We start from the raw sequence: 52,960 nt of genomic DNA on the forward strand, positions 1-52,960 counted from the left end.
CTGGACTACAAAAGCTTTAGACTCGAAGGAAGGTGGGGCATTGTTAGACTGGGTGATCAACTCCCATTTGAATATATACCAAAGTAAGAATAGGACTCGATAATTGCAAATTAAGGATCAAATCGTTATTGGAATTATTACTTTGATACCAATCGGGGTTTTTTATCGTTAATATTCCAAATAATCAACCCCCAATTGTATGAAATTATCCCTAAAAAAACAAATCAACACGCTCAAAAAACCAGTGCTTTTGGTTAGCACTCTGTTACTTTTATTCACGAGTTGCAAAAAACAGGACGACGCAACAATACCCCTGAAAACTAAGATGGTTGGCAAGTGGGAAGTAACCAAAGTTGAAACTACCGTAGCTGGTTCTGCCCCTACAACAGTCAATGGTGGGAGTAGTGACTACGTTGATTTTAAGAGCGGTGAAGATGACATAGTTGAGATCAACGTATCTCCTTCACTTCAATCGGGAAGCTATTCTGTAACTGTTGGAAACTCATTTTTCATCTCCATTGTTGGTAAACTTTATGCTTGTACGCCAACCCAAATTAGCGATAGCAAGTTTGATTTTACAGCAACAGAAGAAAATGCCACACCAAGTGTAGTCAAGAAGTATTATCTAACCCGGTAAATCATTTTTTAGGGCTAGCGTTATGGTCCTAAGTTAAATGTTTCCAAACGACAGCATCCCTTTACCACAATCTTGTACGGTTTTTAATAGGTAACTGTGATTGTCTTCTCGAATCGGCCGTCAAGAAATATACTTTGTTTGGTAAGGTAGACGGTCGAGAAGGGAAAACATTTAAAGAAAATGCAAATAATTTTAAGGCTTTCGATTTTCTGATCGAAAAATGTACCAGGCCCAGTAGATTAATAGAAATTGGAGGGGTAGCCTAATGATCGCCAGGGTTTTAGAACCGATGGCAGGATGATCTTTAAATACGTCAATAAGATGTAATGGTAAAAACAGGATCATGAGAATGAAAATACCCATTGCAGCCTGCCTTCGATATTTTTGTGCTAGGAGACTAATACCTAAACCGATTTCTACAATACCGGTGAAGACATTGGTCAACACAAGCGGCATCCAGTCTGGTATAAAGGGACCATAAACATTAGGTCTGATAAAGTGATTTATCCCTGCAATAATTAGGATTGCCGCAAATACAAATGCCAGTATGGTCTGAAGTCTTTTCATACAAAAATCTAGAGATGCAAAATAGCAATTTAAGAGTCAAAACGACTATTTTACAGTAAGACCTGTCTGGTAATTACCATACATTTTCACTAGTCTGTCAGGATTGTTTGTAATGATACCATCTACACCCATCTTTCCTAGAGCAGCCATGTCTTTTTCTTCGTCAACAGTCCATGGCAAAATAAGCATCTTTAGCCTATGTACTTTAGCTACCATTTCCGAATCTACGGAAAGGTAGTTGGGACTATAGATATCGGGTATAAATCCTAACTTATCCAAGTCTCCTTCCAATCCAACATCTCCTTTACCTACAGCTAATAGGGCTAACTTAATTTTCGGCTCTGTCTTATGGAGGATTTGAAGCGTACGAACATCAAATGACTGAATAGTTAGGCGATCCTTAATTGATTTTTTATTGATCACTCCCATCAAAGTCTTCACAAATACATCAGGGGATGGATTATAGATCCCGTCGCCGGCAGGTGATATTTTTGTTTCTATATTGTAATAGACAGGCTTAAGTTTTTTTGCTTTTACATAAGCTTCAACACTATCAATCAAGTCACTTAGCAAGGGCTTGTATGTTTTCATTTTTACCTGTTCCGGAAAGCGCGAATGGGGTTTGCTACCTGCGTCAAAACGGCTAATACTGTCGTATGTCATTTTGTATAGGGACATACTCTTCTCTTCCTCTTTGAGAATATCGGCGCCATTAGCCTTGCGCATAAATTCTGATGACATATAAGCATCATGGGAAACGACTACCATTCCATCACCAGATATTACTACATCCAACTCAAGGGTTTTAACCCCTATTTTAACACCATTAAGCATAGCGGCGATTGTGTTTTCAGGCATTAATGCCATGCCACCACGGTGGCCCTGTACATCTATTTTTTGTTGCCCGTAAGCTGTAACCGATAATAAAGCTACCGTAAATTGGATTAGTATAAGTTTCTTTTTCACAGCACAAAGTACTCATTCAAATTTGTTCTGAAAGTTAAGGGACTATTAAGTTTAGTTCTTTTTACCCGGTAGCGTGCTTAATCCTTGCCAAAAATACCTGATTATGAAGAACACTATCTTAACATTGGGCTTGAATTCTAAATTTTAAACAGCGGTTTCTTAACGAACAAATAAATTCTAGTTAACAATAGAACAACACCTTCGTAACACAAAATTATACTCATAAATATGTTTAAAAATCTACTATTCGCAGTTTTATTACTGTGTTTTTGTGTAAAGAATCCTGTGCTTGCGCAGACTACACAAGCATCGATTGTTGGTATTGTTTCCGATGAGGAGAAGAAGCCTGTTCCCGGCGCTTCCGTTCAGGTGAGAAACAAAGCTACAGGTTTCACCACCAGAACGTCAACAGATTCAAAGGGAGGATTCTTATTCAAAGAGCTTCCACTAGGCGGACCTTATTCTGTAAAGGTTATCTTTATTGGATATGGTGAACAAACAAGGACTGGCTACATGCTAAACCTTGGAGACGTAGTAAAGGTGAACGTTAACATGCAGGAAGCAGCTCAGAACCTTCAGGGTGTAGAGGTTAATGCATCCGGCTTAAAAAATAAGGTGAAGACTTTTGGAGCTTCAACCGAGATCAGCGCTAAAACAATGAATCAATTGCCTGTTAACGGTCGTAATTTTTCCAATTTAATGGATCTTTCTCCATTGAGCCGCGGCAGCGGAATCTCGGGCCAGTTGGCTTCATCAACCAATTATACTATTGACGGTATGAACGCTAAGAATCCTACCTCAGCAGGAAGTACCACAAGCCGTAGCGGTGCTCCATATTCAATTTCAATCGAGGCAGTTCGTGAATTCAAAGTGGTGACTAACCAATACGACGTAACATTTGGTAGATCTGGTGGCGGCTCGGTTACCGCAGTTACTAAATCAGGAACAAACACAGTTAGTGGTAGTGCATTTACATACGGAAGAGCTGACTGGCTGGCCAGTCCTTATGACATCAGAGGAATTAAACGTAATAACGATTTCTCGACCTATCAATATGGATTTACCTTGGGCGGACCAATCATCAAGGATAAACTACATTACTTTGTAGGACTTGATCATCAAAAAGATTCACGCCCGCTGATCATTGCGGATATCAATGGTGCTGAAGATGAAGCCAGATTCAGAATCACTAATTCCACATTGACAAAATTCGTCGACATTGCCAGAACGAAATATGGCGTAGCTAACACTCCTCAATACGGTACATTTGATAAAAAACGTGGTAGCGATGCAGCATTCGCCCGTGTTGATTGGCAGATCAACGATAAAAATTTATTGACTGTTCGTGATAATTATACCAACGATAGAAATCCATTGGGTTTGGGTGATAACACTGCGATCAACTTCTATGAAAGTTATGGCAACGATAAGAACGTCGACAATAGCTTACTGGCAACTTTACGTTCGACGATCAGCAGCAAGTTAACCAATGAATTAAAAGTTCAGCATTTGTATACATTCCAGGCAAGTACACAAAACGATCAGCTTGATTTTGCGATCCCAAGGGCAATTGTAGGAAATGTCCAGTCAACATTGTCCGACGGTTCATCGGCAGCCACTGCAATTCAAATTGGTGGTCACCGTTTTGCACAGGAGGGTTTCACCAACAATGTTTTTCAACTGGTTGACAACCTATATTACAATACAGATAACATCAAATATACATTTGGTTTAGATGTAATGTATACGCGTGCCAAATCACTGTATGGTAGTGAGGTAAACGGAAGATTCGAGTATACGAATTCGACTGCTGGTTCCTCTTTAGACAATTTTAACAACCTCATTCCAAACCGGTTTTATCGTGAGGTACCTTTAGTCGCTGATTTAACCGTCAATGCAGGCATCTGGAATACTGCTGCATATGGTCAAATGCAAACAAAGCTGGCTCCGGGCTTAGATTTTGTTGGCGGTTTGCGTGTGGATTATAGCGCTTATCCAACCTCACCGCTTAACCAAATGCTATTAGACGAAATTGGAGTAAGAACAGATTACAATCTAAAACAATTCCTTATCCAACCGAGATTTCAGTTTGATTGGGACATTAACGAAAAGGGGACCGACTTTGTTCGTTTCGGAGCAGGTATCTTTGGTTCAGATGTTAATAATTATGTAACAATCAATAACTTGACTTTTGATGGTAAGCATCTTGCTACGGTCGACGTTTTTGGTAGTAATGTTCCAAGGCCAGACTTTGTGGGTTATAGAAATGGTACCGTGGCTACACCTTCATTAGCTGCTTTACAACTGCCAACCATAAACACCTATGCGAAAGAAGCAAAGATTCCGGTAGTTTATAAAGCAAATTTATCTTACAACAAATTATTGACAGACAAATTAAAAGTGGGTATTACCGGATATGTTTCAATAGGACGTAACAACTATATGTATGTAGATAGAAATATGGCAGCAAATCCATTTTTCAGGTTACCAAACGAAGACAATCGTCCAGTTTTTGTGCCTGTAATGCCAGCTAACGGTGCTCCGGATTGGAAAACAGGCCGTATCAGCAATAGCTTTGGAAGAGTACTTGAATTGAATAGTAAAGGTAAAGTCAACCAGTTCGCAGTGGTATTGGATGCAACATGGAATTATTTCATGGATGGTCAGATTTCCGCCAGTTATACATTAAATGATGCGAAAGACAACACTTCTTATAACGGGAACGTGGCTAACTCAGCTACCTTATCATTACCGGTAAAAGATGATCCAAGAAATCTCAGCAACATAACTTACTCTGATAATCAGTTCAGAAATAAAGTGGTAATCTATGGTACACTTCCTACTTTCTACGGTGTTACCATCGGTGTTCGTTATTCAGGAATCGGCGGTACACGTTACAGCTTATTATCAGGGACGAACAATAATGGTGACTTTGTAGCAACTAACGACCTTGCTTACATCTTTGATAAAAACAATGCTGCTGTGCCTCAAAATGTGCGTACAGGTTTACAAACTATCCTTGATAATCCTAAAGCCAGCCAGAGTTTGAAAGATTACATCACTAAATATTCAGGTCAGATTGCTCAACGAAACGGTGGAGTGAACGATTTCTTTGGGATCGTAGATATCAGGGTAGCTAAGAAAATCAAAGTGTATAATTCACATACGTTAGAAGTTTCCGGAGATATTTTCAACTTCGCTAACTTATTGAATAAGAAGTGGGGCGTGAATGAAAGTTTAGGAAACCAAGCATTGTATGCGCTGAATGGTACTGCGGCGGTAGCTGCAACACCGACTGCTCCAGCAATCCCAGCTGTTCCAAACTACAACGCAACAACCCAGGCTTTCAACTATAGGGTTAACAATGCTGGTATCGTTGTTCCTTCGGGAAATCCATATCAATTCCAGATTGGATTGAGATACGGATTCTAAGATCAGATAATAGCAATTACTTTAAAAGTCGCCTCCTAATAATTGTGAGGCGACTTTTTTATGGTAATCGCTTTATCGAACTCATGTAGGCGATCGTGCTATCCATGAAGATATTCTTGAAACAGGTTGCTTTGGTTTTGGTGAGTGCAATGGTATTTCTTTTATTGGTTTGGGGAAGGCTTCAGACACTAGTGCAGGCCAGTGCTCACATAAAACAGACATAGAGCACATCTTCTACACAAAAAGGTACCTGTTTGTGGGTTTTGTGTGAACAATGTGTGAACAATGGCTGAACAGGCCTGCTCCACCATATAAGCTCAATAACAAGCGACATCAAACTATAACAGTTCTTTAACAATATGGTAGTTAGAAGATTAGGTTGTTTCTACGGCTTGAAATTGTAATTGCTTTAGTTCATAAAAATTTTCGAATACTGGCCAGTTTAAAACATATTTGGAAAAAAATATGGGCTTTTTGTTTCGAAATTGTTGTTAATTTGATGCAAAATGGCAAACGGCAAATACGATTTTAATTGGTCAGAACTTTTTAAATGGGCATTGTTGTTACTGATTGTAAGCATTGCTGCAGGTACATTTTCGGCCATATTCCTCAGTTCACTCAATTGGGTTACCAATTATCGAGAATCGCATCAATGGTTAATCTACCTGCTGCCTGTAGCAGGTTTGGCAATCGGTCTGCTTTATGACCATAGGGGTAAGTCAGTTGTACGTGGCAACAACCTTGTATTCGATATCATTCACAATCCAAAAGATACTATTCCTTTTATTATGCTGCCTTTTGTTTTGGCGGGCACTTTAATTACCCATTTATGTGGCGGCTCGGCTGGAAGAGAGGGAACGGCATTACAGATGGCGGCTTCGGCGGCTGATCAACTTCACAGGCCCTTTAAATTAAATCCCGAAGAGCGCAGGATCTTACTAATCACTGGCCTGAGTGCTGGCTTTGCTTCGGTGTTTGGAACACCGCTGGCAGGTGCCATATTTGGAATAGAGGTGTTGATGATGAGGAAATTTCCTTTGAAGGCTATTCTCCCTGCTTTTATCGGGGCCTTTTTAGGAGCATACGTAACCGAACTTTCGGGCGTAGGTCATACGCACTATTATATAGCCGAAGTTCCTTCGCTTTCATTAATGAGAATGGGATTCGGCATTCTGGCAGGTATACTATTCGGACTAGCTGCGGTACTATTCGTAAAATCTACACATTACATCTCCCAGTTTTCTAAGGTGATCAAGTATCCTCCTTTGCGGCCTGTACTAGGTGGTGTATTGATCGTTGCAGCGTTTTTAATCCTGCACAGCAGCAAATATCTGGGGCTTGGCGTCCCTGAGATTGTTAAATCCTTTGAGGAACCCTCTTTACCCCAAGACTTTTTATTAAAAATTTTACTCACGGCAATTACATTGGGTTTCGGATTTAAAGGAGGAGAAGTCACTCCGCTGTTTTATATCGGGGCAACTTTGGGTAGTGCACTTTCCTTATTTCTACCAATGCCTGTAGGGCTTTTAGCGGGTATGGGATTTGTAGCTGTTTTTTCGGCCTCCGCAAAAACGCCAATCGCCTGCTGTTTAATGGCCATCGAGCTTTTCGGTATTTCATGTGGCATTTACGCGGCGATCGCCTGTATCGTCGCATACATGGTATCCGGCAGACAGGGTATTTACAATTTTCCAGAGAATAAAACTCCGCGGCACTTCCTATTCGGTTCCTTCGCTCTATTTTCCTAATCCTTTCCCAAAGCAATCTATAATTCCTATTTTTGCCATTTATTTAGAATTACACCACGCTGCGGAAGCGTTAATCAACATAGTAGTAATGGATTACCAATTTCAAGAAATCGAGCAAAAGTGGCAAAAGCACTGGGCTCAAAATCAAACTTTTAAAGCAGAACAAAACACCTCTAAGCCTAAATTCTATGTGCTTGATATGTTTCCATATCCTTCAGGAGCAGGTCTGCACGTTGGTCACCCGCTTGGTTACATCGCTTCCGATATCTTCGCACGATACAAAAGATTAAAAGGTTTTAATGTTTTGCATCCCATGGGATATGATTCATTCGGACTTCCAGCTGAGCAATATGCGATACAAACCGGTCAGCATCCGGCAGTTACTACCGAAGCAAATATCAATACTTACAGAACGCAGCTTGATCAGATTGGATTCTCTTTCGATTGGAATAAAGAAGTGCGTACCAGTGATCCAGAATATTATAGATGGACACAATGGATCTTCATGCAACTTTTTAACTCCTGGTATAACCTGGAGACAGATCGTGCAGAAGACATCACTACCCTTATAGAGAAGTTCAATAGTGCAGGCAGTGCCGATGTAAAAGCTGTGTGTGATGAAGAGGTAATCTCTTTCTTGCCTAGCGATTGGGCAGCCATGACCGATGAGCAAAAGCAAGTTGAATTGTTGAAATATCGCCTAACTTATTTGCGCGAAAGTACCGTAAACTGGTGTGCCGCTTTAGGAACGGTGTTGGCGAACGATGAGGTTAAAGACGGGTATTCTGAAAGAGGTGGTCACCCTGTTGAGCAAAAGAAAATGATGCAATGGAGCATGCGGATTTCTGCTTATGCAGAGCGTTTGCTTCAGGGTTTAAATACGATCGACTGGCCAGAACCGGTTAAAGAAATGCAACGCAACTGGATCGGAAAAAGCATTGGCGCAAGCGTCAGGTTTGCGATTGAAAATGTTCCTGCTGGGTTGCCAGAATACATTGAGGTTTTCACCACCAGAGTAGATACAATTTTCGGGGTTTCTTATTTGGTGTTGGCACCAGAACATGAATTGGTTGCGGTCTTGACGACTCCGAAGCAGAAAGAAGCAGTTGCCAATTACATTGCGCAGACTAAAAAGAAGTCGGAGTTAGACCGTATGGCCGATACAAAAACGGTGTCGGGAGCCTTCACAGGAAGTTATGTAATTAACCCTGTCGACGGAACGCGTATCCAACTTTGGATTGCTGATTATGTGCTTGCTGGTTATGGAACAGGCGCGGTAATGGGTGTGCCAAGTGGAGACCAGCGTGACTGGTTGTTTGCAACACATTTCAACTTGCCAATTATTCAAATTTTAGACGGACAAAAAGATATTGATCAGCAAGCTGATTCAACGAAAGAAGGAGTGTACATCAACTCTGGCTTTGTTAATGGATTAAACTATAAAGAAGCAACTTCTGCATTAAATGCGTGGTTAGAAGAAAATGGAGTAGGTAAAGCAAAAATAAACTACCGCATGCGTGATGCGATCTTTGGTCGCCAGCGTTATTGGGGAGAACCAATTCCCGTATACTTTAAGGATGGATTGCCTTATTTGGTGAAAGAAGAGGAGTTGCCATTGGTACTTCCTGAGATTGATAAGTACTTGCCTACAGAGACTGGCGAACCACCTTTGGGAAGAGCTGAAAACTGGAGTTATAAGGATCAGTACGAGTATGAGTTGAGCACTATGCCAGGTTGGGCAGGTTCCAGCTGGTATTGGTACCGCTATATGGATGCGCAAAACAGTTCTGATTTCGCTTCAAAAGAGGCTATCGAATACTGGAAAGATGTGGATCTATACATTGGTGGTTCAGAACACGCAACAGGACATTTGTTGTATAGTAGGTTCTGGAACAAATTTTTAAAGGATCTCGGACATGTGAAAGAGGACGAGCCGTTCAAGAAATTGATCAACCAGGGAATGATCCAAGGGCGTAGTAATTTCGTTTACCGTGTGGTTGACGAAGCTGGTCGCGGCACCAACACTTTGGTTTCTCAAGGCCTAAGAAAGGATTACAAAACTTCCGCATTGCATGTTGATGTGAATATAGTGGAGAATGAAATCTTGAATATCGACAAGTTCAAGCTGTTTAGGCCTGAGTTTGCAGATGCGGAATTTGTGTTGGAAAACGGCAAATACATCTGTGGTGTGGAAGTGGAGAAAATGTCTAAATCTAAGTTCAACGTTGTCAATCCAGATGTATTAATTGCTAGTTACGGCGCAGATACTTTACGAATGTATGAGATGTTCTTAGGTCCGTTGGAGCAAAGTAAGCCATGGAATACCAATGGTATTGAGGGTGTCTTTAAGTTCCTTCGTAAATTCTGGAGGCTGTTTCATAACGATCAATGGGTATTTAACTTGGAAGATTCAATGCCTTCAAAAGCTGAATTGAAAGCTTTGCATAAGATCATCAAGAAAGTTCAGGATGATGTTGAGCGATTCTCATTCAATACCTCCGTTTCCAGCTTTATGATTGCGGTGAACGAGCTTACTGATTTGAAGTGTAAAAACCGTCAGGTTTTAGAGGATTTAGTGATAGTTTTAGCATCCTACGCCCCTCATATTTGTGAAGAATTGTGGTCGTTGTTGGGTAATGATGCAGGAAGTTTATCCTTTGCGAAATACCCTACCTTCAGACCAGAATACATGGTAGAAGATGAGTTTAGTTATCCGATATCTGTAAATGGCAAAACAAGGTTGAATTTGAACTTAAGCTTATCGCTGGAGGTTAAAGAAATTGAAGAACTTGTATTAGCCAATGAAGACGTTCAGAAATACCTTGACGGTAAGACTCCTAAAAAAGTGATTATAGTAAAAGGCAGGATTGTAAACTTAGTGGTCTAGCTCTTTGAAAATGGCCAAGAATGTTCATATTGTTTTTGGTATTTATTCCAAGTTAAGACTGGAAGATAGTTTCTCTATCGCAGATCATCTGGCAGGTGAGGTAATCACTTTGGGTGATGATCTTCGCCTTGGTCCGATTTCCAGATTGGAGACTGCTGACGGGTTACTAAAAAGGAAGAAATGGTTTGAATCAATTGGTGATGAAGTTATCACTCAAGATTTTAATGAACAAGGTTCCAGTGACCAACAACATCGAACTGGGGTATTCTACCTTTATAAAAGGAGTTGTGATTAGTGCATCCGTTTTCTATAAAATCACACAGAATGTGATCGAAAGTGCTATTCGTCCGATTGTAGAGAACGGAGTAAATAAGAATCTGATGTCGTATCTGAACGTTGGGGCCAGTGAATCTTATGGTGTTAATATATTTGGCTCTTATAACCCAATGCCAAAATGGACCATAATGAGTAATTTTGGTTTGAATACTTATGAAGTTAACAACGATGTTTTAAATATTAATACGGGAACTTTGATTAACTACAATATTTACGCGCGATCTTCTTACGGTTTTACCGGTGGCTGGAGTACGGAGCTTTGGGGTGTAATTACTTCGCCAAGACGGACTTTCCAAGGTAAAACCGACATGTTGTACTTCTATGGAGCTGCGGTTAAGAAAGATCTGATGGGTAAAATGGCTACGATAGGCTTGAACGTTTTAAATCCTTTCAACAGAGATTTGAATATTAAAACGATTAACAATACTGCGAATTCCATCCAAAGTACAGATATACATTATCCCTTACGGTCGTTTGGATTAAGCTTTAGTTACAACTTTGGTAAATTGAAATTTGTGCAGAAAAAATCTGTGAAGAATGATGATTTAAAGAAAGAAGAGCAACAGCAACAAGGTGGTGGAATGGGTGGCGTTCAATAAGTCACTAGTTCTTTTTGACCGTCTTCAGGATCATCAAGTTTAGCGGGTTATTAATAAACCCGCTAATATTATTCTGAGTCATGATGACCGACTGATCATAAAATATAGGCACCATATTTCCGTTCTCCATGACCATGTTGTCCATTTTCTGATATAACTTGAAGCGCTCTTTATCGTCACTTATATAGTAGCTTTGTTCAAAGAGTTTGTCAAACTCTTTGTTGTAATAGGCGGTATAATTTGGGCCATTAGGCACCTTATTTTTTGAATAAAATACAGCCAGATAGTTCTCTCCATCGGGATAATCTGCAATCCAGGAACCACGGAAAAAGTTAACTTCATTCTTGGACATCAGGTCTCTTAGGCTGGCACTTGGGCTAGCGTCAACCTTCACTTTGATCCCAAGGGCATTGAGTTCACCTTGTATAAATTCAATCAGATCTTTATAGGTTGTAGAGGTATGCAATGTAACCTCAGGCATTCCTTTGCCATGAGGAAAGCCAGCTTCGGTAAGTAGTCTTGCAGCCTTCACGGGATCATAGTTGTAGCCTTTAACAGTGCTGCTGTCAAACCCAGGCATCCCTTCAGGAACAAAGCCTGCAGTTGCCGGAATACCAACCCCATTTCGTAAATATTTAATAAGCTTTGATTTGTCTATCGAATAATTAATGGCCTGGCGCACTTTCTTGTATCTTAGTGGAGAGTTTTTTACCACAACCAAATTGGTATCTACCAGAATTCCTACATATTCAGTACACAAATATGCGCTCTTTGTGAGCCTGAACTTTCCTTTGTATTTGGTGGTCATTTTACCACTTTTTGTAAGTATATCATCGCGGTAACTTCCGTCTACCTTATCAAAAAAGTCTAATTCTTTTTTAATGAAGTTCATGAAAGCACTTTGCTTATCACTAATGAAACTTGCTTTGACTGCATCAAGGTAGGGGAGTTGTTTGTCGCCATCTTTTTCCCAGTAGTGCTCATTCTTAAGTAATACCAATATCTCATCCTCTTTCCAGTATTTGAACTTGAATGGCCCGGTGCCTACAGGATGACTGCGGAAATCCTTACCATAATGATCCACGATTTCTTTGGGCACTACGGAGCAATACTGGATTGCAAGAATTTTCATAAAAGCAGGAGAGGGCTTGTTCAGGTGGACTTGAAAGGTACTGTCGTTTAGAGCCTTGAAACTGTTTGCATCTTTAACCTTGTCGCTAAATATCCAACCGCCGGAAGATCCCACTTTTGGGTCTATTAGTCTGTAAAAGCTGTAGGCGAAATCTGATGCAATAACTTTACGGCCTATACCACCGGGAAATAATGGATGGTCATGAAAATAAACATCGTTTCTCAGATTGAAGGTATAAGTTAGTCCATCTTGGCTGATTTGCCAGGTTTTTGCAATGCAGGAAACTGTGTTTAGCGCACTATCAATTTGAACGAGACCATTAAAGATCTGATTGACCATCCACATTGCATTCTGATTGCGCGAGAAAGCAGGATCTAATGAAGTTAAACCTTGGTCCAGATTCATATTAAAAACCTTTTTGTCGGAATGCTTGGGAGTTGTTCTGCAGCAAGGCATCAATGTTACCAGAACGCAACAAAAAATATTGGTGATAATACAACGCATCGGCTCAGGAATACTATTTTTGCACAAATTAGGAAGAAAGTTGGATAAACAAATCATATGTCTTTTTTAAATACACTGATTGATGCAGTAAGGGATGAGGATTCGCGCGAGCGACTTCATGAGCGTGTAGATATCATTCAGCATAAGATTAAATTTATGGACAGGGTGTCTGTAGTTTTTTTAGATACGGACAATCACGTTTCTTATAATCTTACAGCGCTACTCGGAGAAGCAGGTGGATCTTTGCAAGATGATCCGATGAACGCGAGGGTAGTGATTTATGCGGAACAAGGGTATCCAATGCTTCAGTTGATGGGAATTGTTCCTGCTTTGATGAAAGAAGAATGGCCCGCTGTGGAGTTTTCTCGCGTTTACTTGTGGGACGATAACGCGGCGCTGGCAGAGACTGCAGAACAAGCGGTGACAGCAATGGAAGATCTTGCCGAAATGCTATATCCGGGATACTTTGTTTTTGGGAATGAGGGGCAGACCTGGATCAGTTTTAAAACAAAATAAACTTATTCATTTGTTCGTTGCTGAATTTTACGGTGTCCTCTTTAAAGAAATCTCCCTCTTCATTGAGTTCGGATTTAATGTATGGAATGTGTAACCGTAAGGGCAATACGTTTAGATGCAAATAACTACATACGCCTCCAAAGTGATCGATTCCACGGATGTTCCCATATTTACCTGAAGACACGCCAACTAAGGCTGCTTTTTTATCGTAAAAGCTTTCCGGGAAGTCACAGGCATCAATGAATGTTTTGAGCACCCCTGGAAAACTACCGTTGTATTCGGGGATTATAAATAAAAACTTGGAAGTATTGGTGATCTGATCCTGAATGGTTTGAAACTGCTCGCTTCTTCTCCCATAAAGGTCTGTGCTGATCAATGTATTGGGTAGGTCAGCCAATGTGAAAAGATTGGTTTCCAAGCCTTTTGTTGCCAGCGTCTTCTGATAATATTTAGCGACTTTTAATGTGTTACTTCCCTGTCTGTTAGTGCCCGAAACTATGGTTACCATGTCTGAATTGTTAATAAGATGTGTAAAACACGTAGGGCCGAAGTATCAAAATTACCATTTACTTTGTATCTTAGCTGATCGTGTAAAAATGCTCTAAACATCGCAAAAATAGCATTTTTTACGCATTTACACCGAGCAAAAGCAAGTCTTAACACAACAATTTAACTTAGTATAGAATAGATGAGTAAAATTATTGCATTGGCAAATCAGAAAGGTGGTGTTGGTAAAACGACTTCATCCATCAATCTGGCCGCAAGTTTAGCAGTACTGGAATATAAAACCTTATTAGTTGATGCTGATCCTCAGGCAAATTCTACCTCTGGTATCGGATTTGATCCAAGAAATATAAAGAATAGCATTTACGAATGTATCATCAATGATGTCGAGCCATCTGAAGCAATCCAGAAAACTGAGACTCCAAATCTTGATTTGTTGCCTGCGCATATTGATTTGGTAGGTGCAGAGATTGAGATGATCAATCTAAATAACAGGGAATATAAAATGAAGGCTGTTTTGGAGAAGGTAAAAGATCAGTATGATTTTATTATCATCGATTGTTCTCCTTCATTAGGTTTGATTACCATCAACGCGCTAACTGCTGCTGATTCGGTAATCATACCTGTTCAATGTGAGTATTTCGCATTGGAAGGTCTGGGTAAGTTATTGAACACAATTAAAATTGTGCAGAACCGTTTAAATCCTGAATTAGAGATTGAAGGAATTCTGTTGACAATGTATGATGTACGTTTACGTCTTTCAAATCAGGTTGTTGAGGAAGTAAAGACACATTTTCAGGATCTTGTTTTTGAAACCATTATACAACGTAACACGCGTTTAAGCGAGGCACCGAGTTATGGCGTTTCTGTAATTATGCATGATGCGAATTGTAAGGGTGCGATAAACTATCTAAATCTTGCGAGAGAGGTTGTTCGTAAGAATGGGATGGTTAAAGAATTGGAAAGCGAAACCACAGCTATTATTTAAATAAGTATTGATGACATCTTTTCAGCGAAAAACGGGTTTAGGTAAGGGATTAAGTGCGCTATTGGACGATTCCGATGCCGTTAATCCGCCAAAGAATAGTAGCATTAATCCGGTAAGCGAGAGTAGACAAGAAGGCCGAAGCGGCAATACTATTGGTAATGTGAACATCAGTGATGTAGCAACCAATCCTTTCCAGCCACGTGCCGATTTTGATCAGGTAGCACTGAATGAGCTTGCTGAATCTATCAAAGTCCAGGGTTTAATTCAACCGATCACAGTAAGAAAAAAAGACAACGGAGGTTATCAGTTGATCTCGGGTGAACGAAGGTTAAGAGCATCGAAGCTAGCCGGTCTTACAGAAATACCCGCATATATCCGTCTTGCGAATGACCAACAGATGCTGGAAATGGCACTGATCGAAAACATTCAACGCGAGAACCTGAATGCGATTGAGGTGGCATTAAGTTTTCAGAGGATGATGGAGGAGTGTAGTCTTAAACAAGAACAACTTGGAGATCGCGTCGGAAAAAACCGGTCTACTGTAACTAATTATTTACGATTGTTAAAGTTGCCTCCAGAGATACAGGTTTCGATAAGAGACGGGAAGATCTCAATGGGACACGCAAGGGCGTTGATCAGTGTGGAGAGTACCGAACAGCAATTGTTTATTCATCATGAAATTATTGACAAAGGTCTATCTGTTCGTAAAGTAGAAGAATTAGTTAGAAACATTGGGATTGTTCCAGATGCAAAACCTGCTAAGAAGTCCGCGCCCATCTCCTTTGAGTATCAGAAACTCCAGAGGGAGCTCACCTCAAAATTCTCTACCAGAGTGAAGCTTAAAGTATCAGAAAATGGGAAAGGAGCGATCGAAATTCCTTTTGGATCAGAAGACGACTTGAGTAGAATTTTAGAATTATTAGACTGGTGATGGGTAAGTTAATTTTTATTTTTTTGCTGTTTACTGCGTATATCGCCGACGCGCAGGTAAAACCTGTTCCTATAACAGTTCCTCCGGAGCGCCCTAAGCTAGATACACTGCAATCTGCCAGAACTGATACGCTTAAGCCTAAGTACATCAATAGGGGAAAAATTCAAGGTAGGCGGGCGGCAATAAGCTCGGCAATTTTTCCGGGTCTTGGTCAGATTAGAAATGGCATAACTTTTTACCGTTTATTAAAGATAGGGGGAATTTACACTGGCGCTACGTTGCTAACGCTTTCCTATATCGACAATAGTAAGAAGTACAAAGATTTTTTACAGGAACTGGAGGATAGGGCAAAAAATGGAGGAAAACCTGATCCAAACAGTCTTTACGCCGCATATCCTGATGCAGGGCTTATAGCCGCAAAAGACAATGCGAGACGTAACAGAGAGGTGGTGATATTTTCTATGGCAGGCTTATATTTGTTAAATATCATTGAGGCCTACATTGATGCCCGTTTAAAATATTTTGATGTGGGTGAGGTCACCTTCAAAGTAAGCCCGAGCCTGTTAAATACCGGAACTATGTATGGCTTTAGTCCGGTGTCTCCAGGATTAAAAATTACCATTGCTTTATAATATCTTTGACTTTTATATAAACTTATTTTCTGGAGCTTTTTTGTAGCTTCAGCACAATTAATAGATAACAATAATGAAAATAGCTTTACTCGGTTATGGTAAAATGGGTCAGATTATTGAACGTTTTGCCCTTGATAGAGGTCACGAAATCGTATTGAAGATTACGGCAGAAAACAAGGAAGATTTAACCGAATCCAATTTACGCAAAGCAGATGTCGCTATCGATTTTAGTGCTCCCGATGCGGCTTTAGATAATATTTATGCCTGTTTTACTGCTAACCTACCAGTTGTTGTTGGGACTACGGGTTGGTATGGCGAATTACAGGAAGTAAAGAACGAATGCCTTAATAGTAACAATACCCTACTTTATGGGTCTAACTTCAGTATTGGGGTAAATATCTTCTTTCAAATGAATAAAGTTCTTGCAAAGCTGATGAACAACTTTCCTGCCTATGAAGTTCAGGTAGAAGAGATTCACCACACGCAGAAGCTTGATTCACCAAGCGGAACAGCCATGACGATAGCGGAGGGTATCATTGATAACCTCGATCGAAAAACAGAATGGATTAATGAGCTGGTTGGAACTCCGTTGGAAGAGGTTTTGAAAAAAGAAGAGTTATTAATCGAATCGCATAGAATTGAGAATGTTCCCGGTACGCATACGGTAGTCTATAGCTCTGAGGTTGATGAGATTGAGTTTAAACACACTGCACATAGTCGCTCTGGGTTCGCATTAGGCGCAATTGTAGCGGCGGAGTGGTTGGAACACCGACAAGGTTTTTACAATATTACTGATATATTTAATTTTAAATAAGCATACAATATGAGTTGGAAGTTCTGGCAAAAGAATAACGATGGCAAGCCAAAGAAGAAAAAAAGCAAAAGCAGGGAATGGGTTGACGCCATTGTTTTTGCTGTAATTGCAGCAACTATTATTCGTGTATTTTTCATCGAAGCCTATACGATTCCAACAGGATCAATGGAGCGTTCTCTTTTAATTGGAGATTTCCTGTTTGTAAGTAAGGTTAATTATGGTGCACGTATACCTATGACTCCCATTGCCTTTCCCTTTGCACATCATACCATGCCCTACACCACTAGTACAAAGGCTTATTGGGATGGTGTTCAATGGAAATACCATAGATTACCAGGATTACAGGATATCAAAAGAAATGACGTTGTTGTATTCAACTATCCACAGGGTGATACTGTAGCAGTTGAAGCACAGAATAGGGATTACTATCAACTGGTGAGAAATAGCAGTTGGAAGGAGATAAATTCGTCATACACTATCATTTACAGACCTGTTGACAAAAGAGAGAATTACATTAAGAGATGTATAGGTATTTCTGGGGATATCATTTCTATGAAAGATGGTTTGGTATCCGTTAATGGAAAGCCCGAAAAGTTGAAAAATACAGGTCAGTTTTCTTACGCAGTTACTTTCAAAAGTGCGGAAGTTAATTTTGGAATATTTGAGGAGATGGGATTCAAACTTAGCGGTGATTACCCTGATATTACTCCACTGGCTGAAGGTTCCTACAAATTTAATGGAACTGAGCCGATGATGAATGAAGTGAAGAAGCTTGATTTTGTGTCTTCAGTTAAAGAACTATCTTCAGCAGCAGCAGATCGTGAGTCAGATGTCTTTCCATTTGATCCAAAAAGAAATTGGAACGTTGATAACTTTGGTCCTGTTCAGATCCCGAAAAAGGGCTGGACCGTTCAATTAGACAGCAACACTATGCCATTGTATGAAAGGTGCATTAGGATTTACGAGGGTAATAAGCTAGAAAAGTCGGGCGCAGGATGGCTAGTCAATGGTCAGCCAGCCAGCAGTTACACCTTTAAAATGGATTATTACTGGATGATGGGCGATAATAGACACAATTCATTGGATTCAAGATACTGGGGGTTTGTACCTGAAGATCATATTGTAGGTAAAGCATTGTTCATCTGGATGAGTTATGATACCGACGGAACATTTTTCGGGAAGATTCGTTGGAACAGGTTACTAAGAGGAATAAATTAAACCTGTAGTCCTGCGACACCTAATTTAGCCGCAAGCTCATTCAAATCGTTTACAACGGCATCTATTAGCGGGATGCCGTTTTTTTTGCGCTCGTTTTCAAAGGCATACTCAGGTTCTCCTGGAATGATCACCTTCTTGCTTGGATCAATTGTTTTAGCACTTTTAAAGCGTTCTATCCAATTATCAAGATGATCTTTAAAATCTTGCGCCGGCCTGAAGCCATCTACACGCATTGCGCCAAAAAAATGTCCGATTCCTTGACCTACTGGATTTGCAGAAGGCTCTAAAAAGGCGACGAATGGAGGTACCCAAGGACCATAGTTTGCACCGGATAGGACTGCTGATAAAATGTCGACGGTTGCGCTAAGTCCGTAGCCTTTGTGACTCCCATGGTCTTTATCGCTTCCTAATGGGAGTAGAGATCCTCCGGCTTTAAGCTCATTTGGGTCTGTTGTGTTGGAGCCGTCTTTGTCTTGTGCCCAGCCTTCGGGTATTGGAAGTTTCGCACGTTGCGCAATTTCCAACTTACCATTTGCAGCGGCAGCAGTTGCCATATCTACAATTACTGGTGGATACTTTCCGGCAGGGAAACCATAACACATCGGATTTGTTCCAAGTAGGCGTTCGTTGGCATAGGTTGGGGCGACTAATGGGCTTGCATTGGTCATGCTGATACCAATCATATCCTGTTGTACAGCCAATAGCGAATGATAGCCCGCTATTCCAAAATGGTTGGAGTTTTTGACAGATACCCATCCACTTCCGTAAACCTTCGCTTTCTCAATTGCGACTTTCATCGCGAAAGGAGCAACGACCAAGCCGAGACCGGCATCTCCATCAACGGTAGCAGTTGTTGGCGTTTCATGGACTATTCGTATGTTGGGTGTTGCATTGATTCTCTCTTTTTCCCATAAGCGGACGTATCCGCTCAAACGCGCAACTCCATGAGAGTCGATACCTCTCAAATCAGATTTCAACAAAACATCTGCCGCAAGTTGTGCGTCAGCAAGAGGGCAGCCCATTTTTAAAAATACTGCTTCGGTGAACAAACGTAACTGTTGCTCGGAAAAGGTAAGAAAGATCATTGGCTAAGCAAATAAGATAGTAAATTGATGGTCTAAAGGCTTAAAGCTTTGCACCAGGGACGCGATAAATTCATCGCCATACAGCACATACATTGGTGCGATGTTCATGCTCCGTTCCTGCAAACCACCAGAGGGAAATAGCTTAGCTTTTAAGTTTTCAATCTGAGCGAGTGAGGTAGTGTGCTTTCTTTTCTCCGCCCGAAGCATCTTTTTTTCTAAATTGTTGATGAGCCTTAGCGCTCTTGTCTTAGCAGCATCGGCAGATTGAGAAAGTGTCTTATCAATCTTATATGCGTTGAGCTTTATCTGGTCGAATAGGGCGTTGAGGGTTCTTTCCTCATCTTTTAGTGTCAATTGGATATTGACGTGAGATTTGATCCATTCATTTTTGAGCTGCAAAGTATCATTAAATAGATCCTTGTGAGAAATTCCTAAAATATGCATGCGCTCTTCAGTTCTTTTATCAATGAACTGCGCGGAGTTTCTCAAGATCAATACTGGAAAATCAACCTTATAATGAGCAAAATTAGCTTTGAGTTGTAGCCAGTAGGTAATTTCGGCGCCACCACCTATATAAGCGAGATTAGGCAATATAACCTCTTGGTAGAGAGGGCGCATCACAACGTTCGGACTAAATCGCTCTGGAGAATCGCTTATTTCTTGTCGAAGTTCTTCTAGGGAAAACCTGATGTCTGAGTGATGAATTTTATAGCCGCCGCTGTCTTCTAATATCCTTTCGCGAAGACCATCTATCATATAGAAAAAATTGATTTCCCGTGGATTAACCTGCGGTTTATAACCAAGCTTTTCAAGTTCAGCATTGCTTTCAGCTATGTATTTAGAACTTTTTTCTTCAACAATATCCTGATAAATTATTTCGGCAAATTGTTTTTTTAAAGTAGGTTCATCGGCATCTATGCATACTAAGCCATAGTTCCCGAATAACGCATTTACCAACTCACGTGTTGCATCACTTAATTTATCGTGTTGCATATAACTTTCTTCCACGATTTGTGAAAGTTTTATACCGTTTTCGCTGATGCCTAGGAAACCTTTATAAGCACTAACTACTTCTTCAATGTCTTTGGGATTAAGCCTGCCGGTGGCCCCATGCGCGTCTTTATTCCAGGTCAACATTTTATCTTCAAGCTTAACATGATTGATTTCTTCAAAATCATGATCTTCAGTCGCCATCCAATAAACCGGCACGAAGTTGTAATCCGGGAACTGTTCCTTCAGCTGTTTAGCGAGGTTGATCGCAGTGACGATTTTATAGATAAAATATAGTGGTCCTGTAAAGATGTTTAGCTGATGGCCAGTAGTGATTGTAAACGTGCGTTCATCCGATAATAGCTCAATGTTTGCTTTAACATTGTTTGAGCTCTTTATAGATTTATACTGATTGCGTAAAATAGCTACCAGGTTTTTTCTGTCACCCTTAAAATTCCGATTTGCGATTGCCGCTTCAAATCCTTTAAGATCAGGACTAAACTGATAAAATGGTTTAAGCTGATCTTGACCACTGATGTAGTCGAGAATGGCAGCAGAGAAAGCGTTAGTGTCTTTATAAGAGATATATTTTGCCTGCATTGCCACGAATTTAAATTAATATACTACAATTCTTAAGATCGGGCTTTTATTTTACAATCCGTCCATACAGATCGAAATCTTCTGCGCGATCGATCTTTACGTTTACAAAGCTTCCAACAGCAGCGTATCCATTCGTTGCGTCTATTAAAACCTCGTTGTCAACCTCGGGAGAATCATATTCAGTTCTCCCAATAAAGAACTCTCCTTCTTTACGGTCGACCAGAACCTTATAGGTGTTGCCAATCTTTTCTTGATTGATATCAAAAGAAATGCCCTGTTGGATTTCCATGATTGCATCAACACGCTCTTGTTTGACCTCGTCCGATACATCATCAACTAAAATATGTGCATGTGTTTTCTCCTCATGTGAGTAAGTGAAACAACCCAAGCGATCGAAACGAGTTTCTTCCACCCAATCCATCATTTCCTCAAAATCTTCCTGAGTTTCTCCCGGGTAGCCGCAAATAAGGGTTGTACGCATCGCAATCCCAGGAACTTTATCTCTGATCTGGTTAACAATATCTATAGTCTTTTGCTTGGTGATACCACGACGCATAGATTTCAACATGTTATCTGTAATGTGCTGTAGTGGCATATCCAGGTATTTACAAATGTTTTCGCGCTCGTTCATAGCGTCAAGAATCTCCATGGGGAAACCTGAGGGATAAGCGTATTGTAGTCTAATCCACTCAATACCAGGAACGTCCGACAGTCTGCGCAGCAGTTCATCGAGATTCCGTTTTCCGTAGATATCTAAACCATAGTAGGTAAGGTCCTGCGCAATAAGTATGAGTTCCTTTGCTCCGTTTGCTGCAAGTATCTTGGCCTCGTTCACCAGCTCCTGCATATCACGGGAAACGTGTTTACCGCGCATCAACGGAATGGCGCAGAATGAGCAGGGACGGTTACAACCCTCCGCAATTTTGAAGTATGCAAAATGAGAAGGAGTGGTCAGTAATCGCTCTCCTATCAGTTCATGCTTATAATTTGCACCTAATGATTGGAGTAGATTATTTAAATCGTTAGTACCGAAAAATGCATCAACATTTGTTATTTCAGCTTCTAATTCTGGTTTGTATCGTTCAGAAAGACATCCAGTAACGATAACCTTTGATATCTTGCCCTGTTCTTTGAGCTTACTATATTGCAGAATGGTATCGATAGATTCTTGCTTAGCATTGTCTATAAATCCACAGGTATTGATAACAACGATGTCGTCTTTACCTATCTTATTTGCTTCGTGAACAACATCCATGCTATTACCACGCAATTGCCCCATCAAAACTTCAGAATCATAGGTGTTCTTGGAACAACCTAGAGTAATGACATTTATTCTGGGTTTTTTAACGGGTATTATTTTAGATATTGTTTTGGTATTCATGTGTATGTATTTGTATTTAATTGAATAAGCTGTCAACAAAAGCCTTCTTGTCGAACAATTGTAAGTCGTTTATACTTTCGCCTACGCCAATGTATTTAACTGGGATTTTGAACTGATCGGAGATCCCGATAACCACACCACCTTTAGCGGTACCGTCCAGTTTAGTAATTGCCAATGCATTTACATCGGTTGCCTCTGTAAATTGTTTACATTGTTCAAATGCATTTTGGCCTGTTGATCCATCAAGCACAAGCAATATTTCATGCGGTGCACCAGGAACAACTTTGTTCATTACATTCTTAATCTTGCTTAGTTCATTCATTAGCCCTACTTTATTATGTAAACGGCCAGCGGTATCAATGATTACGACGTCTTCACCATTTGCAACCGCAGACTGCAGGGTGTCAAAAGCCACTGATGCAGGATCAGATCCCATCGCCTGTGCCACTACGCGGACACCTACGCGTTCGCCCCAAAGTTTAATTTGCTCAACAGCGGCCGCCCGAAAGGTATCGGCTGCTCCCAGTACCACTTTTAAGTTTTCTGCTTTAAGTTTGTGTGCCAGCTTGCCAATGGTGGTCGTTTTACCTACTCCATTAACGCCTACTACCATAATAACGTATGGCTTGTGCTCGCTACCATATTCGAAACTTCTGAAGTCGTTACTGTTATTCTCAGCAAGAAGTAATTGAATCTCTTCCCGAAGCAAGTTGTGCAGCTCAGACGTAGAAAGGTATTTATCTTTTGCCACACGAGCTTGTATCCGATCTATAATTTTCAGCGTTGTGCTAACCCCAACGTCAGAAGTTACTAGAACCTCTTCTAAATTATCAAGTACATCATCGTCTACTGTAGATTTACCCGCTACGGCTTTGGTAATCTTATTAAGGAAGCCGGACTTAGTTTTTTCTAATCCTTTGTCCAGCGCCTCTTGAGCTTCTGGAGCGGTTTCTTTCTTCTTGAAAAAATCGAATAAACCCATAATAATGTATAGCAAAACAAAAAAAGCCCTCCCGGAATAACGGGACGGCTTTAATATTATTAAATATAAATATTATTTTTTAAATGCGATTGCATCTGCAACGTGATCGTTATGAACAATAACTTCTCTGAAAGAATAAGCACCTTTTGGTGATTTAGTCATTGTAATAACTTTCGAATATTCTTTTCCTTTACCCGTTTTTAGGGTCGCAACTACTTTCTTTGCCATGATCTAAATAGATTTGTATTGAATTGAATCGAAAAATGTCTTACTTAATTTCTTTGTGAACCGTTACTTTTCTCATTACCGGATTGAATTTTTTCAACTCTAAACGCTCAGTAGTGTTTTTGCGGTTTTTAGTAGTGATATATCTAGACATACCAGCCATGCCGCTGGTTTTATGTTCTGTACACTCTAGAATAACTTGTACTCTGTTACCTTTTTTTGCCATTTTTTTAATGTTACAGTTGATTCACATCAACTAATGTTTCTACAAATATCCTTTTTTCATGAAGCGATTAATTGCTTCTGTAATACCAATTTTATTGATGGTTTTGATAGCTGAAGTAGATACTTTCAGTGTTATCCAACGATCCTCATCAGGAATATAAAATTTCTGAAGTTGTAAGTTGGGATAAAACTTACGCTTAGTTTTAACGTTTGAGTGAGAAACATTAAAACCTGTCATTGCCATTTTTCCGGTTAAATCACAAACTCTAGACATGCCTTATTATATATTGTTAATTGTTCTTTTTCTTAATTTTTTAAGAGTGTGCAAATATCAATAAAATATTTGTAATCATCAAGAACGCAGCTTAATTATTTTCAACTAAATATTGTTCTGACTCCCCACATTTTTCTCTAAGTTTGAGTTTCACAGATTGAAACCTCACCAATTATGCAAATTACTTCCCTTGACGAATACAAAAAAAACTATCAGTTAAGTATAGACCAACCAGAAGAGTTTTGGGCTGGTATCGCAGAAAAGTTTTTATGGAAAAGGAAATGGGATAAAGTCTTGTCCTGGAATTTTTCCGAACCCAACATCAAATGGTTCGAAGGGGCTAAACTAAACATCACAGAAAATTGTTTGGATAGACACCTTGAAAAGGATGGTGATAAACCAGCAATCATTTGGGAACCAAATGATCCGCACCGTGACAGTATCACCTTAAGCTATAAAATCCTTCACGAGCAGGTATGCCGTTTTGCAAATGTCCTAAAAAAGAACGACGTTAAAAAAGGCGATCGGGTATGCATTTATATGCCTATGGTTCCCGAACTCGCTGTGGCTTTACTGGCATGTGCTAGAATAGGGGCCGTTCATTCTGTCATTTTCGGTGGCTTTTCTGCTAAATCTATTGCAGATCGCATCAATGATGCAGCATGTAAAATCGTTATTACTGCCGATGGTGCATTCCGTGGAAATAAACAAATACCATTGAAAGAAGTAATAGACGATGCATTGATCGGTTGTCCAACAGTAGAAAGGGTTGTGGTGCTCACCCATACCAGAACCCCGGTATCTATGCTTAAAGGAAGAGACATCTGGTGGGAGGATGAGATCAAACTGGTTGATACCGATTGTCCTGCAGAAGAAATGGATGCGGAGGATCTGTTGTTTATTCTTTACACTTCTGGATCCACGGGTAAGCCCAAGGGAGTTGTGCACACTATTGGAGGCTATATGGTTTATACAGGTTATACGTTTGCGAACGTATTTAACTATCAGCCAGAAGAAGTATACTTCTGTACTGCCGATATCGGTTGGATTACAGGCCACTCTTATATTGTGTACGGGCCTTTGTCACAGGGAGCTACCACTTTGATGTTTGAGGGCGTTCCCACTTATCCTGATGCGTCCCGAATGTGGCAAATAGTAGAGAAGCATAAAGTAAACATTTTGTATACTGCGCCAACGGCGATCAGGTCATTGATGAGTTTTGGATTAGAACCTTTAAATGGTATTGATCTGAGCTCTATTAGAGTGTTAGGCTCTGTAGGTGAGCCAATCAATGAAGAGGCTTGGCACTGGTATGACAAGAATATTGGTAAAGGAAATGCCCCGATTGTCGACACCTGGTGGCAAACTGAAACCGGAGGTATTATGATTTCACCAATCGCCTTCGTGACACCTACAAAACCTTGTTTTGCTACTTTACCTCTTCCAGGTGTACAGCCTATACTAGTTGATGAGAATGGAAAGGAATTAATTGGCAACGGAGTAAGTGGTAATCTTTGCATTAAATTTCCATGGCCCGGTATGCTTAGAACAACCTATGGTGATCATGAGCGTTGTAAACTTACCTATTTTTCTACATATGAAAACCTGTACTTCACAGGTGATGGATGTTCGAGAGACGAAGATGGTTATTATAGAATAACAGGTAGGGTAGATGATGTGATCAACGTTTCGGGTCATAGAATAGGAACAGCAGAGGTTGAGAATGCCATCAATATGCACTCTGGGGTAGTAGAGAGTGCGGTTGTAGGTTATCCACATGAAGTAAAGGGCCAGGGCATTTATGCATTTGTAATTTTCCCCAAAGCACATGAGGATGAAACCCTCACTCGCCAGGATATTCTTAAAACCGTTACTCGTGTCATTGGAGCTATCGCAAAACCTGATAAAATATTATTTGTGTCCGGATTGCCGAAAACAAGGTCTGGTAAAATTATGAGGCGAATCCTTAGGAAAATAGCTGAAGGTGATACAAGTAACATGGGCGATACAACATCATTGCTCGATCCGGCGGTGGTAGAAGAGATCGTTCTTAAAAGAAATACCATGGATAAGTTAGAATTAAAAGGAAAGTAGGATTTTAATACCCGAAGATCTGTGCTAAAGTAAGTTTGTTAACGGTTCCAAATTTTTGCATATCAGCAAGAGATACCTTTTTCTCAGAAGCAACAATGCAATAATTGTATGGCCTACCTGATACATTATTAGTATGGAAAGCTTTAATGTCTGCAAAAGTTAGGGTCTTCAATCCATTGAACTGATCAATTCTGGAGTCATGATCATAGCCTAATTTTTTGTCAGCCAAATAACTTTGAATAATTCCGTCTTTAGTGATTCTATCTGTCGAAATTGCATTTAAAGCATTGTATTTAGAAGCCTCAAATGATTTATCCGTTTGTGGTAAATCTGTTAGCAGTTCATTCATTCCATTGACAGCGTCATTCATTTTATCTGCCTGACTTCCCACGTAAGCTATCATTGCAGTCTCTTTTCCTAATTTATCTGGAGCAGAGTAAAGTGCAAAAGTAGAGTATGCCAAGGCTTTAGACTCCCGGATAGTCTGGAATACAATAGATCCCATGCCTCCACCGAAATAGCTATTAAACAACGTAATCTTTGGGGAGGTGGCAGGGTCGTACAATCCTCCGTTACGTACCCATCTGATTTCAGACTGAACCATATCGTAATCAGCAAAGTAAACCTGATTTGCAGTATTGTGAGTGTAGGTGAACACCTTTGCGGGAGCAGCAGGGGTGAATTCAGTTGGTAACTTATGTATTTTACTCAAGCCAACCGTAAAAACAGGAAGCGTTTGCGGGCCATAATAGGTAATCGTATGTTTGTAGTTGTTGATGTTATGCAGAATATAAAGCAGCTCCTCCGAAGTGATTGCTTTAACCTCATCATTTGTGAGCACGAAATTTGTTGGATTAACCGCGCCGAATTGAGCGTAAGACATCAATCCAGTCAGTATAGCGCTTTTGTTTAATTTCGTGTTTTCTCTTGATTTCAAAATGCGACTTTTAAGTTCGCTTAAAGCTTGCTCATTTGCCTTACAGTTCGCGAATATATTTTCTACTAAAGACACTGCTTTAACAAAGTTCTCTTGTAAACCGCTAACATTAATAGTTGCAGTTTCATTGCTTACATTGAAACTATAGCTACAGGCTATGTTATAAAACTGCTTACTAATTTCTTCGGCTGTATATTTGTCGGTTGCTAGAAAAGTCAGATACTGCGCTGCGTAAGGTTCTAGTTTGTAGTTCCATGCACCTATATCGAAACGGTAGGATAGTCGGAAAATGCTATTTTCTTTGTTTTGGACTGCTATAACATCAGCAATTCCAACCTTGCCAAAATTAAGGTCTTTCTGGTAGTCAAGAAACTTTGGTGCGATCTCTTTTGAGGCTGTGGCCAATAGGTTTTTTGTGAAGTCTGAAGTCGCACCAGCATTGGCATTAATTGGTGTGATTAGTGGCTTATCTACTTTTAATTTATCTTTATCAACACCTTTGTGCTTATACCCAACAACATAATTGTCTTTAAAAAATGCATTGGCAAAAGTCACAACCTGCTGCTTCGTGATCTTTGCCATATCATCAGGGGTACTTAGCGATTTATTCCAGTTTACGCCACGATTTAAAATAAACTCTGAAGTTGCAGCTTCAACCCTATACCCGTTGTTATCAAAGGCCTGGAGGAGATTAAGTTTAGTATTGGCGACTGTAGCCTTGATCAGCGATTCATCAAATTTTCCGTTTTTCAACAACTGAATCTGATCCAACAATAACTTTTGCGCTTCCTCTAGTGTCTGACCTTGTTTCGGCTGAGCTGTGAGACTAAATACTCCATAATCTTTCATCTGCTGATAACCTGCATTCGCACGTAATACTTTTTGCTGTTTATTCAGGTTAATGTCAAGTAAACCTGCTTTGCCATTGGATAAAATGCTTGAGATAAGATCCAGCATCAAGCTTTGTTTAGTACTTTGAGCGTAACCTCTATAGTTCATTTCTACTCCCTCTGCACTCGGACCATAAACATCAACTTTTTGAATCGTTGTTAACGGTTTTTCTGGAGCTGGGTTGTAAAGGTCAATTGGCTTAGGTTGCATAAAAGCAAATGACTGATCAACTTTTTTAATCATTTCATCAGCATTGAAATCACCTGACAGTACCACGGCCATATTATTTGAAACATAGTATTTATTGTAATACTTTCTGATCTCCACAAGGGATGGATTTTTCAGGTTTTCAATTGTTCCAATTGTTGTTTGTTGACCGTAATTGTGCGTTGGAAATAGCAACTCAGACATCTTCTCATTAAGTTTCCATCCATCATTATCTAATCCACGGTTTTTCTCCTCATAAACAGCCTCTAGCTCTGTGTGGAAAATACGGAAGATTGGGTTACGGAAACGTTCTGCTTGCAAGGCCAGAAATTTATCTGTTGCGTTCGAGGGGAAATCCTCATTGTAAACCGTTTCTTCATACCAGGTATGGGCATTTGTAGATTGTCCGCCAATGGCTTTCATCATTTTGTCGTACTCATTTGCAATAGAATAGTTTGATGCTAATCCTGATGTTTTATCTATCTCCGCATATATTTCTTTACGTTTTGCAGAGTCTGTAGTCTTGTTATAAGTCTCATATAGTGCGTCGATTTTATTCAATAGTGGTTGCTCTTTTCCGAAGTCCATTGTTCCAAACTTGTCAGTTCCTTTGAATAGAAGATGTTCCAGATAATGCGCTAAACCTGTGGCATTGCGAGGGTCTGTATTGCTACCTGCTCTTACCGCCATCCGGAATTCAATATTAGGATCTTTACTGTTTTGTGAAAGAATAACCTTCAGGCCATTCTTCAAAGTGTAAAAGCGTGATTTAGTAGGGTCGTTAGTTACATATTTGTAAGTATAACCTCCTGATGTGGCCTGCTTCCATTGATATGCGGATTGAGCCATAACCCCCGTCTCTGCTATTAGAAGACAGGTTATGAGTATGAGTTTGTTTTTCATATAATTATAAGTTAGTGATCAAACTTAGATAAAACTGTCATACATCTTATGACTTCTAATAAAAAAATATTGAAATCTGATTATTTGTTGTCGTACTTTTACCCGGATTACCAAAATGATCAATTTTACATGAAAAAACATCAAGGAAAACCCAATATTTTAGTCGTAAATGATGACGGTATAACTGCTCCGGGAATCAAGAACCTGATTGAAGTTGTTCAGGAAATAGGAAACGTAGTTGTAGTAGCTCCCGATGGGCCACAGTCTGGAATGGGACATGCAATAACAATTGGTAAACCCTTACGATTCGATAGAGTAGATCTTTATCCTGGTGTAGAGATGTACAAATGCTCAGGTACACCGGTCGATTGCGTGAAGCTTGCAGTAAATAAGATTTTCAAAGGGAAGAAGCCTGATCTTTGCGTTTCTGGTGTAAATCACGGATTGAACAGCTCCATTAATGTTATCTATTCCGGCACTATGTCGGCCGCTGTAGAAGGTGCTATTGAAGGCATACCTTCTATTGGTTTTTCTTTAGACGACTTTAGCCAGGAAGCCGATTTTAGTCATGCTAAAAAATTCATAAAAGAAATTTCCTTGCAGGTTCTGGAACATGGTCTGCCATCCGCGACTTTGTTGAACGTAAATTTCCCGAAGGGTGCAAACCTAAAAGGAATTAAGATTTGTAGACAAGCTAACGCGAAATGGGCGGAGGAGTTCGACGAAAGAAAGGATCCTTACCAAAGACCTTACTACTGGTTAACCGGTGTATTCCAAAATAATGATAAGGGGGAGGATACAGACGTATGGGCACTAGAGAACGGTTTCGTATCTGTCGTTCCTGTGCAATTCGACCTCACTGCACACCATGCTATTCCAGTGTTGAACTCATGGACTTTTAATGTTTAAAAACCTTCAAAATTCAGTGTTTATTGGATTAGGGATCGGTGTTGTCGTTCCAGGTGCGTTGGTGTGCATAATCTGGTACTTCATGCATAGATATGTGTTCCTGGCTAAAGCGGATTTATTGCTCATTGGAGCAATTGCTGTCAACGCAATATTCATGCATTATTTTTTCAATCAGAATAAAGAACAGATAGGAAGAGGAATCATAAGCGCAACTTTTTTATGGGCATTTCTTTTCTTTTTTTATAAGATCAACCAATAATGAAGTACTATCTTATTGCTGGCGAAGCTTCGGGAGATCTGCATGGCGCAAACTTGATGAAGGCTTTGAAACAAGAAGATCTTGAGGCAGAGTTTCGTTTTTATGGCGGCGATAAGATGTCGAAAGAAGGCGGAACTTTGATAAAGCATTATGGGGAGATGGCCTTTATGGGTTTCACAGAAGTGTTGATGAACCTAAGCACCATTCTTCGGAATATGAAAGCTTGCAAAGCCGACGTACTTACTTACCAACCTGATGCCTTGATTCTAATCGATTTCCCTGGTTTCAACTTGAAGATTGCTGAGTTTGCTAAACAAAAAGGTATAAAAGTTTGCTATTATATTTCGCCCAAAGTGTGGGCATGGAATCAAAAGCGAGTCTTAAAGATCAAACGAGATGTTGATAAGCTCTTCTGTATTCTACCATTCGAGGTAGATTTTTTTAAGCGCTGGGGAATGGATGTAGATTATGTGGGAAATCCATTGTTGGATGAGATCGCACAGTTTCACCCTAATCGAGCGTTCAAAAAACTATATGGCTTAGATGATAAACCTATTGTAGCTCTTTTACCAGGCAGTCGCAAGCAAGAAATCGATCGTCTGCTCCCTCCGATGCTGGAAATGGTTCCCCTATTTAAAGACTATACTTTTGTGATAGCAGCAGCACCAACTTTTGGTGAATCTTATTACAATAACTTTATTGGTGAGGGACGCGTTAAGTTAGTTTTCGATCAAACCTACGATCTTTTAGGGGAGGCACATTCTGCTATCGTAGCTTCAGGTACTGCCACTTTAGAGACAGCTTTGTTTCATGTGCCACAAGTGGTTGTTTATAAAGGGGGCAAAATCACCATAGCCATAGCCAGATTGCTGATTAAGATTAGGTTTATATCTCTGGTAAATTTAATTATGGATAGAAAGGTGGTTGCTGAACTGATTCAGGAAGAATGTAATCAACACACGATCGCTCAACATTTGAAATCAATTTCTACAGGGCCTAATCGGGAAACAATGCTGGATGATTATAAATCATTGTCAGCCATCATGGGTAAGCCTGGAGCATCCCTCCGTACTGCGAAACTTATCGTCACTTTCCTTAAGGCACATCCGTTTACCTAAATTTAATGCACTGACTGCGTGATTATTCGGCAAGAATTTAACTTTTTTTAACACTTCAATGAAACATTTTAGGGTGCAGACGCGTTTGCATTAGGTATATATCCCCCTATATGTTATGAAAAGTGTAAACAATTTCAATACTAAGCGCAACAAATTCTTCGCTCCTTCCATTATTAAAAGAAACTTAAACTTCGTCATCGTTACCTACGATCATTAAGATTTCTTAATCCCCTTTTAAATCTAAATCTAAAGCTCCAGCTTTTTAAAGCCCAGGTTCTTAGCTACTACGTATGCTGGAATCCGTGTCTATTAAACGTCGCTCTACCGTTTTATCAAAATTTTCTAACAGAGTAAATAACAATCCTATTATAAATTTTAACTAATCATCCATGAGAATTAAATTACTTTTTAGTACAGTCATGCTTTTGATCTGTACGCTGAGTTTAAGGACTTACGCTGGCGCGTCCGGGGGGACCATTGGCGATGTACTTAAACGAGGTTATCTTTTTCAGCAAGACACTACAAAAAAAGCGGTGCCAGCAACTACTCCACAGCCAGTTGCAGTCCCTCAAGACACAATTAAAGGCAAAGTAATCACTGGTATTGTCGTTGATGAAAAATCGTTGCCGTTACCAGGGGTAGGCGTAAAAACTGCATCTAACAAGACAACTGTTACTGATGGGACTGGGAAGTTCGCCATCTCAACTACTTCACCAACGGAACGTATTACCTTTTCTTATATTGGTTACGCTCCAGTAACAAGAGTAGCAGGAGCAGGGAGGGCTCCATTAAGTATCAGGCTAGCGCCAGCAGAAGGAGAAACATTACAAGACGTTCAAATAGTAGCTGTTGGTTATGGAACCTTAGATAAAAGGGAGGTAACCTCTGCGGTTGCTCACTTGGATTCGGCCGATTTCAGACAAAGTGGTTCCAGAAACCCACTGGATCTAATACAGGGTAAGGTTGCAGGTCTTCAAATAACGCGTACCGGAGGATCGAACCCGAATTCTGGAGTAGGAATTCAACTTAGGGGTATCACTTCCGTAACAGGCAGTCAAAGTCCCCTTATCGTAATTGATGGTATTCCAGGAGGTAATCTTGATCTGTTACAGCAGGATGATATCCAATCTATGGATGTTCTAAAAGATGGATCAGGTGCCGCAATCTATGGTACACGGGCAAATGCAGGGGTTATTCTTATTACTACGAAGAAGGGCCGTTCTGGTCCGGCTAAATTCGACTACTCGAGCTATGTAAGACATGAATCGTTATATCAGCGCCCGGATTTTATGACTGCAGAACAAATGCGGGCCAGAATTACTTCGGGTGAACTAGACCGTAAAGATTACGGCAACACTTCAGATTTCTTCAACGATTTGGTTAATAGCAACAACATCAGTCAGAATCACAACTTAGCTATCTCTGGCGGTTCTGATAATACGAGTTATCGCGCAAGTTTAAACTATAGGGATTTGCAAGGATTTGCGAAAGAAAACAATCGCGAAGAATATGGAATCAGATTAAACCTAAATCAGAAGGGTTTCGATAATAAGTTGAATTTATCGACCAATTTAACAACTACGTTTAATAAAGCAAACCTTCTGGGGGGAGGAGGATTTGAGGACCAATTTAAGCGGAACCCAACATTGTCTAATTTTAATCCAGATGGAAGTTTCTATTTTGAAAATACAAGTACAAATCAGTTTGCCAGATTAACTCAGGAGTCAAATAGAAGACAGCAACAAACCAGCTCAATAGATACTAAAGCTGATTTCGAAATTCTTAAAGGACTAAAAGCATCATTATTTGGTGCGATTCAACGAAATAGTTATATCGACGGCGAGTACAGAGCTGTCAATGGTGAATACTCCATAGAAAATGATATTTATAAGGGTGGAGGGTATGCGCGACGTGCCACGGTTTTAGAACAAAACTTTAACATTGAGCCAACTTTAGAATATCGTCCAACTTTGGGAGGCGACCATAGTTTAACTGCATTAGCAGGATACAGTTATCGCTATGAAGTATTCGAAGGCTTCAATGCGAGTAACCTTGGGTTTTTAAATGACCTTTTTGAAGAAAACAACCTGAACGCAGGTAATCAATTGGCTGCTGGTAAGGCCGGTTTAGGGAGTTATAAAAATGACAATACACTCATTGCGTTCTTCGGAAGACTAAACTATTCTTACAAAGGAAGATATTTTGCTCAGGCAATTTATCGTCGTGAGGGATCATCAAGATTTGGTATCAATAACAAGTGGGGAGACTTTCCGGCATTCTCAGCCGGCTGGACAATCAGTGAAGAGGATTTCATGAAGGACAGTAAGGTTTTCTCAAACTTAAAACTTCGTGCAGGATATGGAATCACTGGTAACTCTGGCATTGGTAACTACGCATCACTTGTGACGCTTGGTACCGGTGGAGTTTACCTCTACCCAGATGGTCAGTACCGTGAAACTTATGGTCCAAACAGTAATCCTAACCCAGATTTAAGGTGGGAGAAAAAGAGAGAGCTGAACATTGGTCTTGATTTTGGTTTGTTTACCAATAAATTATCAGGCTCACTAGACGTATTTAGTAGGGCTACAAGAGATTTGTTAGACAACTATGAGTCTCCCCAACCACCGTATATCAGAAGTAATATATACACAAACGTTGGTTCCATCTCTGCTAAGGGGATCGAATTAACACTTAGTTATGCCGCATTAAAAACACAGGACTTTAGCTGGAACATTGATTTTGCTGGTAGTACCACTGCTAATAAATTAGACTCCTACTCTGACGAAAACTATAAAAGAGAATATTTATCTCTGGGAGACATTGGTGGGTTCGGAGCTCTTGGAAATGCCATTCGTACTTATGAAGGAGGAAAATTAGGTGAATTCTGGGGTAAGCGTTTTGCTGGATTTACTGACGATGGAAAGTGGCTCTTTTATAATAGAGCTGGAGAAAAAGTTAGAAATGACCAAATCAATAACTCTTTCGACCGGAATACAACTGACTTAGTAGTGATTGGAAATGGAATTCCCAAGTACTATTTGTCACTGGCGAATAACTTCAGTTATAAAAAGTTTGACTTGCGCGTCTTCTTAAGAGGAAAGTTCGGGTACGATATTCTAAACACCACGGCTATTTCCTACGGAAATAAAGTCTCTGGCGACAATTTGTTAAATTCCTCATTTGACAAGTATGCACAAATCAATGATACCTACATGTATTCGGATTATTATGTAGAGAATGGTAGCCACTTAAAAATTGATGAAATTACCTTAGGGTACCGCTTCGATTTGAAATCTAAGTTCGTTAGAAATCTAAGAGTGTATGCAACCGGGCAAAATCTGGCAACAATTACCAATTATACTGGTAACGATCCAGATTTTGTTAATGATACTGGTTTAGCTCCCGGGATCGACGGAAGAGGTCCGTATCCTAGTACAAGATCATTCCTGTTTGGGTTAAACATTGGTTTTTAAAGAAAAAGAATATGAAAACAATATATAAGGCATTTTTAATTGCAGGTATTGCCTGCACTGTTACCTTGTTTGATTCCTGTACTAAGCTGGATGAAAACCTTTACGATACCGCCCAGAGCGATAACTTTTACAATAATAAAAACGAAATTATCTCAGCAGTGCTGCGGCCATACACGCATGCTAACGCATGGGCAACACCATCTGGGCAAGATAACTGGTGGAGACCTAGTGAGTTATCTGCAGATCAGTTGGCTTGGCCTACAAAGGGACGCCATGGTGAAGATGGTGGTAAATGGAAGCGATTTCACTACCACACTTGGACCGTTGATGAAGGAGGACTTAATAATGCATGGTCACTGATGTATTGGGGTGTAGGACTTACCAACGATCCGATTAAGAAGATTGAAACCAAAGATGCTACTTCAATTGGGCTTACGCAAGCTGAAAAGGAAGCCTATGTTGCAGAGCTGAAATTATTTCGCGCGTACCACTATTTGAAATTGATGGACTTATTTGGTGGAATTCCCATTGTAACAGAAGTTCCCGATGGTATACTCCCTACAAATCAGTTACCTGCCTCAGCTACCAGAGCTGAAGTATTTAATTTCATTGAAAAAGAGATACTCGAAAATGTAGAAAAGGCGCCCGTGCTTTCTAAAGCAATGTTAGGAAGAATGTCTAAGGCTGGCGGCTATGCCATGCTTGTTGAGCTATACCTCAATGCAGAAGTTTGGCTAGGCACAGCAAAATGGGATGAATGTATTGCTGCGGCAGATAAACTAATTAGTAATCAGGCAGGTGGACTTAATGGTGCTATGGCTTTAGACATCAACATTACGGATGCATTTAAACCAAACAACGACTTGTCGAAAGAGGCCATTTTCTCGATCGCCTATGAGTTTCAGAAAGCTAATTTTCAACCATCCTGGACCGGTGAGTTTTATCACTTCCAACAGCAGTTCATTTATGGAGGATCAAGAAACGGTAATGATGGCGTTGTAGTTGTTCCGGGGAACTACACAACGTATAAAGATGATGACTTGCGAAAATCAGAATGGTTATTGCAAGGTCCAATGACAAGATTTGATAACGGTAAGCCTCTTCTTGCGTCAGGTGGTAACGAGTATGACGGTCAGCAATTAGTTTTTGTAGACAACATTCGCAAGAATAAAACTGGGTCGACCGTTTCCAACATGAGTGAGGGTGAGGAAAATAGTGGTATAAGATTCAATAAATATAAATTGGGAAATCAGGTAGTTGGCTTCAATGGAGCGCAACCAGATGCTAATTACAACAATACCGATTGGCATCTATATCGTTTGACTTGGATTTACTTTGCAAAAGCTGAAGCAATAATGCGCAAAAATGGAGGCGTTGCCACAGCAGAAGCCGTCAAATTAATAAACGACTCCAAAAAACGTGCATTTACTGCAGTAGCTTGGGTTACCAATCAATATTCGGAGGCGACGCTGACACTTAATGAACTGCTTGCTGAAAGAGGAAGAGAATTTATATTTGAAGGTTTCAGAAGAGATGATCTGATCCGGTTTGGTAAATTCACCACAGGAACTTGGTGGGATCATCAGCCAAGCGCAGAGACTAGAAAACTATTCGCTATACCGCAGCAGCAACGGGCTTTAAATCCGAAGCTAACTCAAAATCCAGGTTATCCTAATTAAAGGAAACCCTCATTATACAAAAAGCGCAGGTGGTTGTTACAAAACAATCACCTGTTCTTTTTTATAAGTTCTTGAAAATTCCTATGTTTAGCTACCAAAACATTTTTTATCAACGAGAACCCTTGTAATTAGGTAAATAGGGATTTAAAGACACACATGAAATTAAAACATTTATCATTTGCACTGTTGCTGCTCAGCAATACAGCTTTCGCTCAAAAGGCAGAACTCGTTAGCTATGTAAATACGCTGCAGGGAACAAATTCAAAACATGAGCTCACGCGTGGTAACACGTATCCCACTACTGCACTACCCTTCGGAATGCATACCTGGACGCCTCAAACTGGTAAAAATGGCGATGGCTGGAAGTATCAATATTTTAAAGATAAGATCAGGGGATTTCAGCAAGCACATCAGTGTAGCTCCTGGACACGCGATTACGCGGTCTTCTCGCTAATGCCAATGACAGAATTGATGGTAGGCGAAGATCAACGTGAAGCTAAGTTTAGCCATGCCAATGAAGTTGCTAAACCGAATTATTACAAAGTTACGTTCGACAATAAAATTACTACGGAGATCTCTCCGTCGGAACGTGGTGCACATCTTCGTTTTACTTATCCTAAAGGAGAAAGGAGCTTCCTTGTGTTAGACGGCTACAACCGTACTAGCGGTGTTAAAATTTTTCCGAAAGAAAATAAGATCACAGGTTGGGTGAGTAACGGACAAGGCTTCAGAAACAACTGGAAAAGTTTTTTCGTAATTCAGTTTGATCAACCGATCCAAGCCTATGGTACTTGGGATAACCGAGACAATAGTGTGTTAAAGGACTCTTTGCTGGCAGAAGGCAAGGGTAAAGGTGCTTACATCGAATTTAAAGCTGGAACGAAAGTTCAGGTTAAAACAGCTTCTTCTTATATTAGTCCAGAGCAGGCACAACTTAACTTAGATAGAGAACTTGGTTCTGATAAAACGCTGGAACAAACTAAAGCAAATGCCGCTACGGTCTGGAATAAATCCTTGGGAAGAGTAGCTGTAGAAGGCGGCTCCCAGGCCGATAAAGAAACGTTTTACTCTTGCTTTTTTAGAGCCAGTCTTTTTTCGAGGAAGTTTTACGAGATCAATAAAGATGGAAAACCCTATTACTTCAGTCCTTATGATGGTCAGGTTCATGATGGCTATATGTTTACGGATACTGGTTTCTGGGATACTTTCAGGGCGCAATTTCCATTAAATACATTGATGCATCCAGAGATGCACGGACAATATATGCAGGCAATGATCGAAGCTTATAAGCAGTGTAAATGGTTGCCATCGTGGTCATTCCCAAGTGAAGGAGGTAGTATGATCGGTAACCACGCGATCTCGTTGTTTGCAGATGCATGGGCAAAAGGCATTCGTACTTTCGACCCCAAAGAAGCATTGGACGCTTACTACCATGAAGCAATGAATAAAGGCCCATGGGGGCCAGCTAACGGCCGTGATGGCGTAAAGGAATACAATGAGTTAGGCTATGTTCCATATCCAAAATACAGAGAGTCTACAGCTAAAACATTAGAGTATGCCTATGATGATTACTGTGGATACGAGCTGGCAAGAATGACCGGTAATAAAAAATATATAGATATTTTTGAAAAGCCGATGTACAACTACAAAAATGTATACGATCCCTCAACCAGATTTATGCGTGGAAAAGGTATTGATGGTACCTGGACTAAAAACTTCGACCCAATTGAATGGGGTGGCCCTTTTACTGAAGGTAATGCTTGGCACTACCATTGGTCGGTCTTCCAGGACACCAAAGGTTTAATTAACCTAATGGGGGGTAATCAAAACTTCACTGCAAAACTTGACTCCGTATTCTCAGAGCCAAATAAAGTTAAAGTCGGTACTTATGGCGGAATGATTCATGAGATGACTGAAATGGTGATGGCCGATCTTGGTCAGTACGCACATGGCAATCAGCCAATTCAGCATATGGTTTATCTTTACAATTACGCAAATCAGCCTTGGAAATCTCAGTTTCATGCCAGACAGGTGATGACTAAGCTATATGATGCAACAGAAAACGGTTATCCTGGCGATGAAGATCAGGGTCAGACTTCTTCCTGGTATGTCTTGAGTGCCCTTGGTTTTTACAGTGTTACCCCTGGAACAGGAGAATATGTGATCGGAAGTCCGATGTTTAAGAAAACATCTATTAATTTAGAAAACGGAAAGAAGTTTGTTGTAGATGCCCCCTTAAATGATAAAGATCATATTTACATCCAATCTGCAACACTAAACGGAAAACCATACACCAAAAATTTCATTAGACACAGCGACCTGATCAAAGGAGGCGTATTGAAATTAGAAATGAGTAATAAACCCAATGAGCAAAGAGGATTATCTGCTGATGATAAGCCCTTTTCTCTAACCAAATAATAAGATGAAAAGAAGAATTTTTTTACAAAACACAGGACTATTAGCAGCGGGATTGGCAGCAAGCAAAGTTTCCTTCGCCGCAGCGCCCGATTTTCCTTTAGTACGGGTAGCTCCCTCAAAAAGACATTTTGTTAGTCAATCTGTGGATGCTGCAATTGCTGAGTTCCACAAAAACGTGAAGAACAAGGAGCTCGCGTATCTATTTGAAAACTGCTTCCCAAATACTTTAGATACTACAGTTACTTATACACAAGAAGGTGGTAAGCCTGATACTTATGTGATCACAGGGGATATCGATGCAATGTGGTTGCGTGATAGCACAGCACAGGTAACACCTTACCTTCCACTGGTTAAAGGCGATAAAAAGCTTCAGGATCTAATCCACGGGGTAATAAACCACCAAGTGAAAAGCATCATCAAAGACCCTTATGCCAATGCATTCTACGGTGATCCTAATAAAGTTGGGGAGTGGAAAACTGATCATACCGATATGAAACCAGGTGTTCACGAACGTAAATGGGAGATCGACTCGCTTTGTTATCCAATCCGTTTGAGCTATCAATATTGGAAATTAACTGGTGATACTACTCCATTTGACAATACCTGGAGAGAAGCGATCACTGTAATCCTTAAAACCTTTAAAGAGCAGCAGAGAAAAAATGGTCAGGGTCCATATCATTTTCAGCGCGAAACAATGTTCGCTACCGATACTACGCCGCTAAGTGGCTATGGATATCCGGTTAAACCAGTTGGACTGATCTGTTCAGCATTCAGACCAAGTGACGATGCTACGATATACAACTTTCTCATTCCATCAAATTTCTTCGCTGTTATTAGTTTAAGACAGGCCGCTGAGATCCTAACAGCGGTTCATAAAGACACAACCTTAGTTGCTGAATTAAAAGCATTAGCGACTGAAGTGGAAACAGCTATTCAAAAATATGCAGTAGTAACACACCCTAAATTTGGTAAAGTTTACGCTTTCGAAGTAAACGGGTATGGAAGTTTCAATATTATGGATGATGCAAACGTACCTAGTCTTTTGGCCTTGCCTTATCTTGGAGCAGTAAAAACTACCGATCCGATTTATATCAACACCAGAAAGCTAATCTTGTCATCGGAAAACCCTTTTTATTTCCAGGGAACAGCTGCAAAAGGAATCGGTAGTCCGCATACAGGGATTGACAAAATATGGCCAATTGCAGTTACAATGCAAGGCCTGACCTCAACTACCGATGCTGAGATCAAATCATGTCTCCAAATTCTTCAAAAATGCCATGCTGGGACAGGATTTATGCATGAGTCATTCCATATGGATGACCCGGCTAAATTTACAAGATCATGGTTTGCATGGGCAAATACAATCTTTGGAGAGTTCTTATGGAAAGTTTATAAAGAAAAGCCACACTTATTGGCATAATTAGCTATACAGTAGCGGGACTTGCATTTTATTGCAAAATCCCGCTATTTATTATTCCGCGCTTCTAACCATCTTTTCTAGCAGCTTGAAAATCGAATCCAGTGCCTTATCAGTAGCACTATTCGCCATGATCACATAAGCCAAATTCTTATCCTTATTGATCAGCGTATAGCAATAAAACGTACCAGCAGAGCCTGCGTGCTCAGAACTATGCTTCTGTGCACTATTCGTGTTTAGCCAACCAATTGCATACTCAGGATGTCCATAATGTAAATATTCTATAGTTTGCGGTTTTAAGAATCCCGGCTTACCTGTTAATCCTGCCAAATTCAACTGTATAAACTTCACATAATCAGCAATAGGCATACTTATGTCGCCAGCGGGTTCAATCAAATTTAGATTATAGTCAGTGTTACCAGGAACGGGAACAAATTTATCATTTTCCATCCAATGCCCCCAGGGCTGGTTTGTTGCGGATTTATTTGGCCAGCCAAACATATAATGCAGTCCTAGTTTTTTATTCAATACCTCATCAACTAGTTCTTCCCAGGTTTTTCCTGATGCCTGTTCGAGCATGCAAGCTGCTATGCTATAACCTGCATTAGAATAATTGTAGGATTTTGCATTTTTCTCTAAAGGGTTATTGTGAAGTAAAAATAGCGCAAATTCTTTACGCCTGTCCGATTTTGATCCTGTAAACTTCGGCAACAACTGAAATTCAGTACCACTTGTGTACGGCTGAATTCTAGCCCTGTGTGAAAGTAAATCTGCTAACGTGACATCGTAAAACGCCGGGTTTGCGGCCGACTTCCACTCGGGGAATAAGGCAAATAGTTTTGCGGACCAGCTGATCTTGTTTTGCTCAACCAGGTATCCCGCAATATATCCAGTTATGGCTTTCGTATTAGATCCCAGGTGAAAATAATCTTCTGGCAATGCTCGTGTATCATCAGACTTCAACGTGGACTTGTGGAACCCAATGACTCTAGAAACAATTACGCTATCAGAAGTTAATATCGCATAACTCAACTCAGGGATTTCACCGGCAATTCTTAAACTATCTGCCGATTTTTTTAGCTGTTGAGCATTGGAAGATAAATGAATAATAGTCGATATACATAGCAGAAGAATTCTTCGCATGCTTTATATTTTGCTTACGCCACCTGATCCGATAACGCGTTGTTCAACATTAGGATTTCCGCTGTAGTTTACTCTTCCGGAACCGCTTACTAAAGCTTTGATATTGTCCTCTACTTTAACGTTTACTGATCCTGAGCCACTAATTCTTGTATTTAGGTTATTCATAGACAATGTCTTCCCGCTAAATTTGCCCGAACCGCTAACGGTCACATTCGCATCTTCTGTTTTGCCAGTTAAGTTCACACTTCCTGACCCACTAAGTACACTGGTTAATTTATCAGCATCTACATTAGCATTAATACTACCTGAGCCGCTTAGGGAAATGGCAAGCTCCGCTGCATGAATAGTACCATTCACTTTGATACTTCCATTGCCACTCATTGTTAAGCTTGTAATCGTTTTTGCAGAGACCCTTGCAATTATTTTCTGATTTTCATACTTGTGAGACCAGCTCGTCCAACTAGTTTTGGGTCTTATTATTAAGATGTTTCCTTTTACTTCAGTTACCAGAGTTGAAATAGCTTCGGCATCGCCTTCAAACTTTAACCCTTCCGAATTTCCTATAGTTATGATCACCTCGATCGGTCCACCTGCTGCTAATCCATTGAAATTTTTAACATCTCTTCTATCCTGACCAGACTTGCTGTTATTGTTGCCAGTGGAAGCGTATACTGCGACGTCATTTACAATAGGTTTTGAAGCGTACGCGCTGAAGTTTGCCGTAATAAAGGCGCTTGTGAATAATATTGAGAAAGTCCTTTTCATGATGTAAGTCTTATATTTTTGTTAAATATATCAATTGTCTTTTATTTGATGATTGGATATAAGACGTTAAAAATTTCAAGATGTTGCAAGCAATTCATAAATAATTGAATTCATTTTGAAATTGACCAAAATTAACTATTTTTGCCACCCATGGGGGATTAGCTCATTTGGCTAGAGCGCTTCGCTGGCAGTGAAGAGGTGATCGGTTCGAATCCGATATTCTCCACCAAGACACTTTAAATACCCTTAGATTGATTTCTAAGGGTTTTTTTGTGCTCGAAATAGTTACGTTTAAAACACCGTTATTTATTTTATTATGTATATTAGTTTTGATAATAAATTAATTCTCAAATGATCGTCAACAACCAAGTCAGTAACTTACCCAAATTCAAAATTAGATTTGCAGTTATATTAGGTTTAATTTTCCAATTACTGATTATTCACTCATGTCAAAAAGAAGACAGTAACAATTGGGAAATTCCTAGTAAAACCTTAATAGAGAATGCTAAGCAATTCTATATTAATGAGGGGGCTAAATGGAGCTTAAGTCTCAGATGTTAAATAGCCTAGAACCAAGTGGTAAGAAAGCCATAACAAGGGCTAAGCCTACTCCCGAATGGGAAAGAGCTAAATTGGGACTCACATCAGAGGGTAAGAAAGTAGTCGTAGTACCAATCGCTAAGTATGTTATTACCTCAGATAGTGTCGATTATAGTCGCAAGTTTGTTTTTATTGAAAAAGATGGAAAAATAGTACAAGGGAACATAAGAGAGGTTTATAGCACCAAAGAGTATATAAATATCAAAGGTGATGTCCTTATTACAGACCCATCTGAATTAACGAGTCCTCAATTCACTGGCATTTTCACTACCTATGATTTAAACTATCATATTTTAAAAGGAAAATACTATAAAAAAGGGAAAGAAATGAAAGGTGAAGTGAGTGCTACTAAGAATGTTTTACCACCGACTTCAACAAAAGGGTCTCAGTATGGTATAGGCCAACAAACTTTCGATATGAATAATTCTTCTATCTCCAATCACAGTGGAAAGAAGATTAGTGCCTTTGAGCCAATATTCTCGGGAGAAATGAGTTGTGAAAATTACTACTATGTTTATATCGAGCGAGATGAGAATGGGCAAATTGTCTATTGGGGAAATTTAGGGTTTGCACGACAGGTTTGCACCTATCCAACACCAGAGTCACCCCCGGGTGGACGTGACATTTTTATTGACTGTGCTGGTATAGTTGATGGGGCAGCCTACAGCTCTCCATGTGGTTGTATAGGTGGGACAACTGGTATTGGGACATGCACAGCCGAAATTGTTATAGATAGTTTAAAAGCCAAATTTCCTTGTGTTGTGAAAGTTGTTCTTAGTCGCCTGTTGACGTTAAATGCCTTTAGGAATCTTAGTCAACCTTTTAGTGGCTTCTCTAAACCGACTATCACCTATGACTCTAAGTCAATGTCGTGGGGGCAAGCTAATCGTTACGAAAATGGCATTACAACTAGAAGTCCAGGATCACTCAGCGGAGCATCTTCAACTGTTTATTTAAACTCACATATGCTCAATAATGCATCAGAAATTTTAGTTGCGGCTACTTTTATTCACGAAATAGTACATGCTAATACAAGATATTTCTTTGCTTTTAAAGAAGAGACTAGTCCCAACTTTTTCGCACCTGATTATAGCAACTTTTTGCAAGCACTATATGCCTATAACTTATTTTCGTTAAACGGAGATACAAATTTTGCATCCCATTATAACATGATGACAATACAATTCGATAAGATGGTTAATATGTTGGTAGAATATGGTGGTAAAGTTAATGGCGTAGATAGATACTCGTTACAGGATGCTAGAAAAGCTATGCTCGTAGGAATGGATCAACTTGGCACTAATCCAACACTAATGGAAGCAAATGTATTGGGGGCGGCTTATAATAATTTGCTAGATCGTTTCACTATTTCTCACGCAGACATGAATACTTATTTCGTTTCCCAGATAAATGCTGCTTTAGCTAACAAAATACCTATAAATTGTCCTTAAGCTAATTATGAAACTATCAAAATTACTCGTGTCACTTATCTTGTTCGTTGGATGCAACATTAGTATCAGCCATAGTCAAATAAAGAAAGATACAGTTTACTATCTTGCCGATACTGCTGGTGTCAGTTCGAGTAACCAAATTCTTAAAATTGGGCAAGAGTTAAAAAATAGTTACGGTTTTTACTGTAAGTGTATTCCTCCATATGACGCATATCTAATATATATCTATAGGGATAAACCAAAGCCACTTGCCTTTTTGCCAAAATTTAGATACCTAGCTTGGTATGAATTGCAGGATATTGCATATGAATCAGGGGCTAAATTCAATGATAGATATGTTTTTTATATCATAGAAAAACTACCAAAGGGATATCAGATTGCGCAAGTTGAACAACGAATTATTAAGCTGCCGGGTACGACTAATTAGCTTATAATCATATTATTATTGATATAAAATCCAAGGGCATAAAGCTTCCTGATAAAACCTTTTTTGTAGCAATAGAATATTTATGGATTAAGCAAAATGAGCGGCTTACAAAAGCAAATTTGGATAAAAGTATTCCTATTAACACACCTTATAGTGACTTTATATTTCTGCCAGTTTACCAACCGTTTATAAATATGTCGCCTAAAAAGGGATTACAAACAAACATATGGTCAATGGATAACAACGGTAGGTGGATGATTTTTGATTATTTTGCACCTGATCTTACAGATTTAGCAATTTCTGCTGAAATAATTTATTAGTTGACTCGATGGTGATTAGCGGGATAGACGCCATGATATTCTCAAGTGTATATTTCAACCACTGAAATGGATTTACCCCGTGTTCTTGCAAATGGCGAAGAAAGGGTACATCATCGCCGATCGTTGCCAAGGTAACATTTGGTTTGTTTTTTCTGAATGATGCCATAGCTGTGTTCAGCGCAACACGATAAAGCCATGTCGAACTCTTATAATGCCTTGGTTATCCTGTATCATTGTTAGAAATTCCCTTTCGCTCATTACTAATGTTTGATATTACCTATTCTTTCTCCTTTTATAGGGGAATGATCATCCATAATTTTGCTATTTACATAGATGCGCTCGAAGTAACATTTTATTCCGGTTGCTGTATCGAAATTCGGTGCATCCTGAATATGGAAATGCAAATGCGGTTCAGATGAATTACCCGAGTTGCCGCATCTGCCAAGTAACTGCCCTTGTTTTATCACATCGTCATCCTTTACGTTCACGGTATTTTGTTTGAAATGGGCAAAAAAGAGATATTCATTATTTGCTGTCTTTAATATAACCGAATTACCTGGTACGTACATAGTGTTTACTTTACTAGGAACATTATCCGCAACACCATCAACTGCAAGCACTACAGTAGCATCGGCCGGAGCTAGTATCTTTTCGCCGAATGCATAGTAGTCGGTATTTGATCTTCCGTCTGTTTTGTAAGATCGTTCGTTTAACCCATTGATAACAATATCAAATGCGTACTGTTGAAATTTTGCTCCATTGTGAAGATTAAGCGCCTTGGTGTCGCCACCCCAAAAGATAGTCCACTCGCCACTGAAGGGTAGGGATAATTTAGTGGTATTGCGTTCGGCTTTCGGCGGAATTGTAGTCTGGTAAGGCTTAGCAAACAATCCATTGATTGTTGAAAGACTATCAACGGCTATCCATATTACAACCTGACCCTTATCAAGATCAGCAAGGTAGGTAGTAAATGTGTTTTCTACCGACATAAATGTGGTATTTTTTATATTACCATATCTGGTTTGCAGTTGTTCAAGGAAGACCATTGTCCGGTCGTGCGGGAATTTGGACTTGGCTTTTTCATTGAATAAATTGCAAATGAGGTCATAATGACCGGAGTTGATATATTCTGTGAATAACTTAATAACAGACTTAGCTTGTGCCGATTCTTGTTGTGCAATGGCGCTAGTAGTAATATGTACCATTATAATTAACGATAGTATCTTCCTCATAAAATTCTTTTCCACAGCCATGCTTATTTATTGTTAATGGCGTCGATTTCCTTTTTCAGGATTAATATGCTGTCTCTTAAGATTTGTTGCCGTTTAAAAATCACTTCAACTTTTTGACTAAGTTCCTGATTCTTAATATTCATTCGCTTCTCAGGAGATGAATTGGGTCCGCAAGATGTGGCGCTTATTGAAACAGCCATCAAAAGTAGTAAGGTTCTCATATATGCTTTTTCAACTATTAGTTGTTTGCATTTAAAAAAACTTACTCCAAGAGCAGAATATTTTTAATATAAGATTAGGTACTAATTTACTCCTCCAGCATTATCAAAAAACGATGGAATAATGATAAAGGCTTACACGAATACCTTCGTTTTTGTGTAAGCTAAATTATCAAAAACTCATCATCAAAAACTAAAATTCTGATTTGAATAATGGAATGAGTTTATGATAATTAGTCCTAAAGAAAATAAATTCAGGAAGTCATATGTGGCATAAAACCTAAATATTTCCAAGGCTATCTAATTATCAATTAATGAGGGAATAATAACATGTTAGAAGTAAAAATTAAGGTGTATTATTTTAAAGGGTATTAACCATAAATATTGATCGACAATATTAGATTACATAAGCGGATTTTGATGGCTATTTCCCAGAGTTAACTGTTTGAATGAGATCTTCGAATTGTTTCTTATTGCTATTGTATGGCCTGGTGCATCCAAAGTTATTATGTTGTGGTTCTTATCTAATAGTATCTTTTATGTGAGCGTAATTGTGTACTTATGCAAATAATACTTTTTATTTAAGGATTGAAACGCTTACCTCAATATCTTTCCTAACACCTCATCTTTCTTTTGCCTTGAAATCGGCACCTGGCTTCCATCTTCCATGGCGATGTAACCACCGTCAGTTTTCACATAAGAAGAAATCTTTTTGAAGTTTATCAGGTGTGATTGGTGGGTACGTATAAAATGATGCCCTTCAAGCAATTCCTGGTAGTCTTTTAAAGTTTTACATACTAAATGATGTTTATGATCTGCGAGATAAAAATGCGTGTAATTGCCTTCAGCTTCCAATCGTATTATCCTGCTGATGGTGATAAATTCAATCTTATCAGCAAGAGGTATAGCTATTTTTTGTTCATCACCCCGGCGGTCAATATTGGCCACCAGCTCCTTTAACCGTTCATCTTCTTTTCTCGGACCAATTTGTTTAATGGCCTTGTCAATAGCACCGCTAAGCTCCAAAATATTAATAGGTTTAAGTAGGTAATCTAAAGCGCAAGCTTTAACAGCCTGTATACCATACTTATCATACGCAGTAACAAATATCAGCTCGAAGTTTTGCTGACCGTTCAACAACTTTAACAAGTCAAATCCAGAAAGTTCACCCATTTCAATATCGAGAAATAACAAGTCCGGCTTATGTTGTGCAATTAACGACAAAGCTGTCATAACGGAATCTGCCTCAGCAACTACTTCTACTACAGGGCAATATTCTGTTAGCAGCTGCTTTAGGTTGCTTCTGCTCTTTTTTTCGTCGTCAACTATAATACTTCTGATTTTCATGCTCATTAGTCTACCGGAATAATCAAAACGGCTGTAACGCCCTGCCCGGCTAAATTACTACTTATCTCTAGCTTGCCTATAGTATCAGGCGTGTTTAACAAGTTTAGTCGCTCACGTACCAACTTCAAGCCAAAACCATCATGATCATCTTCAATTATTCCGTCCCAGCCAGAGCCATTGTCGCTAATTACAATCTTAAGGCAACCAGCGGTTTTGCTAACATCCAATTTCAAAGTGCCCGAAGTTCCTTTTTGAGCTATTCCGTGCAATATGGCGTTTTCAATAAGCGGTTGGGTAATCATCCCCGGTATTTCAATCAAGTTCGCATTGATGCCATTATCAACATGAATGTCAAACACAAAATCGAAACGCAGTTGCTCCAATTCAACATACAAGGTTACAGCTTCTAGCTCATCAGAGAGGCTTACAAATGTTTTTTCAGAATTGTTTAATACTCGTCGCATCAGCAAAGCAAACTTTTCTAAATAGATATTCGCTTCTTTATACTGTTGATTATTGATAAGCGATTGGATGGAATTTAACGCATTGAAAATAAAATGGGGATTCATCTGAGAACGGATGGCTTTCACTTCCAACTCTTTGATTTTTCTTTTTAACGATTCTTTTCTTTTGAGATTATCTACCCTTGCTTTGTAAATCCAAAAGAAAATAAGGCCTGCAAACAGAATGGAGCCTGCGCTCCATCCTATCGTTTTAATCATTTCTGCTTTTTGCTCCTGGGTCATTATACTTGACTCAATTGCTTTTTCTATCATGTCCTCTACTATTGACTGATCATCAGGAGAGGTATCTAACAAGTAACTGGATATGATTCGATAGTCTGAATCGAATGTATACACCTTCGTTTGCTGAAAGTACAACTTAAAATTCTTTTGGAGGTTTTCTAAGCTAACTTCAACGTAAGTGACATTGGGCATTTCCCTTAGCGTCTGATGTATCGTACTTCTCTCTACCGCACTTACACTTTGTGCAATTAGAAAATGCACTTCACTCCATTTCTGCTTTTTAATAAGATCTATATAATCTTTTAGTACATCGGGATTATTAGAATTTACAATGATAACAAGGGGCTTCCCTTTGAACTTGGCAAGATCAAGCGTATTTCCGTCGTTGGTAGGAAGCTCTTTAGCCGGACTAGGATTGCCGGGCAACCATTGCTTTGCTTCTGTCCATTCCTTTTTTACCCGATTTACCATTGTGGTATCTCCACAATTATTGATAAAATCTTCGTAATAAGTTTTCAACCTTTCTGCAGTTTCCACCTCACTTTTAAGGAGCTCATCTCTTAGAGAATTATAAATAGAATAATACAAGGGATACCCGTTAAATGAGGCCATGGCGCTTGCATAGTTAGCTAAAAAGCCATGCTGACTGGCATTCGTCATTCCTAACTTGGTTTGCTTGTAGGATAGCAACCATCTCATGTACCAAATGTAATGGAGACCACCTTCCGAAATATTTAACGATACAGGTAAAGTATCAATACTTTCAAAATAATCTTTAGGGAAGTCGTTTAAAGACATTTTTGCCTTTAAACCCTTACGGTTGAGCGTAAAGAATTCGAGTTTAGTACCTGCCTGGGTAATTCTAAAATTACTCCTATTATTCTCTATTATTTCTACAGGAACATCCTTTGCATACCTACTTAAAACGTTCTCAAAGTCCTTTTGTCCCTGCTTTTGGAACAAAAGAAAGTCAGTTAATGATTTATCCCGGTATTTGCTTTCATTAACCCATTGACTATTAAAAATAGGTCTCAGTTCTTTGCTTAATTCCGCTTTAGCGGCTGCGTTTCCTGAAAAGTAGACCGTGTTATCAAAATCTAATCGGTCTGCTTTAACAATAAGCGTATCAAACGGTTCCAGCTGTGCGTAAAAGGTCTTATACTCGTCAAATTGACCCATAACCCAAAGCTGTTGATCAGTAAAACCAGCTAAAACACCAGCGTTAAATGAACCATCCTTGTTGAATTTGAAAATTTTTCTATCAAATTCATAAATTGTATCTATCGGGGTGATATTAGAAATATGTCCTTTAAGTACCGCATTCGTTGGCAAAGTAAAAGAAGCCGATTTGAAGATTATATTAGCAATATCATTTGATTCTGATAAGTGCAGCGTTTTAGGCATTGGTTTGCCACTAATTAATGAGCTCATCAGGGTCTCAGAAATTTTTTTTACTTGTACAACCGGAAAAATGTTTTCAGATGAGTACTCTTCTTTTTGAAATGAAGCATTGGTTTTGAAGGTAATTAAAGAGAAATTGAATTTTCGAGCTGCAGACAATACAGTTACGTTTGATATTTTCCCGTTGCCATTAGTGGTAATTTCGTAAATCTGCTTAGTAAGATTCTTTTTTCGGTTCTCAATGTATTTGGGATAGTAAGAATCATAACCCCACCAAGTATTCTCTGCATCAACATATTTTAACCGCAGTCGCTCAATTGTAACTTTAAAAGTTAAGTTTCTATTCTGCAGCTTATTGGATACCTCGTATCTAACCCTTAGGTTATAGTCAGAATTACGGGATAAATTACGGATCCGAATACCGGTTTCCAGCCAATCTCCCGATTTAAAAGTTATCGGCGGATTCTTTTTTTGAGCGAAGAGCTGCGAAAGCGTGAGCAACAAAAATACTCCAAGGCTTAAAAGTTTTTTCTGTTTCATAATTTAAGATTTAAAACAAAAAAAGCTACAATACTTCACTTGGCTTTGGTGCATTGAGCAGATGGAGTGTTTGAGTTATTATTTGGTACCAATATAATGTATTGGCATCTCTAACCTAGCTATTTTGGCACTATTTGTCATAAATATTATTCAGATGATGTAATCTATTTTATAAGTATAAAGCATTCAACGTTTGCTAACCTATATAAAATAACTCATCATCAAAAATTAGAATACTGCTTTGAATATGAATAAGTTTATGACAAGTGTGTCTTTCAGAGGAGATCTTTAAGATATAAAAATCTATAAAGACTAAGAACAATTTTAAATATCAGATTATTAAAAAACGGTCGTTTTTTAATAATCGAAGTGTTAAAAGGGAAAAATATCGTTGAAGAAATCATGCAATTTATTATTAAAGTTCACAAAATTAGGTGGTGAAAAAAATGTAAAGGCAAACCATCGTATTTTTTTACACTATTTTTCCTTCGGGCTTTTAATGAATTAAGCAAAATCGAAATGTTTGATCTTCGGCGGGTTTTTCAGAAAGGTTTTTTTTGCGATATCCAAATCATACGCTGATTGTAAACGAACCCAAAATCTGGCCGATCCACCAAAAACAGTTTCAATCCTTAGCGCAATATTAGGGGTAATGGATGCCTTACCGTTCAGGATGTTAGATAGCGTTGGGCGTGTAACACCTAATAGATCGGCGGCTTTTCCAATAGTCAATCCTCTTCCTTCAATAATTTCCATTTTTAATATTTCGCCTGGGTGCGATAATTCCATCTCTCTTTCCATTTTAATGTGTGTCTAAGTAATCTAAATCAAATGCATTCTTATTTTGAAACCGGAATATTACCCGGTAATTGCCTGTAATATCTAAACTCCAAAAGTCTTGAAGATTCCCCTTTAATGGGTGTGGCCGCCAGGAAACCAAATGCGCCAAATCTCCGGGTACTTCTTCCAGTTCATCTATAATTTGTAAAACAAGGCGAATTTTATTTAATTGGGCCTGTGGCAATTTGCTTCCGTCCCTTTTCCCCCATAATAGCCGTAAAGGTTTTCCTCTGTCCAATTCTGAAGGGTATTACATGCCTAGCTATATCAGAGATTCTAATCAAGTTATTGATGATCGATTCTTAGGAAACATCGAATATATGATAAGCCATGTCAGTAAGAACATTACTGTTTGTATTATCAAGACTAAAATTGTTGCATCACGCACCGCTAACATTACAGCAAAACTAACCACTGCTACGGGGAATGTGAAAAATAAACTATAATAAACCCAATCACCATGCAAGGGGGTGGATGGTAATAGAGATAATAAAGTTACTGTACTTAAAAGAACATAAAGGAATGAATAGATTAAGGATTTATATATGGCTTTCTTCACTACAATTTGATCATTCGAATTTGTCATCGATTGATACCCGAATGCCGCTTTTCTTGTCGAAAAACGGCTTTATTAACTAGTGGGAATTACTGGGCTCGAACCAGCGACCCCTACCTTGTCGAGGTAGTGCTCTAAACCAACTGAGCTAAACTCCCTTTAAAATGACTACTAATAGGCTTTGAACCCATCCTACTTGATAGCTATTTTTAATAAATACAATTATAGAAATTTATTTTCAAATATGATGATTGGATGCAGGTAATAACGTAGCCTTTTTTCAATTCATTATGGAATGTATTTCTTCTTGGATTGATTACAGGGATATTACAGACCATCATCCCCAAACAAGCAAAATGCGGAACAGTGCACCATAAAGTAATCATTGGTAAATAGGATATATCATTTAACTCCAACTCTCTTGTAACCGCTGCAGCGGTCATAAGCGAGCATCAACTGGGCCTATCACAATACCATTTCTGATCAAACACTCGTTTATTATTAATACGTCAATGAACTTCTCGTCCCGCTTCGCAGAAGGCAAATATATATTTATACAAAAATACCTATATAGATGCCTAACAACTAATTATCTAGGAAAATGTCCGCGAATGTCCGCCGTTTATGCAAAATGTCCGGTATTATGTCGGCGAAACTTTTGGTACTTTTCGATAAATCCGAAAATACTGGACTCTAGATGACAGGCTGAACGACCGATTTGCTTTAAGATACAAACTGACTCGTCCTAAATAAACATTACATGAATCCGAACAGAATTATTTATTAATTTTAAGAGAGATGTCAAAAGAAGTAAAAGGAAAGAAATATGGCAGGTTGTATTTAGAAACCTATAAGAGATCCATAGTTTCAGAAATCGAGTCTGAAGGCCATGCCAT

At 39.3% G+C, this 52,960-nt stretch carries 43 protein-coding genes, 2 tRNA genes and 1 pseudogene (1 of these 46 running past the window's edge); 24 read left to right on the top strand and 22 right to left on the bottom strand.

The genetic code is table 11. The features are described 5' to 3' along the window. Both ACHFIZ_RS14410 and ACHFIZ_RS14415 read left to right on the top strand, forming a co-directional pair. Positions 1 to 87, top strand: the end of a protein-coding gene (locus tag ACHFIZ_RS14410; RefSeq protein ID WP_410887045.1) for a carboxypeptidase-like regulatory domain-containing protein. 975 nt of this gene lie to the left of the window's left edge; the window shows 87 of its 1,062 coding nt (coding positions 976-1,062); the start codon falls outside the window, past its left edge; it ends in the stop codon at positions 85 to 87. Between the two features lie 112 nt (positions 88 to 199). Continuing rightward, positions 200 to 637 carry a hypothetical protein gene (locus ACHFIZ_RS14415; RefSeq protein WP_410887047.1) on the top strand — a complete coding sequence of 146 codons (438 nt, stop codon included), beginning with the start codon at positions 200 to 202 and terminating at the stop codon, positions 635 to 637. Positions 638 to 829: 192 nt separating this feature from the next. Here ACHFIZ_RS14415 and ACHFIZ_RS14420 read toward each other — a convergent pair whose 3' ends face one another. Further along, positions 830 to 1,204 carry a hypothetical protein gene (locus ACHFIZ_RS14420; RefSeq protein WP_410887049.1) on the bottom strand — a complete coding sequence of 125 codons (375 nt, stop codon included), beginning with the start codon at positions 1,202 to 1,204 and terminating at the stop codon, positions 830 to 832. 45 nt (positions 1,205 to 1,249) lie between these two features. Continuing rightward, positions 1,250 to 2,170 carry a glycerophosphodiester phosphodiesterase family protein gene (locus ACHFIZ_RS14425; RefSeq protein ID WP_410887050.1) on the bottom strand — a complete coding sequence of 307 codons (921 nt, stop codon included), beginning with the start codon at positions 2,168 to 2,170 and terminating at the stop codon, positions 1,250 to 1,252. Between the two features lie 228 nt (positions 2,171 to 2,398). Here ACHFIZ_RS14425 and ACHFIZ_RS14430 point away from each other — a divergent pair, with 228 nt between their 5' ends. The 5 genes from ACHFIZ_RS14430 (at position 2,399) to ACHFIZ_RS14450 (ending at position 11,172) form a co-directional block, all read left to right on the top strand. Then, entirely contained in the window at positions 2,399 to 5,602 is a 3,204-nt protein-coding gene (locus tag ACHFIZ_RS14430; RefSeq protein ID WP_410887052.1) for a carboxypeptidase regulatory-like domain-containing protein, read from the top strand. Positions 5,603 to 6,108: 506 nt separating this feature from the next. After that, positions 6,109 to 7,350: a voltage-gated chloride channel family protein gene (locus tag ACHFIZ_RS14435; RefSeq protein WP_410887054.1), complete on the top strand. Its 1,242-nt coding sequence runs from the start codon at positions 6,109 to 6,111 to the stop codon at positions 7,348 to 7,350. A gap of 88 nt (positions 7,351 to 7,438) precedes the next feature. Then, positions 7,439 to 10,237 (top strand): leucine--tRNA ligase, encoded by a 2,799-nt coding sequence (leuS, locus tag ACHFIZ_RS14440; RefSeq protein WP_410887056.1) that lies wholly within the window; start codon positions 7,439 to 7,441, stop codon positions 10,235 to 10,237. Positions 10,238 to 10,247: 10 nt separating this feature from the next. Then, a complete protein-coding gene (locus ACHFIZ_RS14445) occupies positions 10,248 to 10,532 on the top strand; it encodes a DUF1835 domain-containing protein (RefSeq protein ID WP_410887058.1) in 285 nt (94 codons plus the stop codon). Then, positions 10,462 to 11,172, top strand: coding sequence for an outer membrane beta-barrel protein (locus ACHFIZ_RS14450; RefSeq protein ID WP_410887060.1), 711 nt, complete (start codon positions 10,462 to 10,464; stop codon positions 11,170 to 11,172). The genes ACHFIZ_RS14445 and ACHFIZ_RS14450 overlap by 71 nt, the downstream gene beginning before the upstream one ends. Before the next feature lie 4 nt (positions 11,173 to 11,176). Here ACHFIZ_RS14450 and ACHFIZ_RS14455 read toward each other — a convergent pair whose 3' ends face one another. After that, on the bottom strand, positions 11,177 to 12,709 hold the full coding sequence (locus ACHFIZ_RS14455; protein ID WP_410887062.1) for an ABC transporter substrate-binding protein: 1,533 nt from the start codon (positions 12,707 to 12,709) through the stop codon (positions 11,177 to 11,179). Between the two features lie 156 nt (positions 12,710 to 12,865). On the opposite strand from ACHFIZ_RS14455, the gene ACHFIZ_RS14460 reads away from it, so the two are divergent. Next, positions 12,866 to 13,324: a hypothetical protein gene (locus ACHFIZ_RS14460; RefSeq protein ID WP_410887064.1), complete on the top strand. Its 459-nt coding sequence runs from the start codon at positions 12,866 to 12,868 to the stop codon at positions 13,322 to 13,324. Here the strand turns inward: ACHFIZ_RS14460 and ACHFIZ_RS14465 are convergent. After that, entirely contained in the window at positions 13,311 to 13,832 is a 522-nt protein-coding gene (locus tag ACHFIZ_RS14465; RefSeq protein WP_410887066.1) for an NADPH-dependent FMN reductase, read from the bottom strand. The two genes, ACHFIZ_RS14460 and ACHFIZ_RS14465, sit on opposite strands and share 14 nt — an antisense overlap. A gap of 180 nt (positions 13,833 to 14,012) precedes the next feature. Here ACHFIZ_RS14465 and ACHFIZ_RS14470 point away from each other — a divergent pair, with 180 nt between their 5' ends. From ACHFIZ_RS14470 to lepB, 5 genes are all read left to right on the top strand, one after another. Beyond that, complete coding sequence (locus ACHFIZ_RS14470; protein ID WP_410887068.1) at positions 14,013 to 14,816, top strand: ParA family protein; 804 nt, start codon at positions 14,013 to 14,015, stop codon at positions 14,814 to 14,816. Positions 14,817 to 14,826: 10 nt separating this feature from the next. Next, positions 14,827 to 15,747 carry a ParB/RepB/Spo0J family partition protein gene (locus tag ACHFIZ_RS14475; protein WP_410887070.1) on the top strand — a complete coding sequence of 307 codons (921 nt, stop codon included), beginning with the start codon at positions 14,827 to 14,829 and terminating at the stop codon, positions 15,745 to 15,747. Further along, entirely contained in the window at positions 15,747 to 16,379 is a 633-nt protein-coding gene (locus ACHFIZ_RS14480; RefSeq protein WP_410887072.1) for a DUF5683 domain-containing protein, read from the top strand. Before ACHFIZ_RS14475 ends, ACHFIZ_RS14480 begins: the two co-directional genes overlap by 1 nt. A gap of 73 nt (positions 16,380 to 16,452) precedes the next feature. Beyond that, positions 16,453 to 17,193, top strand: coding sequence for a 4-hydroxy-tetrahydrodipicolinate reductase (gene dapB / locus ACHFIZ_RS14485; protein ID WP_410887074.1), 741 nt, complete (start codon positions 16,453 to 16,455; stop codon positions 17,191 to 17,193). Between the two features lie 9 nt (positions 17,194 to 17,202). Beyond that, on the top strand, positions 17,203 to 18,411 hold the full coding sequence (gene lepB, locus ACHFIZ_RS14490; RefSeq protein ID WP_410887076.1) for a signal peptidase I: 1,209 nt from the start codon (positions 17,203 to 17,205) through the stop codon (positions 18,409 to 18,411). On the opposite strand, the gene ACHFIZ_RS14495 is transcribed toward lepB, so the two are convergent. The 7 genes from ACHFIZ_RS14495 to rpmB form a co-directional block, all read right to left on the bottom strand. After that, positions 18,408 to 19,496: an Ldh family oxidoreductase gene (locus ACHFIZ_RS14495; RefSeq protein ID WP_410887078.1), complete on the bottom strand. Its 1,089-nt coding sequence runs from the start codon at positions 19,494 to 19,496 to the stop codon at positions 18,408 to 18,410. The two genes, lepB and ACHFIZ_RS14495, sit on opposite strands and share 4 nt — an antisense overlap. Before the next feature lie 3 nt (positions 19,497 to 19,499). After that, positions 19,500 to 21,086: a bacillithiol biosynthesis cysteine-adding enzyme BshC gene (gene bshC / locus ACHFIZ_RS14500; RefSeq protein ID WP_410887080.1), complete on the bottom strand. Its 1,587-nt coding sequence runs from the start codon at positions 21,084 to 21,086 to the stop codon at positions 19,500 to 19,502. A 46-nt stretch (positions 21,087 to 21,132) separates the two neighbouring features. Next, positions 21,133 to 22,467 (bottom strand): 30S ribosomal protein S12 methylthiotransferase RimO, encoded by a 1,335-nt coding sequence (gene rimO / locus ACHFIZ_RS14505; RefSeq protein WP_410887082.1) that lies wholly within the window; start codon positions 22,465 to 22,467, stop codon positions 21,133 to 21,135. Between the two features lie 16 nt (positions 22,468 to 22,483). Further along, positions 22,484 to 23,449 carry a signal recognition particle-docking protein FtsY gene (ftsY, locus tag ACHFIZ_RS14510; RefSeq protein WP_410887084.1) on the bottom strand — a complete coding sequence of 322 codons (966 nt, stop codon included), beginning with the start codon at positions 23,447 to 23,449 and terminating at the stop codon, positions 22,484 to 22,486. 72 nt (positions 23,450 to 23,521) lie between these two features. After that, the gene (locus ACHFIZ_RS14515) at positions 23,522 to 23,677 is read right to left on the bottom strand and encodes a DUF4295 domain-containing protein (protein ID WP_410887086.1); all 156 of its coding nucleotides are present in this window, start codon (positions 23,675 to 23,677) and stop codon (positions 23,522 to 23,524) included. Positions 23,678 to 23,717: 40 nt separating this feature from the next. Beyond that, positions 23,718 to 23,900, bottom strand: a complete 183-nt coding sequence (rpmG, locus tag ACHFIZ_RS14520; protein WP_410887088.1) for a 50S ribosomal protein L33 — start codon at positions 23,898 to 23,900, stop codon at positions 23,718 to 23,720. A 39-nt stretch (positions 23,901 to 23,939) separates the two neighbouring features. Further along, on the bottom strand, positions 23,940 to 24,173 hold the full coding sequence (gene rpmB, locus ACHFIZ_RS14525; RefSeq protein WP_039866682.1) for a 50S ribosomal protein L28: 234 nt from the start codon (positions 24,171 to 24,173) through the stop codon (positions 23,940 to 23,942). A 174-nt stretch (positions 24,174 to 24,347) separates the two neighbouring features. Here rpmB and acs point away from each other — a divergent pair, with 174 nt between their 5' ends. Continuing rightward, complete coding sequence (gene acs / locus ACHFIZ_RS14530) at positions 24,348 to 26,267, top strand: acetate--CoA ligase (protein WP_410887090.1); 1,920 nt, start codon at positions 24,348 to 24,350, stop codon at positions 26,265 to 26,267. 4 nt (positions 26,268 to 26,271) lie between these two features. On the opposite strand, the gene ACHFIZ_RS14535 is transcribed toward acs, so the two are convergent. Next, positions 26,272 to 29,205: a M16 family metallopeptidase gene (locus ACHFIZ_RS14535; protein ID WP_410887092.1), complete on the bottom strand. Its 2,934-nt coding sequence runs from the start codon at positions 29,203 to 29,205 to the stop codon at positions 26,272 to 26,274. Positions 29,206 to 29,334: 129 nt separating this feature from the next. On the opposite strand from ACHFIZ_RS14535, the gene surE reads away from it, so the two are divergent. The 7 genes from surE to ACHFIZ_RS14570 all read left to right on the top strand — a co-directional run bounded on the left by surE (position 29,335) and on the right by ACHFIZ_RS14570 (position 40,481). Then, positions 29,335 to 30,114, top strand: a complete 780-nt coding sequence (gene surE, locus ACHFIZ_RS14540) for a 5'/3'-nucleotidase SurE (protein WP_410887094.1) — start codon at positions 29,335 to 29,337, stop codon at positions 30,112 to 30,114. Continuing rightward, positions 30,107 to 30,373 (top strand): stationary phase survival protein SurE, encoded by a 267-nt coding sequence (locus tag ACHFIZ_RS14545; RefSeq protein WP_410887096.1) that lies wholly within the window; start codon positions 30,107 to 30,109, stop codon positions 30,371 to 30,373. Before surE ends, ACHFIZ_RS14545 begins: the two co-directional genes overlap by 8 nt. Beyond that, entirely contained in the window at positions 30,373 to 31,491 is a 1,119-nt protein-coding gene (gene lpxB / locus ACHFIZ_RS14550) for a lipid-A-disaccharide synthase (protein WP_410887098.1), read from the top strand. Before ACHFIZ_RS14545 ends, lpxB begins: the two co-directional genes overlap by 1 nt. 389 nt (positions 31,492 to 31,880) lie before the next feature. After that, the gene (locus ACHFIZ_RS14555) at positions 31,881 to 34,964 is read left to right on the top strand and encodes a SusC/RagA family TonB-linked outer membrane protein (RefSeq protein WP_410887100.1); all 3,084 of its coding nucleotides are present in this window, start codon (positions 31,881 to 31,883) and stop codon (positions 34,962 to 34,964) included. Between the two features lie 11 nt (positions 34,965 to 34,975). Further along, on the top strand, positions 34,976 to 36,643 hold the full coding sequence (locus tag ACHFIZ_RS14560) for a RagB/SusD family nutrient uptake outer membrane protein (RefSeq protein ID WP_410887102.1): 1,668 nt from the start codon (positions 34,976 to 34,978) through the stop codon (positions 36,641 to 36,643). Between the two features lie 156 nt (positions 36,644 to 36,799). After that, positions 36,800 to 39,061: a GH92 family glycosyl hydrolase gene (locus tag ACHFIZ_RS14565; protein WP_410887104.1), complete on the top strand. Its 2,262-nt coding sequence runs from the start codon at positions 36,800 to 36,802 to the stop codon at positions 39,059 to 39,061. Positions 39,062 to 39,065: 4 nt separating this feature from the next. Further along, positions 39,066 to 40,481 carry a glycoside hydrolase family 125 protein gene (locus tag ACHFIZ_RS14570; protein WP_410887106.1) on the top strand — a complete coding sequence of 472 codons (1,416 nt, stop codon included), beginning with the start codon at positions 39,066 to 39,068 and terminating at the stop codon, positions 40,479 to 40,481. 51 nt (positions 40,482 to 40,532) lie between these two features. On the opposite strand, the gene ACHFIZ_RS14575 is transcribed toward ACHFIZ_RS14570, so the two are convergent. Both ACHFIZ_RS14575 and ACHFIZ_RS14580 read right to left on the bottom strand, forming a co-directional pair. Beyond that, entirely contained in the window at positions 40,533 to 41,621 is a 1,089-nt protein-coding gene (locus tag ACHFIZ_RS14575; protein WP_410887108.1) for a serine hydrolase domain-containing protein, read from the bottom strand. Positions 41,622 to 41,624: 3 nt separating this feature from the next. Further along, positions 41,625 to 42,386 (bottom strand): head GIN domain-containing protein, encoded by a 762-nt coding sequence (locus tag ACHFIZ_RS14580; RefSeq protein WP_410887110.1) that lies wholly within the window; start codon positions 42,384 to 42,386, stop codon positions 41,625 to 41,627. 152 nt (positions 42,387 to 42,538) lie between these two features. On the opposite strand from ACHFIZ_RS14580, the gene ACHFIZ_RS14585 reads away from it, so the two are divergent. From ACHFIZ_RS14585 to ACHFIZ_RS14595, 3 genes are all read left to right on the top strand, one after another. Continuing rightward, positions 42,539 to 42,615 (top strand) — tRNA-Ala (locus ACHFIZ_RS14585). 325 nt (positions 42,616 to 42,940) lie between these two features. Further along, positions 42,941 to 44,437: a hypothetical protein gene (locus ACHFIZ_RS14590; RefSeq protein WP_410887112.1), complete on the top strand. Its 1,497-nt coding sequence runs from the start codon at positions 42,941 to 42,943 to the stop codon at positions 44,435 to 44,437. 7 nt (positions 44,438 to 44,444) lie between these two features. After that, positions 44,445 to 44,864, top strand: coding sequence for a hypothetical protein (locus ACHFIZ_RS14595; RefSeq protein ID WP_410887114.1), 420 nt, complete (start codon positions 44,445 to 44,447; stop codon positions 44,862 to 44,864). A gap of 282 nt (positions 44,865 to 45,146) precedes the next feature. On the opposite strand, the pseudogene ACHFIZ_RS14600 reads toward ACHFIZ_RS14595, so the two are convergent. The 8 genes and pseudogenes from ACHFIZ_RS14600 to ACHFIZ_RS14635 form a co-directional block, all read right to left on the bottom strand. After that, positions 45,147 to 45,310 (bottom strand): annotated as a pseudogene (locus ACHFIZ_RS14600) (transposase domain-containing protein); the annotation flags it as partial. 134 nt (positions 45,311 to 45,444) lie between these two features. Further along, complete coding sequence (locus ACHFIZ_RS14605) at positions 45,445 to 46,416, bottom strand: peptidoglycan DD-metalloendopeptidase family protein (RefSeq protein ID WP_410887116.1); 972 nt, start codon at positions 46,414 to 46,416, stop codon at positions 45,445 to 45,447. Between the two features lie 23 nt (positions 46,417 to 46,439). Continuing rightward, positions 46,440 to 46,637 carry a hypothetical protein gene (locus ACHFIZ_RS14610; protein ID WP_410887118.1) on the bottom strand — a complete coding sequence of 66 codons (198 nt, stop codon included), beginning with the start codon at positions 46,635 to 46,637 and terminating at the stop codon, positions 46,440 to 46,442. A gap of 594 nt (positions 46,638 to 47,231) precedes the next feature. Next, complete coding sequence (locus ACHFIZ_RS14615; protein ID WP_410887120.1) at positions 47,232 to 47,981, bottom strand: LytR/AlgR family response regulator transcription factor; 750 nt, start codon at positions 47,979 to 47,981, stop codon at positions 47,232 to 47,234. Between the two features lie 5 nt (positions 47,982 to 47,986). After that, on the bottom strand, positions 47,987 to 50,668 hold the full coding sequence (locus ACHFIZ_RS14620; protein WP_410887122.1) for a sensor histidine kinase: 2,682 nt from the start codon (positions 50,666 to 50,668) through the stop codon (positions 47,987 to 47,989). A gap of 504 nt (positions 50,669 to 51,172) precedes the next feature. Then, positions 51,173 to 51,457 (bottom strand): HigA family addiction module antitoxin, encoded by a 285-nt coding sequence (locus tag ACHFIZ_RS14625; RefSeq protein ID WP_410887124.1) that lies wholly within the window; start codon positions 51,455 to 51,457, stop codon positions 51,173 to 51,175. A gap of 13 nt (positions 51,458 to 51,470) precedes the next feature. Beyond that, entirely contained in the window at positions 51,471 to 51,746 is a 276-nt protein-coding gene (locus ACHFIZ_RS14630; protein WP_410887126.1) for a type II toxin-antitoxin system RelE/ParE family toxin, read from the bottom strand. A gap of 401 nt (positions 51,747 to 52,147) precedes the next feature. After that, a tRNA-Val gene (locus ACHFIZ_RS14635) sits at positions 52,148 to 52,222 on the bottom strand. Positions 52,223 to 52,960 lie beyond the last annotated feature (738 nt).

Origin of the sequence: Pedobacter sp. JCM 36344, from assembly GCF_046546555.1 — a bacterium.
Taxonomy (GTDB): Bacteria; Bacteroidota; Bacteroidia; order Sphingobacteriales; family Sphingobacteriaceae; genus Pedobacter.

Bases quoted from the DNA above. Each gene is read 5' to 3' on its own strand.
- ACHFIZ_RS14430 (WP_410887052.1), top strand. From the start codon at position 2,399: ATGTTTAAAAATCTACTATTCGCAGTTTTATTACTGTGTTTTTGTGTA.
- ACHFIZ_RS14595 (WP_410887114.1), top strand. From the start codon at position 44,445: ATGAAACTATCAAAATTACTCGTGTCACTTATCTTGTTCGTTGGATGC.
- ACHFIZ_RS14450 (WP_410887060.1), top strand. From the start codon at position 10,462: ATGAACAAGGTTCCAGTGACCAACAACATCGAACTGGGGTATTCTACC.
- ACHFIZ_RS14590 (WP_410887112.1), top strand. From the start codon at position 42,941: ATGTTAAATAGCCTAGAACCAAGTGGTAAGAAAGCCATAACAAGGGCT.
- ACHFIZ_RS14565 (WP_410887104.1), top strand. From the start codon at position 36,800: ATGAAATTAAAACATTTATCATTTGCACTGTTGCTGCTCAGCAATACA.
- lepB (WP_410887076.1), top strand. From the start codon at position 17,203: ATGAGTTGGAAGTTCTGGCAAAAGAATAACGATGGCAAGCCAAAGAAG.
- ACHFIZ_RS14460 (WP_410887064.1), top strand. From the start codon at position 12,866: ATGTCTTTTTTAAATACACTGATTGATGCAGTAAGGGATGAGGATTCG.
- ACHFIZ_RS14570 (WP_410887106.1), top strand. From the start codon at position 39,066: ATGAAAAGAAGAATTTTTTTACAAAACACAGGACTATTAGCAGCGGGA.
- ACHFIZ_RS14475 (WP_410887070.1), top strand. From the start codon at position 14,827: ATGACATCTTTTCAGCGAAAAACGGGTTTAGGTAAGGGATTAAGTGCG.
- ACHFIZ_RS14575 (WP_410887108.1), bottom strand. From the start codon at position 41,621: ATGCGAAGAATTCTTCTGCTATGTATATCGACTATTATTCATTTATCT.
- rimO (WP_410887082.1), bottom strand. From the start codon at position 22,467: ATGAATACCAAAACAATATCTAAAATAATACCCGTTAAAAAACCCAGA.
- ACHFIZ_RS14465 (WP_410887066.1), bottom strand. From the start codon at position 13,832: ATGGTAACCATAGTTTCGGGCACTAACAGACAGGGAAGTAACACATTA.
- ACHFIZ_RS14620 (WP_410887122.1), bottom strand. From the start codon at position 50,668: ATGAAACAGAAAAAACTTTTAAGCCTTGGAGTATTTTTGTTGCTCACG.
- rpmG (WP_410887088.1), bottom strand. From the start codon at position 23,900: ATGGCAAAAAAAGGTAACAGAGTACAAGTTATTCTAGAGTGTACAGAA.
- ACHFIZ_RS14560 (WP_410887102.1), top strand. From the start codon at position 34,976: ATGAAAACAATATATAAGGCATTTTTAATTGCAGGTATTGCCTGCACT.
- bshC (WP_410887080.1), bottom strand. From the start codon at position 21,086: ATGCAGGCAAAATATATCTCTTATAAAGACACTAACGCTTTCTCTGCT.
- ACHFIZ_RS14455 (WP_410887062.1), bottom strand. From the start codon at position 12,709: ATGAATCTGGACCAAGGTTTAACTTCATTAGATCCTGCTTTCTCGCGC.
- ACHFIZ_RS14580 (WP_410887110.1), bottom strand. From the start codon at position 42,386: ATGAAAAGGACTTTCTCAATATTATTCACAAGCGCCTTTATTACGGCA.
- ACHFIZ_RS14515 (WP_410887086.1), bottom strand. From the start codon at position 23,677: ATGGCAAAGAAAGTAGTTGCGACCCTAAAAACGGGTAAAGGAAAAGAA.
- ACHFIZ_RS14415 (WP_410887047.1), top strand. From the start codon at position 200: ATGAAATTATCCCTAAAAAAACAAATCAACACGCTCAAAAAACCAGTG.
- ACHFIZ_RS14420 (WP_410887049.1), bottom strand. From the start codon at position 1,204: ATGAAAAGACTTCAGACCATACTGGCATTTGTATTTGCGGCAATCCTA.
- acs (WP_410887090.1), top strand. From the start codon at position 24,348: ATGCAAATTACTTCCCTTGACGAATACAAAAAAAACTATCAGTTAAGT.
- ACHFIZ_RS14435 (WP_410887054.1), top strand. From the start codon at position 6,109: ATGGCAAACGGCAAATACGATTTTAATTGGTCAGAACTTTTTAAATGG.
- leuS (WP_410887056.1), top strand. From the start codon at position 7,439: ATGGATTACCAATTTCAAGAAATCGAGCAAAAGTGGCAAAAGCACTGG.
- ACHFIZ_RS14480 (WP_410887072.1), top strand. From the start codon at position 15,747: ATGGGTAAGTTAATTTTTATTTTTTTGCTGTTTACTGCGTATATCGCC.
- ACHFIZ_RS14470 (WP_410887068.1), top strand. From the start codon at position 14,013: ATGAGTAAAATTATTGCATTGGCAAATCAGAAAGGTGGTGTTGGTAAA.
- ACHFIZ_RS14555 (WP_410887100.1), top strand. From the start codon at position 31,881: ATGAGAATTAAATTACTTTTTAGTACAGTCATGCTTTTGATCTGTACG.
- ACHFIZ_RS14545 (WP_410887096.1), top strand. From the start codon at position 30,107: ATGTTTAAAAACCTTCAAAATTCAGTGTTTATTGGATTAGGGATCGGT.
- rpmB (WP_039866682.1), bottom strand. From the start codon at position 24,173: ATGTCTAGAGTTTGTGATTTAACCGGAAAAATGGCAATGACAGGTTTT.
- dapB (WP_410887074.1), top strand. From the start codon at position 16,453: ATGAAAATAGCTTTACTCGGTTATGGTAAAATGGGTCAGATTATTGAA.
- ACHFIZ_RS14495 (WP_410887078.1), bottom strand. From the start codon at position 19,496: ATGATCTTTCTTACCTTTTCCGAGCAACAGTTACGTTTGTTCACCGAA.
- surE (WP_410887094.1), top strand. From the start codon at position 29,335: ATGAAAAAACATCAAGGAAAACCCAATATTTTAGTCGTAAATGATGAC.
- lpxB (WP_410887098.1), top strand. From the start codon at position 30,373: ATGAAGTACTATCTTATTGCTGGCGAAGCTTCGGGAGATCTGCATGGC.
- ftsY (WP_410887084.1), bottom strand. From the start codon at position 23,449: ATGGGTTTATTCGATTTTTTCAAGAAGAAAGAAACCGCTCCAGAAGCT.
- ACHFIZ_RS14610 (WP_410887118.1), bottom strand. From the start codon at position 46,637: ATGAGAACCTTACTACTTTTGATGGCTGTTTCAATAAGCGCCACATCT.
- ACHFIZ_RS14445 (WP_410887058.1), top strand. From the start codon at position 10,248: ATGGCCAAGAATGTTCATATTGTTTTTGGTATTTATTCCAAGTTAAGA.
- ACHFIZ_RS14615 (WP_410887120.1), bottom strand. From the start codon at position 47,981: ATGAAAATCAGAAGTATTATAGTTGACGACGAAAAAAAGAGCAGAAGC.
- ACHFIZ_RS14535 (WP_410887092.1), bottom strand. From the start codon at position 29,205: ATGAAAAACAAACTCATACTCATAACCTGTCTTCTAATAGCAGAGACG.
- ACHFIZ_RS14625 (WP_410887124.1), bottom strand. From the start codon at position 51,457: ATGGAATTATCGCACCCAGGCGAAATATTAAAAATGGAAATTATTGAA.
- ACHFIZ_RS14605 (WP_410887116.1), bottom strand. From the start codon at position 46,416: ATGAGGAAGATACTATCGTTAATTATAATGGTACATATTACTACTAGC.